The following is a 57,671-nucleotide window of genomic DNA, read 5'->3' on the forward strand; positions in this document are numbered from 1 at the left end:
TATTTCTCCCTGTACCATGTTCGGCCTTTAAAGAACCGTCGTATTTGTCAACTACCAGAGCTATGACATCATTCATCAGTTGTTCGTACCTTGCTACTTCTTCGTCGGTATCAAATGCCTGATTTATTATAAAGTGAAAATTTCCCTCTAAAGCATGTCCGTATATACATGCATCGTGGTAACCATTTTTTTCGAGTAATTGTTGTAATTCGAAGGTTGCTTGGGGCAAATCTTCTATATGAAAAGCTACGTCTTCAATCAGGCATGTTGTTCCCGGGCGTCGTGTTCCTCCGACAGAAGGGAATATACCAGAACGAATAGCCCAGTAAGAGGCATATTCGTTCTCTTTATCAGTAAAATGTACTGGTGTAAATGTATTGAATGAGCTTAAAATATCTTCAATCTTATGTATATTGTCGACCAATTCTTCTCTGGTGTGCCCTTTGGTCTCGGTAAGAATAGCAGTAAGCCCTTCTCCTGTAGTATCATTGACCGATTGTAGAGATTTTTTGTCTAACATCTCGGCACTGACAACGGGGGCTTTTTTCATAGCGACAACAGCTTTACAAGCTTCTCTTATATCGCTGAAATAAACCATGGCACTTGCCTTATAGGGCAAATCTTCTTCGGTTTTCATCGTCACTTCCGATAAGAAAGCAAGTGTGCCTTCCGAGCCTACTATCGAATGGGCGATGATGTCAAACGGGTCATCATATTCTATAAATGGGAACAAATTAAGTCCTACTACATTCTTAATGGAATATTTGCGACGGATACGCGATACTAATTCGGAATCTTTTCTTATGCGGTCTCTGACCGATTCTATTTTTTGTATAAATTCCGGATGACTACGGATAAAATCAAGTCTACTTTCTTTATTACCTGTATCTAATATTGTACCGTCTGACAAGATAATGCGGGCTGACAGCATCACTTTATCACTATTGGCATGGGTGCCGCAGTTCATTCCTGAAGCATTATTGGCAACAATGCCACCTACCATAGCGGATTTTACCGATGCCGGGTCAGGGGCAAACTTTCGGCCGTAGGGTTTTAATATTTCATTTACCCTTCCACCTGTAAGCCCTGGTTGCAAGGTAATCCGGTCTCCGGTGGAGGAAACGGAATAACTTTCCCAATTCTTTCCCGCAACTACTAATACTGAATCGCTGATACTCTGCCCTGACAGACTCGTACCGGCAGCTCTGAAGGTTAAGGGAATATGATATTTTCCTGACAATAAAAGTATTTGAGATATTTCTTGTTCATTATCGGAACGAACTACTATTTTAGGAACCAAACGGTAAAAACCGGCATCTGTCCCCCATGCCAATCGACGCAAATCGTCGGTATATATCCGATTGTTCGGAATGAAACGGGCTATTTCTTTCAGGAAAGAAACATAATCTGAATTTCCCATAATTTATTCGTTACTTTATGGCCAAAAGCCAGTGCAATATTACAAGTAATTGATGAAATTCACAACCTAGAACCAGCTTAACTTTTCCGATCGGGAAATATTGCCGGAACATCTTTGTGTTTTCTTTCGCTTTTTTCTCATTTTCACTCGTTGGATAGCCCGTATCCTATTCATAAAAAACAGAAAAACATCTTCGAAAGAAATTTTCAAACCTGACCCGAGTAAAATTTAGCCAGGCTCTTAGATTTATCTAAAATTTTCTATCTGGTAATTTCATCGAGCTGTTGTTCTTTATCTGTTTTTCCAAATCAGGTGACATTAAAAAATCAACTAACGAAGGCGGTGGCGCAGAAAGCTCTTGCGTGCATAAAGGAAATAAAAAATGACACCAATGGCATTTATTGCAAAAGCAAGCCAAAATGCAGCAGAGTAACCACCGTGGTGTTCAGCTACAGCGCCTCCTCCAATGATACCGATACCGACACCTATATCCCAAGATGTGAGTATGGTAGAATTGGCTGTTCCACGTCGTTCATGGGGTGCCAAATTGATAAACATTGTCTGCATAGCCGGATACATGTGACCGTTTCCGAGACCTATCATAAGCGCAGCAGCATAGTACCCGTATATATTGGGTATAGCTGTGAAAACCAGATAACCGCACATTGACATCAGCATTCCGGCAGAGGCGTTATGTACAATTTTACCTTCTCGAAGGGACTTACTCCCAATAATTCTCGACATTATAAGACCAATAGCCAAAAGCATAAAGAATGTTCCTGAGCCGGAAGTTATGTGCATGACTTCTTGGCTATATATGGCTATGTATGTAGAAATAATACCGAATGAAAAAGAAAATGCAGTAATACAAAGGCCCTCGCTCCATCCCGGTAAAAGGATAAATCGGTCAAGAGAAACTTTTTGATTCTTTTGTATCGGTTGGCGTTCGCGACACTTGATGGTAGAATCGATGGCCAGACCGATGAATGCGATTACAAGAGACATGGCAAACAGTATATTGAAGTTCTGGATTGTGTGATAGATATAAAGTCCTATCGACGGTCCTATTGCCATAGCTATATTATTGCTAAGTCCGTAATATCCAATGCCTTCGCTTCTGCGTTCCGGGTGCAGGACATCTACAGCCATAGTACTGCTTGCGACAGTCGTCGCACCAAAAGGTGCGCCGTGTAAAGTACGGATGGCAGCAAAAAGTATAAGGGAACCTGTGATGAAATAGCCTGCAAAAAACAGGGCAAAACAGAAATAACAAAGTAGCAGAACCTTCTTACGAGAGAAACTGTCGACAACAAATCCGCTAAATGGCCGGACTATCAAGGCTGTAATCGTATATCCACTTAGTACAATACCTATCATCGCTTTTCCGGCGGAAAAAGTATCTCGTAAATAAAGCGGTAGCAAGGGGGCGAGCAAATAAAATGCAAAAAAAAGCATAAAATTAGCTATCCATACTTTCAAGTAGTTGCTGTTCCACAAAACAGGTTTTGTATTTTTTTCTTTTTCTTCCATCATTTCTATTCTAAAAAAACACTAAAAAATAAACTTTCAATGAGCAAATACTCCAACTTTCTTTTATAGAATCAATATTCGTCAAAGTTTTTATAAAAAGATGGGCAAAATTAATTATTCGATTCAGATTATAAAAGAGTATAACCAATACTTTTTTCCAATAAAATGGTATTTAAAAATAAAATGTACGATAATATCTTCCGTATCTTTTTCTTTCGATATGGAAACATTTTTAAGAAAGTCAAGTATGGTAAGCAATCAAGAATTTTATGCATATTTGTATAAGGAATATACTTCTTTGAACACGAGATAGTTAGAAAATATCTTTATTTTGGAGTAATGAATAAGTAACCGTTCTAATTGCTGTAGCCTGTTTCGCCTTGCTTGTTTAAGTAACTCTTGTGAATACAAATGTATGAAAAAGAGAGCGTGTGAAAAGAAGAATCAAATCATTTTCTTTCTATTTACTTTCTTTTCTATTTCCATTGGTATATCAGTAAAATAAGGAAGTGATGTATCTGTTGGGGATAGCGAGCTTTGTGCCGGTTACAAATGCTCAATAAAATGATTGTCTGATGCATTCCAGTATTTCCTATACACGAAACCATTATTGCCATTTAAATTTAACTGATACATCCTGAATATTACGGGGAAGTCTTTGGGTTGCCATTGCTCTTCATACGAGTAACAATAAATCATGCCAAGCTTCTGCATCACATTCCCGCTTCTTGGATTGTTTCTGTCGTGCGTAGCTGTAATATAGGGCAAGCCGTCTTTTCTAACCTGTTTGATGACGGCTTTGCCTGCTTCTGACGTTATTCCCTTATGCCAAAATTCCTTGCGAAGCCCGTAACCGAAATCGTGATGTTCTTCCATATCGACTTTTATATAGCCAATCGGGAAATCATCACTTTTAAGGCAGATAGCATAAGCGTATGCCTGTGGCTGTCTGTACTTTATCGCATACTTTTCCTTATAAAATAGTTTGGTTTCTTCGATGTCTTTCATCGGATACCATGGCAGGAATCTGTTGGTTTCTTCATCTTTGAGTATAAGAAAGAGAGCTTCCATGTCTCTTTTCGTGAATCTCCTTAAAATCAAACGTGCTGTTTCCAATGTGGGTGTATTCATCGACTGTTTGTTATAATTGTAAGTGCAGAATAGGATACGGTTTGCCTTCATTGTCCAATTCTGACTTCGTTACCACGTGAAATCCTAAATGTTTATAGAAACCTACAGCCAGAGTGTTTTGCTCATTCACATCTACCTTGTCCACATGTAACTTATTGATGGCATGAATAATCAATTGTTTGCCGATTCCTTTTCCTCTGTGGTGATTATCAACGAACAGCATTTCGATATTATCTCCAGCTATGCCGATAAAGCCGACCAAATTATTTCTGAGCTCGAACCCCCATAGAGCAACATGAGGAAAATAAGATGGAACATGCTCCTTATAATACAGGAAGTCTTCTTTTTTCAGGAAATCATGCGTATGCGATACTGCACTTTCCCAAATTTCCATCAATCGCGGATAGTCTGATTGTTCTATTTTCCTAATCATAATTTTATTTGTTATCTGCTTAGTTTTGCAAATTTAGTTAAATTTGCAGATAAGGCAAAAAAGGCTCTTGATACTATTATGAAATGTCCCTCAGGCAGGTTTAATGAGGTGCTTGTATTTTCGAAATGGGAAGCATATAGGTGTTTTTTTTTAAATCGGTCATGTGAATACTTGAAATCTGAGAAGGTTGCTTGGAACAAGACATTAAGTTTGTGGGGATGGGCTGTTTCTTTTTCACTGTTTCTCTGTACGATTTCCAGTAAATCCCGTAACCATCGAACGTTTGTTTCTGTTAATATTGTTGTGTCGAAATGAGACGATGTACATAAGTTTGGTTATCTTGTATACGTTAATCTTTCTTGATATTGTTAATTGTCAAATTCTGCTGAGCTAATCTGTGCTTTTGTAAGGTTATTACAGAGAATTTCCATATATTTGTCATAAACCGGATATGTCCCGGATTTGTTATGATACAGTTTATAAAGGAATGATATGACAGGAGAATTTATTTTACGATTGTTTACTGCCGGTATATTGGGAGCTATTATAGGACTCGACAGAGAGTATCGAGCTAAAGAAGCCGGATTCAGAACTCATTTTCTGGTATCGTTAGGAAGCGCACTTATTATGATTGTGTCTCAGTATGGTTTTATGCAGATAGCGAAGGAACATCATATAGATTTTGACCCCAGTCGGGTAGCAGCCCAAGTCGTAAGCGGCATCGGGTTTATCGGTGCAGGAACAATCATTATACAGAAACAGTTTGTAAGAGGATTGACTACTGCCGCAGGACTATGGGCAACCTCCGGTATAGGTTTAGCTATTGGCAGCGGCATGTACTGGCTCGGCATATCGGCAACCATATTTACATTGTTGGGGCTTGAGTTGTTGACCATAATTTTCAAAAAAGTTGGATTTCATAGTGCTATGATACAATTTTCGACCGGAAATCCCGATAATTTATCTAAGATAACGGATATGGTATTGCAGAAAAATTATCGTATCATCAGTTATGAAGCCAAGCAGGAATGGAGAGAAAATCATGTTGTGTATCACGTTACTATCGTTATTAAAAATCGAAATCATAGTGAGGAAGGGAATGTGTTCAAATACATTCAGCAATTGCCGGACCTGATGATTGAAAAGATAGAATAAAATTTGCTGCTTAAAAATTCATTTAATGATATTCAGAGCCTGATTAGATTTTTCATGAAGTTTGGTCGGGCTTATTTTATATATTATTTATCAGTTTGGTTTTACTGCTTTCATTTGCTTGATATCGCTCTAAAGACATTTTCAAAAGACGAGGCTCGAATAAAAAATTAAGCCGGCTCTAAAATCCAAAACTATATCCTACGGAATAAAATATTTTGTTCCCGTAAGGAGTAAATTTGTTTTGTACGACATCATAATATAACATCACAGATATACCGCTCTTACCGGCTATCGGGAGGTTTGCCCCTGCTCCTACCAAGAAACAGGGTATCACTTCTCCCTTATATGAGTGTCCGTCTCTACGTCCCCAGTTGCGTTGTATCTCCGGTTGAGCTTGAATTGTAATATAAGGAATCGGTTTGACTCGGGCATATAGGTTAAGCCCCATATAATTCATTGTATATCGGCTATCGTCCCAGGTATTATAGCGATAGTAATTGTAACCGATACCACCACCAAAAGAAAAATAGGAGTTTATGCGATATCCTATTTGAGGAGAGATGTTAATAGAGGTTCCGTTGGAAAAGGTCATGCCGAACGAACCGCCTAATTCTATCTTACCTTTTTTTCGTGTCCGGACCGGTTCAGGTTGCGATTTTTTTTCTTCTATTTCCTGATAATCAGATGTCGTCTGATTGACAGACTGCTCATTTTGCAAAATCTTTCTTTCTGTTTCGGAATCAACTTTTTCAAAGCGGAAAGGCCGTTTTTTCTCTCCGGTCTGAGCCATCACAAGAAAACAAGTAAACAGAAAAAAGCATGTAAGCTTAACTTTTATCTTCATATTCTTTTTATTATTTATACAAAGTTAGTAAAGAAACAAGGAGTTAATTCTTTTATTGATAGAAAAAAGACAATTATAACTGTTATAATTTGTAGATTCAATAATATATTTATTAAATTAAATTTTATTTTACATATTATTGTCGACATCTAATTTATTTTGTAATATTGCAGTGTATATATAAATATAATCCACATAATATGAAATTTTTACGATTATCAGCTTTTTTTTTGAGTCTGGTGAGTCTATGTCTTATTTCATGCGAAGAGAATGACGATCCAGCAGAATTGTCGCCAGCCGATAAGGAGGTGCAAGAAGTTATTGAAGAACTGGAAAAAATTCCAGAAATAAGTGATTTTACCGAAGAGCTTAAAAAAGTCTCTATTCCGGATGTAGAAACAAACCAGCTTACAGTATTTGCTGTTAAAAATCAGGAATTGAAGGTTCGCTCTGAAGTTTCAGAAAATCAATTAAACCAGGAAAATATCAAACGTCACATTGCTCGTGGCGCTTATAGTATAGATGAGTTGAAGGATTCGTTATTGTTGACCAGTGTCAGCAACGAACCGCTATTGGTTACTAATCAAAATTCGATTGTTGCCATAAATGGTATTCCTATCGAAACTACCGGAATGAAGATTGGAAACAGTTATATGTATATTGTTCCTGAGGTGATTCCCGTAAATGAATCTATCGACTCAATCCCTTCTACTACAGACAAAGAGGCTATTATTTCGGTGAAACGTTGTAATACAAATTGGTCTGTGATGGACTCTGTTCAGGGAAGACCGATAGAAGGGGCAGAGGTTACGGTGTATACTGCCGACGGCAAGACACTGGGTGTATATTATACTGATGCAAATGGCGAAGTTTCGGTAAAGCATAATGAACCGGAAATAAGTTATACTGCTATTTCGGGTGATTCTCTCAGCAATATATACGATGGATTCATGGTAGAAGGGTTATTTACCAGTCAAGTAGAAATAGATTCATGGCCGAGCTATATCATATCGACTCCTAAACCGGGCGATTTAAAATTTGCTGATATAAATGGAGACGGGGTAATCGATAACAACGATAAAGTCAATGGTATACCTCAAAGATACATTCGTTATGCCGACGGGGAAACATTAAAGAATTCAGTAGTTTATCTGACAAGCAACAGCGTTGTACCTTCTAATGACTGGGCTCAAATGTTGCAATCCCAAAAGGATGAGTGGAACAAACAGTTGAAAAGTTTCCTTAATTTGACCCGAGAAACAGATGCTAAATTGATAGGCTATATTGAAGTCCCTAATATGTTCAATTCCAACTATTTTAATCAATGGGGAGAGAATATATGGAATAGTGGATATGGCTTGATTAATAGTTATTTACAGGCAAATGATAAGTTTGCCAATTCGGATGATTGTCCCGAAAATGTAAAATCGGAATGGGCCACGGCTTCTTTACGTATGCAAGCCGAATGTGCATTGATATATTCGGAATTATCAAAATTTTTCGGTGAAGTCTCCGTTATCAACGATATAACAGGGCAGATGCCTTCGAGAAACAATGACGCACTGGTTGACTATATGAATTACCTAATCAATATGCTCCCTTCTGAGTATTCTACAGCCGTATCGGCTTTGGTGTCGCGCATATATTTATCCGATAGAGAATATGATAGAGCACTTGACCAGTGTAAAAAAATTATGAGTACCGGTAATTACAGTCTGCCGGCAGATAGTTCGTTGGTATTTTCACAGAAAAACGGAAATAACGTAATTTTAGGAGGATATGATGATTCCGACTTTAAATATGCGAAAGGCCTGTATTATCATCCGGTACGTTATTGTGAGATTATGTTCACGGCTGCAGAAGCTGCTCTCGAAACCGGTCGTACCATGGAGGCTTATGAATATATAAATCAGACCCGGCTGTTTAGAGGATATCCTCCTATCGAGAACGGACTTACACAGGATGAGTTACGCCGTGTACTTTGGAATACTTGGAATAATGAGATGTTACTCGAGTCCGCAACATACTTCAACCTGAGAAGGTGGGGCATCTATGTGGCATCTATGCCGGATGCCCAAAACAAGCATCAGTTATTGCCAATACCGACAGATGCTATGAAGGAAAATCCAAATCTTACACAAAATCCGGGATATTAACGGTAGCCAGAATAAAAAATGCGATAAACCCTGTAAAAGCCTTATAAAACTTTTACGGGGTTTATTTTTCATTATTAGTTTGCGAATTGGGGAGAAAAATATATTTCATTAACTTTGCCATTGTGAAATATGAGAAAGGATAGAAATCCGAAAAACAAGAAGATATTTATAAATTATGAAAAAAACTATTTCTATGATGATTGCAGCAACTGCTTTCTCCGTATCGACCGGTATAGCTTCGGTCGAAAGTGTCGATCCGTTTTACAGGGTCGACCGTTTTGCAGACCTGGAAGTATTGCGATATAAAGTTCCGGGGTTCGAAAAATTGACATTGCAACAAAAGAAATTATTATATTATCTGTCTCAAGCGGCAATAGAGGGACGCGATATTATTTATGACCAGAACTGTAAATGGAATTTGGCTATCCGTAGAACTCTCGAAGCTGTTTATACGCAATATAAAGGTGATAGAAGTTCCGATGATTTCGAGGCTTTGGAAACCTATCTGAAACAAGTATGGTTTGCCAACGGTATACACCACCACTACTCTACCGATAAATTTGTTCCCGGATTCGGACAGGAATTTTTTGAAAAAGCTGTAAAGTCTGTCGATACCCGATATTTGCCTCTTCAAAAAGGTGAGACGGTAAACCAATTACTTGCAAATATATCTCCGGTTATCTTTGACCCTGCAATAGATGCTAAGCGGGTAAATCAGGCGGAAGGAGAAGACCTTGTACTGACTTCTGCCGGGAATTACTATGATGGTGTAACACAAGCTGAAGCCGAGGCTTTTTACAATAAGATGAAAAATCCGGACGATTTGAGGCCTGTTTCGTATGGACTGAATAGTCGGTTGGTAAAGAGAAATGGGAAAATCGAGGAGCGTGTTTATAAAGTAGGAGGTCTCTACTCAAAAGCTCTTGAAAAAATTGTGTATTGGCTTGAAAAGGCTGCATCTGTAGCGGAAAATGCTCAACAAAAGGCTGTCATAGAGAAGCTTATCTCTTATAATAAGACCGGAANTCGAAAGTGTCGATCCGTTTTACAGGGTCGACCGTTTTGCAGACCTGGAAGTATTGCGATATAAAGTTCCGGGGTTCGAAAAATTGACATTGCAACAAAAGAAATTATTATATTATCTGTCTCAAGCGGCAATAGAGGGACGCGATATTATTTATGACCAGAACTGTAAATGGAATTTGGCTATCCGTAGAACTCTCGAAGCTGTTTATACGCAATATAAAGGTGATAGAAGTTCCGATGATTTCGAGGCTTTGGAAACCTATCTGAAACAAGTATGGTTTGCCAACGGTATACACCACCACTACTCTACCGATAAATTTGTTCCCGGATTCGGACAGGAATTTTTTGAAAAAGCTGTAAAGTCTGTCGATACCCGATATTTGCCTCTTCAAAAAGGTGAGACGGTAAACCAATTACTTGCAAATATATCTCCGGTTATCTTTGACCCTGCAATAGATGCTAAGCGGGTAAATCAGGCGGAAGGAGAAGACCTTGTACTGACTTCTGCCGGGAATTACTATGATGGTGTAACACAAGCTGAAGCCGAGGCTTTTTACANACTCCGATATTGATTTTGTCAACGGATTTACCGAAACGTATGGGGATCCTTTGGGGATGAAAGCCAGTTGGGAAGCTCTGGTTAATTTCAAAAATAAAGAAGCCTCCGAAAGAACTCACATCATTAGCGCCAATGCCCAATGGTTTGAGGATAATTCGCCTGTGGACAACCGCTTTAAAAAAGAGAAAGTAAAAGGTGTGTCGGCAAAAGTCATTACAGCTGCTATTCTTGGGGGAGATACTTATCCTTCTACGGCTATTGGTATCAATTTGCCCAATTCCAATTGGATACGTCACGAACACGGTTCCAAATCGGTAACGATAGAAAATATCACTGAAGCTTATGATAAAGCGGCTCAAGGCAACGGATTTGCTGAAGAGTTTGTATGGAGTGATAAAGAAAGAGAATTGATGGAAAAATACGGATTTCAGGCTGATAATTTACATACTGACTTACATGAATGTCTGGGGCATGCTTCGGGAAAATTGCTTCCGGGTACGGACTCCGATGCACTGAAAGCTCATAGTTCTACTCTTGAAGAAGCCCGTGCCGACTTGTTTGCTTTATATTATATGGCAGATCCCAAAATTGTAGAATTAAAGTTATTGCCCAACGCTGAGGCTTATAAATCGGAATATTATAAATATATGATGAACGGGCTCATGACCCAGCTTACACGTATAGAACCAGGCAAGAATATTGAAGAAGCCCATATGAGAAACAGACAACTTATTGCCCGTTATGTTTTTGAAAAAGGGCAAAAGGACAATGTTGTAGAAATGAAGAAAAAGGATGGTAAAACGTTTGTCGTAATTAATGATTATGCAAAAATGCGTTCTTTATTGGGAGAGCTATTGGCTGAAATACAACGGATAAAGTCTACTGGAGATTACGAAGCCGGACGGGATTTGGTAGAAACTTATGGTGTCAAAGTAGACCCAGAATTGCACAAAGAGGTACTCAGCCGTTATGAAAAGTTGAATATTGCTCCTTATAAAGGTTTTGTAAATCCTGTTTATACAGCTGTAACTGATAAGAAAGGAGATATTACGGATGTGACTATTTCTTATGACGAGAGTTACATAGACCAAATGTTACGTTATTCAAAAGATTATTCTAATTTACCGACATACAATTATTAATAAACCGGATATATTTTGGATAAGGTTTTCAGCTTGCTATTGTTTGTAGAACTCTAAGAAAACAGTCTAAATTTTCTTAAAAGAAAATTCAAAAAGCAGGCTTGATAAAATAGAAACAATTTCTTAGCCAACGATTAGTAATGAATTGTCGTATTCTTTGTTAATCGTTGGTTGTTTTACTTATCAACCAATAAAATATGGATGCTCAAATACGTGAAATAAAGCGACAGTTCCGTATGGCAATGAATGGTATCGTATCGACCAGCATGCGGGAAAAAGGTATGGATTATAAGATAAATTTCGGTCTCACTCTTCCTTTGATAAAACGTATTGCTGAAAGATATTCTCCGAACGCGGAACTTGCTGAATTGTTGTGGAAAGAAAATATTCGGGAATCTAAAATTCTGGCCACTTTATTATATCCTGCACAAGAGTTGACACCCGAGATAATGCAGCACTGGGCCGATACAATCGTATACAGAGAGATTGCCGATATGTGTTGCATGAATCTGTTTGATAAAGTTCCTTTTGCTCTCGATAAAGCTCTCAAATGGATAAGCTCTGATAATGAAATGCTCCGCTATACGGGATTTCAATTGATAGCACGACTGGCTATGACCCAAAATGTATTTACAGCAGAAGTCCCGATTTGTATTATGGATATCATAAATACAAATGCCGGCAGCTTTTCAACAACTACTCTTCATGCTGCTATAAACTGTGTAAAACGCATCTTGCAAATTGATAGGCCGACAGCGTTGACCATAAAAACAGCAATCGAATCTTGGAAGAATCATTCTCCTCTAAATAAAAGTATTGCCGAGGATATTATGGACGAATTTTGTTTTTTATACTCAGAGCCAATCGTTTAAAATTTCCAATAAAAATGATTTTTCAGTCCTTTTTTGCGTTTCCTTTTGAGGCAGGCTCCCTGTTTTTTCGTCACATACTTGCTATCGTCCTTAAAGCAGCCACAAAAGGAAACACAAAGCTGCCCCCGGGCAAAATTTAAAAGGGCTTTTATCGTAAATCTCTGTTTCGATAAATATCAGAGAACTCTCAATAATGTATAAATCGCTTTATCTTGCTCTTAAAAAATTTGCATTTATCTTTCTTTCAGAAGTGTGTAATCTCCTCTTTTAATTTATTTGTCGCTATCGGATATTAAAAAAAATATATGTATCTTTGTCTGCTGTGAGTTAAAAAGCTATGCCCGAAGAGAAAACAAAAGAAGTCGTTAGACAGAAGCTGACCCAGTATTTAGAGGCAAAAAAGCTTCGAAAAACACCGGAACGGTATGCGATACTGGATAAGATATATTCGACGAATGAACATTTCGACGTAGATTCCTTGTACGATTTTATGGTAAATAGCAAATACCGTGTGAGTAAGGCTACTGTATACAATTCTATAGACCTTTTTGTAGATGCGGGATTGGTAAGGAAACACCAGTTTGGAAACAATCCGGCCCAATATGAGAAATCTTATAACACAGTAAATCACCATCATCTTATTTGTACCCGATGTGGAAAGGTACAAGAAGTCAAAGACCAGGAAATTATCGATATATTGTCGAATAAAAAATTCGGAAAATTTACAGCATCATATTACTCGCTTTATGTGTATGGAGTTTGTAACCGATGTGCGCAAGCTGAAAAGAAAAAGAAACAAACCGTCCGTAAATAAGACGGATTTTTTTTGAATAAGAAAATAATTACTATAATATTATACCAATGAAAGTAGATGTTTTGTTAGGATTACAATGGGGAGACGAAGGTAAAGGCAAGGTTGTAGATGTACTCACTCCCAATTATGATGTTATCACCCGTTTTCAGGGAGGTCCCAATGCCGGCCATACATTAGAATTCGACGGACAAAAATATGTACTCCGTTCTATTCCTTCGGGTATTTTTCAAGGGGGAAAGATAAACATTATAGGCAATGGTGTGGTTCTCGACCCGTTGTTGTTCAAAATTGAGGCCGAAAGTCTTGCCGAAAGCGGACACGACCTGACTAAACAACTCTACATTTCTAAAAAAGCGCATCTTATTCTCCCGACACATCGCATTCTCGATGCAGCTTATGAAGCAGCTAAGGGTGATGCAAAAATCGGGACAACCGGAAAGGGTATCGGTCCGACGTATACCGATAAAATAAGCCGTAACGGATTGCGCGTAGGCGATTTATTGCATAATTTTGACGAGAAATATGCTAAAGCTAAGGCAAGGCATGAGGCTATATTAAAATCATTGAATTATGATTATGATATTACCGAGCTTGAGGCGCAATGGTTTGAGGCTGTTGAATATTTGAAAAAATTCAATTTAATAGATAGCGAGCATGTTATCAACGACTATTTGAAATCAGGCAAGTCAGTTTTAGCGGAAGGTGCTCAAGGCACACTACTTGATATTGATTTCGGTTCATATCCGTTTGTAACTTCGTCCAATACGATATGTGCCGGGGCTTGTACAGGTTTAGGTGTAGCACCCAATAAAATCGGGAATGTATACGGTATATTCAAGGCTTATTGTACCCGTGTGGGTAGCGGGCCTTTTCCTACTGAACTTTTTGATGAAACAGGAGAAAAGATACGGGCTATCGGCCATGAATTCGGTGCCGTTACCGGACGTTCGCGCCGTTGCGGTTGGATAGACCTCGTGGCCTTGAAGTATGCCATTATGGTAGATGGTGTCACTCATCTGATAATGATGAAAAGCGATGTGCTCGATACATTTGAAACGATAAAAGCTTGTGTCGCTTACAAAATAAACGGGAAGGAGACCGAGCAGTTCCCCTTTGAAATCGGTGATGATATAGAACCGGTATATGTCGAGCTCCCCGGATGGCAGTGTGATATGACCAAGATGCAAAGTGAAGATGAATTCCCGGAAGAATTTAATGCGTATCTCTCTTTCCTTGAAAACGAACTCGAAGTTCCTATCAAAATCGTTTCGGTAGGGCCTGATCGTGAGCAGACAATCGTGCGCTATACCGAAGAGGAAAACTAAAATATTCTCGCAGCTTACAAAATGCGAGCGCCCCGGGCTTCTAATGTCGGAAGCTGGGGCGTATTTTTTACCGGTAAGTATTCAAAAACACTATTCGAGATGAAAAAAATAATAAACCCGTGGCAAGGAATGGATGGTTATCATTGCTATGGTTGTGCTCCGGACAATCATTTGGGGTTAAAAATGGAATTTTATGAAGACGGAGACGATATCGTGAGTGTATGGCAGCCACGACCGGAATATCAGGGTTGGATAAATACTTTGCATGGAGGTATACAAGCAGCTTTAGCCGATGAAATATGTGGTTGGGTGGTATTTCGGAAGTTTCAGACCAGCGGTGTAACTTCAAAAATGGAGATACGTTACTTAAAGCCGATGTATACTACCGATGACCGTATTGTTTTGAGAGCGTCTGTACAGGAACAGAGGCGAAATCTGGTACAAATTGCCGCTTGTATTTACAATATGCAGAATGAGTTGTGTACCAAGGCAGTATGTACTTATTTTCTTTTTTCTAAAGAGAAAGCTCGCGCCGAATTTCATTTTTGCGATTGTTCGGTGGAAGAGCGAGAGGAAAATCTATTATAGCCCTATACATACGGTATTACAAATCAGATAAAGAGTCAGAGCTTGTTCAAATTTTTCAATAAAAGTAATATAGTCAGGTTATTATGTATTTTCTTTAGGTCTGTTTTCCGTTTGCAATTATCAAGTAACCCTCTATCATCCTTATGTAAGCAGAAAAACAGCCTTGTAAGAAATTTTCAAAGCCGGCTTCGAGTAAAATTAAAAAAAGCTTTTTGAATCATATACATTTGAAATTCTCAAAAAATAATTTCTTATCAAAAAATATACAGGAATGAAGTCATATTTGCAATCATTGCGTTACCTTATTTCGATACATATACTCGGACTATTTTTTTTCTCGTTGTTCCGTTTAGTTCTCCTCGTACAAGGTTTTGGATATATTGATGAAACCAGCCGGAAATTCGGTATTATAGCAGAAGCATTCTTGCGAGGTGTATGGATGGATAATGTGGTAGCTTGCTATATACTGCTGTTGCCTTTGGCGATATGTTCGTTATCAGCAGTTTTTAACTGTTATAATAGGAACATATATCGGGGTGTAAATATATTTTTCTGTATTTTTTATGGTGTCGCTTTTACTATATCGGCTGCGGATATTCCTTATTTCGATTATTTCTTTAAACATATCAATGCATCTATCTTCAACTGGTTCGGATATGTAGGTACTACGACCGGAATGATGTTCGGAGAGGCTTCATATTTATTGGCTATGGCTTTTTTGATACTTATGATTGCTTTATTTTGCTTTCTTTCCAAACGTATTTTGAAATTGACTGTCAGGGACTTTTCCATATCACATCGGAGAAATACGGGAATAAAGACAAAATCGGTAATCTTCGTTTGTTCGGCCTTGCTTATCGGAGCCTGTATGTTCGGTATCAGGGGGCGTACAGGGTATAATCCTATACGTGTCAGTGCTGCTTATTATTGTAACAATACTTTCCTTAACCAATTGGGTATAAGCCCATCTTTTAATCTTCTGAGGAGCTCTTTGGAGGCTTCTAAGTCTGAAAATAAAGGATTGGAGCTGATGGATGAAAATGCAGCACTCAGCCTTGTCCGTAAAGAGTTGGGAATAACAGATTCTATACCAGAGATATCTCCTATTGCACGGAAAGTTGTTGCAGGAAAGTCACCTGAGCGTCGAAATGTCATATTGGTATTTATGGAATCGATGTCGGCCAAACTGCTAAGCCGCTACGGGAATACAGAGAACCTCACCCCTACTCTCGACAGTTTAGCCCGACAGTCGCTCAGCTTCGACAGGTTTTATTCTGCCGGGACTCATACCAATCATGCCATACACTCGGTGTTGTATTCATATCCTGCTTTGATGAAACGAAACTCGATGAAAGGGGCCGTTATTCCGTTTTATGCGGGACTGCCTACCATATTGCAGGACAACGGTTATGAAACCCTGTTTTTTATGACTCACGAGTCTCAATATGATAATATGAACGGTTTTTTGCGGACAAACGGATTTAAGCAAATATATGCACAGGAAAATTATCCACGAGAAAAAGTTGTCAACAGTTTTGGCGTGCAAGATGATTTTCTATATGAATATGCGTTGGATATCTTTAACCAGGAGTCTAAAACAGGTAAGCCATTTTTCGGTGTATTGCTGAGTATCAGCAACCATCCACCTTATGTAATACCCAAAGATTTCAAATCCCATAGCCAGACGGACGAAATGCGTATTGTCGAATTTGCGGACCATGCTATCGGTGAATTTATGAAAAAAGCTTCGTCCGAGCCTTGGTTTAAGAATACTATTTTTGTATTTGTGGGAGACCATGGCAAAAAAGTCGGAGAACTAAAAAGTGATATGCCACTGTCTTATAATCATGTGCCTTGCTTGTTTTACAGTCCGGGCTTCATCACTCCACAAGCCAATGATGAGTTGGGCGGCCAAATCGATATTGCTCCTACCCTACTCGGAATGTTGAATATCGACTATACAAATAATAGTTTCGGAATAGATTTGATGCGTGAAAAACGTCCTTACATCTTCTTTACTTCCGACGATGCTATCGGTTGTATAAACAAAAATTTCTTTTATATAAACCAGCCCGATAATGGGCAAGAATGGCTGTTACAAGTCGAGAACAGCGAGGAAGCCGGTCCGTCGGTGCAACCGGCTTTACAGGATAGTATGAAAAGTTATGCTTTTTCCATGTTACAAGCGGCACAGTATCTAATGAAGCATGAACTGACAGGAAAATACAAAGGGTATATTCCTGAATAGTTTTATTTATGTTTGATATTGTCTTTGCCTTTTAGTCCGGGACGTCGGGCATCGTATATGTCTCTTATCCGGTGTCTGAAAGAGGAATCGATTTGATGTATACGCATGATTTGCCGAGGAGTCAGCAATGTACTGATTGATGCATTAAACTTTTCTTTGGCTGCGATAATTTGGCGGCTACGGGTAATAGATTCCTTCAATAGTTTTTCGGCCTGTTCGTCGGTCAGAGTATCTACTCTTACCCGATTGAATTGGCGGTTGTTGTCGGCATTTAATCGGGTTACTCTCTTTTGATAGTGGATATAGGCCGGACGAAGGATTTCCATTTGCTCTTCGGTCAGGGATAATGCCATTTGTATCTCTGAAAGGGTGGCATTAATCATAGCCATTTGTACATTTTTAGGTTTCAGCGGTTTTTGCGGTTGAGCGTTCAGAGGTAATGACAAAACCAAAGTAATCGCCATAAAACTATTTACCAGTATCTTTATCATAATTATTGATTTTTTAATTTTTATATTCATATGTATTCACTCCAATCATCTCAGCCAATAGCAGTAATTCTTCATCCGAAATGTTTTGTATAAGACTATCTGCTGCTTGTGTGATCTCTGAAACCGGTTCAGGATTATATGCTACCGATATGTCTTCGATATAAGTATTACCCGGCCGATATGCGGTAACTTGAGTATCGGTCAATATCGGAAGTACGTTTAATGATTGGGAAACATTTTTTTCTGTTCGATTTTCCGATACAAAAGAGTTTGGCTTGTCAGCGTGATAAATAACCTGCCACAAAAAGGCCAATGCAATAAGTGCAGCGACAGAGCTACTCCAATACAATATATAACGACGGCGTGGACGCACATGATGTATGCGGGGATAACGCAACTTGTTTTTTTCTTCCTTTTTCAACTGTTCGAGAATCTTGGAAGTTACGTCTTCAAAAAAGTTGTCGTCTACTTTATATGGCATTTTTTTGCCAACCTGGTTGAAATCAAAATCTCTTTTTTTCATATCTGACTATCCATCATATATTTTTTTATTTTCTCGGCAGCGTAGTGGTATCCTGTTTTCAAAGAACCTACCGACGTTCCTGTCAACTGACTGATTTCTTCGTAGCTCATTTCATCATAATATCTCAAATTGAACACTAATTGCTGTTTGGGAGGTAATCGAAGGATAGCTTCCTGGAATTTCAGCAATATATTGTCTCCATCTATTTCATTATCTGCATAGAGCCTATCTATAAGTTGCTCACATGCCTCGTTGTCATATGAAGTATATTCGAGCTTACGATTGCGCAATATGGTAAGAGCCTCGTTTGTCGCTATCTTATAAAGCCATGTCCGCAATGAACTGTCTCTCCTAAATGTATCAATGGAACGATATACATTCATAAATGTATTTTGCAATGCATCTTCTGCATCCTCATGAGAAACAACCAATCGGCGTATATGCCAGTACAAAGGTTCTCGATACGTTTTTATCAAACTTTCGAAACCTCCGGCCCGCGTATCCGGATTGAGTATCCATTCTAATATAGGGTCTTGTTGTTCCTTCGACATGTAAGATTGACTGATTTATTACATTAGATGATAAAACATGCAAAAGGTTAAAAATCATCTTTCATAATTTTCAAAAATATTTTTTGAGGCTTCCGATTATTTCCTTATATGAATATTGTATAAAATCAATGTAAAAAATGTTTTTGTATTTCTAGAGTTATTGATATTGACTGATAAAATTTATTTAATAAGAATCTGTTTAAATGCTCCAATAAAAATAATTCAGTTTCTAATGAGGAAAAATTTGTATATTTTCACGATGAAAACTTTTGACGTGCTCGTGGTATTGTCATTTATCGTTAAAAATAGATGATTCGTCGATAAAAAAAGGGTGATTTTATATAATAATTGTATGCGATATGTGCTAAGGGTAAGTTTGCCAATAAAATATATTTTTTATGGCAAAAATCACGTCTATAATACACATTTGCAGCTTGAGCGGATTGATGTTGTTGACTCCGGCAATACTCCCAGCTCAGGAGAAACCGAAAGAGTGGACTCTCGATGAGTGTATCCGCTATGCTCATGAGCAGAATATCCAAATAAAGAAGAACAAAATTTCGCTGAATGAAAGCCGGATAGATACGAAACTGGCAAAGGCCCAGTTGTTTCCTTCGTTATCGTTTTCCACCTCTCATGGGTATACCAATTATCCTGCTCCGGGAAATACCGGAGCCAGTCGAAACAGCTATACCGGTAGTTACGGGTTGAATGCTTCTTATACTTTGTACAATGGGGGAAAACGGAAAAATACCATCAAGCAACAGGAGTTGCAAGAACAGATACAACAATTGGAAATCGATGCTTCGGCAGATGATATTGAGATAGCAATTACAACGGCTTATTTGCAGATATTATATGCAATGGAGTCTGTAAAAATCAATGAACAGACAGTGGAAGTTTCCAAAGCCCAATGTGAACGTTCAAAAGAGTTACTCAATGCCGGTTCTATCTCGAAAAGCGATTATGCTCAACTGGAGTCACAATACAGTCAAGACAAGTATCAGTTGGTAGTGTCCCAATCGTCACTTGAAGAACTGATACTTGACTTGAAACAGCTACTCGAACTTGAAATTACAGATGAACTATCGGTATATGTACCTAATCTCGATGATAGTGATATATTGACTCCCCTGCCATCAAAAGAATCGGTGTATAATATAGCTCTCGGCTTTATACCAAGTATCCAGAGCAGCAAATTGTCTATCAATATGGCCGAGTTGGAAAAGGTAAATGCCAAGTCAGGCTATTTCCCCCAAATTTCCTTGAATGCCGGTATTGGAACAGGGCATATTACGGGGAGCGATTACGGTTTTGGAACTCAGATGAAAAATAAATTCAATGAAAATATAGGTGTTACCTTATCTGTGCCTATTTATAGTAATCGGGAAAATAAATCGGCCGTAGAAAAAGCCAAATTACAACTCGAGACCAGCAAACTTGATTATCTGAACAGCCAAAAAGAGTTGTTGAAGACCATAGAGTCAATCTATCAGGATGCGCGGTCATCTCAAAACCAATACAATGCGGCATCAGAACAATTGAAAGCCAGTCAATTGAGTTACGAACTTGCCGAAGAACAATTTTATCTGGGGATGAAGAATACGGTAGAATTGCTTACGGAAAAGAACAATTACCTCTCTGCTCAGCAAGAACAGTTACAAGCCAAGTATATGGCCATACTAAATCTCCAACTGCTCAACTTCTATCAGGACAAGCCTATAAAAATAAACGGATAAAAAATTTATACAATATAAATATGAAGACAAAAACAAAGAAAATCATTCTCATCGTTATTGCAATTATCGTCATAGCGGGAATTATCGTCTGGATAGCCGGAGGCTCTGCTCCCAAGCGTAAGATTTCATATATCACAGTCCCGGTAAGTAAAGGGGATATTTCAAATTCTGTCACAGCCACCGGGACTATCGAGCCAGTAACTGAGGTCCAAGTGGGTACGCAGGTATCGGGTATCATCGATAAATTATATGCCGATTATAATTCCATAGTGACTAAAGGCCAATTAATTGCAGAAATGGATAAAGTAACTTTGCAAAGCGAGCTCCAGTCGGCAAAGGCCAACTATGACGGAAGTAAAGCTGAATATGAATACCAACAAAAAAATTATGCGCGTAACAAGGGGTTATATGAGAAAAAGCTAATCAGTGATACAGATTACGAACTTGCCACTTATAATTACGAAAAGGCAAAAAGCGAATATGAGAGCAGCAAGGCTTCTCTGGCAAAGGCTGAACGCAACTTATCGTATGCTACGATTACTTCTCCTATCGACGGAGTAGTTATAGACCGGGCGGTGGAGGAAGGCCAAACGGTTGCAGCCGGATTTGAAACCCCTACCCTGTTTACCATTGCAGCCGACCTGACTCAGATGCAGGTTGTAGCGGATGTCGATGAAGCTGATATAGGTGGTGTAGAGGAAGGCCAACGGGTCAGTTTTACGGTAGATGCTTATCCGAACGACGTTTTCGAAGGAAAAGTTACGCAAATACGCCTGGGTAGTACGAGCAGCAGTAGCACAAGTAGCAGCAGTACGAGCAGCGAAAGTGTCATTACGTACGAAGTTGTCATTTCGGCACAGAATCCCGATTTAAAACTAAAGCCTCGTCTGACAGCCAATGTTACTATTTATATTCTGGACAAAAAAGATGTTCTCAGTGTTCCGGTAAAGGCTCTACGGTTTACTCCGGAAGTTCCATTGGTGGGAAAAGAAGATATCATTAAAGATTGCGAAGGAGAGCATAAGCTGTGGACTAAGGAGGGAAATATTTTTATGGCACATCCGGTAAAAATAGGTATAAGTAACGGTGTACTTACTGAAATAACCGAAGGTATAGCAGAAGGTACTCAAGTGATAAGCGAAGCGACTATCGGGAATACAGGTCAAGCTCCCGAAATGAATGCGCCAGGTGAATCGGCAGAAAGAAGTCCGTTCATGCCTGGCCCTCCGGGAAGTAATAAGAAGAAAAAATAAAGGAGATAGCTATGAGTAAAAAAGTTATCGAACTGCAAAATATCAAACGAAATTTTCAAGTCGGTGATGAAATTGTGCATGCTTTGCGAGGTATCACATTTACCATCAATGAAGGAGAATTTGTAACGATTATGGGAACTTCAGGATCGGGTAAATCTACGTTACTGAACACGTTAGGTTGTCTCGATACTCCTTCGAGCGGGGAATATTACCTTGACGGTATTTCGGTACGTACTATGAGTAAGTCTGAACGGGCAATATTGAGAAATCGGAAAATCGGTTTTGTGTTTCAAAACTATAATTTGCTACCTAAAACGACAGCTGTCGAGAATGTGGAATTGCCACTTATGTATAATGCAAAAGTCGGTGCGGCTGAACGCAGGAATCGGGCAATAGAGGCTTTGAAGGCAGTGGGCTTAGGTGACCGGCTGGAACATAAATCGAATCAAATGTCGGGGGGACAGATGCAGCGAGTCGCTATTGCCCGGGCATTGGTAAACAATCCGGCTGTTATTTTGGCTGACGAAGCTACCGGAAATTTGGATACGCGTACTTCCTTTGAAATACTGGTCCTGTTTCAGAAACTTCATGCCGAAAGGCGTACGATTATTTTCGTAACTCATAATCCGGATATAGCCCAATACAGTAGCAGAAATATACGGCTGCGCGACGGGCATGTCATAGAAGATACCGTAAATAATAATATTCTTTCGGCAAGCGAAGCTTTGGCTGCATTACCGAAGAACGATGATGATTAAGATATAGAATATGAACGGAACCAATTTATTCAAAATAGCCCTTCGGGCCCTTGCCAATAACAAACTGCGAGCTTTCTTGACCATGTTGGGTATCATTATCGGTGTGGCTTCGGTCATTACGATGCTGGCTATCGGACAAGGCTCGAAGAAAAGCATCCAGACCCAAATTGCTGAAATGGGGTCAAATATGATTATGATTCACCCGGGAGGTGACATGCGTGGCGGGGTGCGTCGTGACCCTTCGGAAATGCAAACGTTGAAACTCGAAAATTATGAAAAATTGCGAGATGAGACAAATTTCATTGCAGCGATAAGCCCCAACGTATCTTCTTCGGGACAGTTAGTCAACGGCTCGAATAACTATCCTTCGACAATTTATGGCGTCGGACTCGACTATTTAGAGATAAGACAGCTTAAAATAGAGAGTGGGGAGATGTTTGCCGAAGCCGATATTCAAAGTTCGGCAAAAGTTTGCGTTATCGGGAAAACCATTGTCGATAACCTGTTTCCGGATGGCAGTGATCCTGTGGGACATGTCATCAGATTCAATAAGATACCTTTTCAGATTGTGGGTGTACTGGAATCGAAAGGTTACAATTCCATGGGTATGGACCAAGACGATGTCGTGCTGGCTCCTTACACTACAGTAATGAAACGGATACTGGCTGTTACTTATCTGAACGGGATATATGCATCTGCCTTATCGGAAGATATGACTGATTATGCAACGGAAGAAATCAGTACTATCTTACGACGTGAACACCGATTGAAAGATAGCGACGAGGATGACTTTACGATTCGTAGCCAACAGGAGCTGAGCAGTATGTTGAATTCTACTACCGACTTGATGACGACTCTGCTCGCGTGTATTGCCGGAATATCGTTGATTGTCGGAGGTATAGGCATTATGAATATCATGTATGTGTCGGTAACGGAAAGGACTCGGGAAATCGGTCTTCGCATGTCTGTTGGAGCCCGGGGTATCGATATACTGAGCCAATTTCTCATAGAGGCTATCCTAATCAGTATAACGGGTGGTATTATCGGGGTTCTTATCGGTTGCGGAGCAAGCTGGGTTGTAAAAAATATTGCCCACTGGCCTATATACATACAACCATGGAGTATATTCCTGTCTTTTGCCGTATGTACCGTTACCGGGATATTTTTCGGTTGGTACCCGGCTAAAAAGGCTGCAGATCTCGATCCGATAGATGCTATAAGATACGAGTAATATTGTAACGTCCGGGGGATTTGGATGCCTTGCTCCTTCCCTCGCTTCAATAAGAAGGGATATAGTTCCTTGCAGGAAAAAAAATATCGGTGATGATAGAAAGAATTGTACATTCTTTCTTTAAGAGGTCAGGTGGAAATTCGAACTATTTTTCGGTTATTTATCCATTTATAATTGTATTTTTGTGTAACAGATTGTTTTTATGAGCGGGCATATACAAAAAAATAGAATATTACAAGTCGCTATACATGCTATCGTATGGGGACTTATTATCGGGTTGCCTTTGTTCTTTTTTGAAGAAAATTTTGCCGGCCGTCGCATGATACGTTATTGGGATTTTTTTATAATTCCTTTTTCTTTGGCTGTTGTCTTTTATATCAATTATTTCTATCTCATTGACAAGTTTCTATTTAAAAAGCAGACGTATAAGTATTTGTTTTGGAATTTGTTGCTCATCATCATTGTCAGTATGGGCATACGGTACTGGAAAGACTTGAACTTCATAAACTTCCCACCACCTCCGGAAATGGTAAAAATGGGGCCCAGGGTGTGGTATCGGGACTTTTTTTTCCTTACGCGAGATGTATTTTCTCTTTTTCTGGCTGCAGGATTGAGTGTGGCTATAAAAATGACATCCCAGTGGATAGAGTCGGAAAACACCCAAAAAGAACTGGAGAAAAGGCGAGCCGAGGCTGAATTGAAAAATTTGCAGAACCAGTTGAATCCACATTTTTTGTTCAATACACTCAACAACATTTATTCTCTTATTACCTTCAGCCCCGAGAAGGCACAACAGGCTGTGCATGACCTGAGTAAGCTGTTGCGGTATGTCCTGTACGAGAATACAGGCAATTATGTTCCATTGGAAAGAGAACTCGACTTTATACGGAATTATATAGAGCTGATGAGATTACGCTTATCGGACAAGGTAAAGTTGGATGTATCCCTTCCTCAAGCCGTAACGGGTATGAATATTGCTCCACTCCTGTTTATTTCGTTGATAGAGAATGCGTTCAAGCATGGTGTGAGCAATAATTGCCAATCGTTTGTCAGTATTTGCATTGAAATCGTACCACAAGAAAAAATCAGTTGTTGTATCGAAAACAGCTTTTTCCCTAAAAATGAACATGATAAAAGTGGTTCGGGCATAGGATTGGAAAATCTGAGGAGACGGCTCGAACTACTGTATCCCAATAGTTATTTGTTACATACGGAACAAACCGGTGACCGGTATTCTACGTTGCTAACCTTGTTCCTAAAACCGGAATACAAATGAACCTGAAATGTTGTATTGTAGATGATGAGCCTTTGGCTTTGGACTTGCTTGAAAGTTACGTGCAAAAAACACCCTTCCTTACATTGTGCGGCAAATTTACCGATGCAATTTCGGCTCTTGACTTTATTAATCGGGACGATATAGACTTGGCTTTTCTCGATATACAGATGCCTGATATAAATGGAATGGAACTTTCCAAAATGATACGGAACAGATGTCGTATCATATTTACGACAGCTTTCAGCCAATATGCAGTTGACAGTTATAAAATCCCGGCTATAGATTATCTGCTGAAACCTATCAGTTATGCAGACTTTCTGGAGGCGTGCAACAGGGCTGTTGAGTGGTTTGAACTGAAAAATAAACATGTCCAAACAGAAAATGGTAATACTGGAATAGAATCGATTTTCGTAAAATCGGATTATAAACTTCGGCAGATAGAGTTAAAGAAAATATTGTATATCGAAGGTTTGAAAGACTATATAAAAATCTATCTTGAAGATGAGCCCCATCCTGTACTTTCTTTGATGAGCTTGAAATCTATGGAAGAAATGCTTCCTTCGTCCCGTTTTATGAGAGTGCATCGCTCATTTATCGTACAACCGGATAAAATCAAAATTATCGAGCGTAACCGTATTGTTTTCGGGAAACAATATATTCCCATTTCGGATTCATATAAAAATGAATTTGCAGAATTTCTAAACCGTCGTTCGGTAAAGACTCATGGCAATCCTTCTCAAGAATAGCTTTCATATTTATAAAAAATGGCTAATTTTGTTTTCTCTTATTTTACATATACATCGGAGAGGACTTTATATCAATGTATTGGACACTGTTTTTTACTTTTGCTAAAATCGGAATGTTTACTATCGGTGGAGGATATGCCATGATACCTCTGATAGAGAGGGAAATTGTAAACAAAGGTTGGCTCGACTCCAAAGATTTCATGGATATTTTTGCTGTTACGCAATCACTGCCGGGTGTATTTGCCGTCAATATATCTATTTTCGTGGGGTACCGATTAAGAAAAATAAAAGGTAGCATAGTCTGCGCTTTGGGCAGTATCTTACCGGCTTTTGCAGTCATGTTATCGATTGCTGTATTTTTTACTCATTTTCAAGATAATGTATGGATATCAAAAATATTTAACGGGATACGACCTGCAGTGGTGGCTCTGATTCTCGTGCCTTGTATCCATACTGCACGAGCCATCCGGTTAAGAGGCCTGAATATCATATTCGTAATTGCAGGAGCACTACTTATATGGTTGGCAGGAATATCTCCTGCATATATCGTACTGGGGGCTATCGTAGGAGGATTCGTTTACACATTCTGGATAAAAGAAAAGATAGGTGGTAAAATATGATATACTGGCAGTTATTGTGGGTTTACCTGAAAATCGGTATTTTGGGATTTGGCGGAGGATATGCCATGTTGTCACTGATACAGCATGAAGTTGTCGACAAGTATCACTGGCTCGACCTGAAGTCTTTTACCGATATCGTTGCCATATCGCAAATGACTCCCGGTCCCATCGGTATCAACAGTGCGACATATATCGGCTACTCGGCAACCGGGAGTGTCTGGGGTGCCGTAGTTGCTACGATAGCGGTATGTCTCCCCTCCTTTTTAATGGTGCTCGTTATTTCGTATTGTTTTGTCAAATTCAGAACCAATAAATTTGTAAAAGCTGCTTTTGCCGGATTGAGACCGATGACTGTTTCTCTGATTGCAGCGGCAGTTCTATTACTGATAAACAAAGAAAATTTTATTGATTATAAAAGCTTGATTATTTTTGTAATGTCATTTATCCTGCTTTGGAAATATAATCTTCATCCTATATCGATGATATGTCTGGCCGGTGTTGCGGGGCTGATATTGTATTGGTAAATTACAGCGAAATTCGCTTAAAATATAATTAATGTTAACTTATGCGTTTTTCTGCCGAATAATTATGTTATGTAACATAAAATTCTATATATTTGTACTGTGTTTTTCATGGTATTAGATTTAAGGTTAATGAAGATTGGTTGTCGTGAGACAACCTTTTTTTATAAATTCGTATTGTTTTTTAGACAAAAACAAGTACTCCAATGGTGTGTTGAAAATATACGATTATCCATAATTCCAATAAGAGCTTGTTTGATTTTTCCAAAAAAAGTAATTTGTTGTTGAGTGAGGTGAGATTGTAGTGTTTGTCGATGGTGGGCATTTCACTGTCGTACGTTCCTGCCCTTCTCGAAAGGAAAGATAAAATAGAAAAAGTATCTCTAAAGAAATTTCCAAAGCCGGCCCGAACGAAAGATGAACAGGCTCTAATTTATTTTTAAAATTATTGGTTATCTTTGTATACATAATATCGACAATATTTATTTTTTTGAAATAATTTCTGGATTAATATTTTGATTTTTAATTATTTATATTTAATATTTTATACTGATTCGTTTTTGTTTGCATTATGATACAAAAGTATAAAGAGGTCAATGATTCTTTTTCTTACTGGAAATTAATTTTCCATTTGGGTTGTGATTCCGGCTTTTATTCAGAATTCAACAATATGGTATTGGCCATGATTTATTGTCTGAAATCCCAGATAAGATTTTCTATGTATTCGGCAGATGCAAATTTCGGATATAAAGATGGTTGGCAAGATTATTTTTTACCTTTTTGTGAGGAGGTGAATGACAAGTTTCACCATAAATATAATGCACGTACTGAAAACCCTTGGTTCTCTGTTCACGGTCTGGCCCGTTGGGAGTATTTACTATGGCGATTGAAGCACAAGCATACTTATCTTACGTTTGACTTATTTTGCAAATTCCGGCAGGTCTCATGTGCCCGAATCGAGTATTCTATTCCTCAATTAGAGCTGAAAGGAGATTTGCGCACTGTCGCTCATGAAATCATAAAAATGATTTATCGCTTCAATCCCGAGACTTTGAGTGAGATACGGAAATTGATACAGCCTCTGGATTTACCGGATAAATATATCGGGTTTCATATTCGTGGTGGCGATAAGTTTACCGAACATGAATTGTTGCAATGCTCGGCATATATCGATAAAGCGGAAAAATTGTCTTTGTTGAGAAAAGCTTTTGTCTTAACTGATGATTATAGAATCATTGAGACGTTGAAGCAAAATTATCCTCAGTGGCGTTTCTATTCTTTGACAGAATCTTCGGAAAGAGGATATTTCCATGCAAAATTTCAAAGTCAGGATAAAGAAAGCAAGAAAAAAGACTTGATAAAATTGTTTGCTTCAATGGAAATATTGAGAATGTCAGAACTGTTTGTCGGTACATTCAGCTCTAATGTCGGAATGTTTTTAGGAATGTGTATGGAGAAAGAACGGGCATATGGGGTGGATTTCGACGAATGGCTTCTGTGGTAAATACTACAAAGCTATAAACCGAATATCAAAAAAAGTGAGGCTGCCTCGTTTCTCGTCTAATCATCGATTTTACTTAAATGAAAGTGATGTATAGAATGCGTATTTTTCGTATTTTTGTCTCATTATGGAACAGCAACAATCTTCTTTCAAGAATAAAGAACGCGTAGATATACATGAGCCGCGGAGGTTTAAAGTAAGAATTTTCAATGATGATTTCACAACCATGGATTTTGTTGTGGAAATACTTACTACTGTTTTCTTCAAATCGCAGGCCGAAGCGGAACGGCTTATGCTACAGGTACATAAAAGCAATTCTGCCGTAGTCGGAGTCTATTCTTATGACATTGCGTTGTCTAAAGTACAAAAAGCTACCCATATGGCTCGAAGTAAGGGCTTTCCCCTCCGACTTACTGTAGAGCCAGAAGATGAATAAGTTATCGAAGGAAAAATATGGATATAAAAAATACAGAGTTTGTCGACGTTGCATTTTCTTACGCACAACATAAAGCTACTGAATTGCGGCATGAATTTATCATGCCGGAACATCTGTTATGTGCTTTTCTCACCCAAAGACCGTTTATAAATGCACTGGAAGACTGTTTCTGCAACATTCAAGAGCTTGCTGACCGCATAGAAGCTTATCTGACAAAAGAGATAGAAAGTATCCCTGAAGGTGTGGAATATCATCTGGAGATTTCGGCTCAGCTCAACTCTTTGCTACAACATGCTTATATAATGCTCAACTACTCGAGCGCCGAGGAACTGGATGTCCCCCACCTTATACAGGGAATGCTCCGATTACAGGATTCGTGGGCTTGTCATTTTCTCAAAGAGACTTTGGGTGAAGAAATGCCTGAGTTTCTTAGTTGCCTGATTTCTCAGTATGAAGCGGTTGAATACGAGGATGAAATGCCTATCTCTGATGAACAGGGGAAAAAAGAGGGTTGGAAAAGTTATGTAACGTGTCTCAATGATTGCTTAAAGGAACATAATCCACTTATAGGCCGGGAAAGCGAGTTGGAACGTACGATACAGGTGCTTTGCCGCAAGGAGAAGAATAATCCGCTTCATGTCGGTGAACCCGGTGTGGGAAAGACTTCTCTCGCTTATGGATTGGCTGCCCGTATCGAAGCGGGTAACGTCCCTGAACGGCTTCGGGGTTTCCGTATTTACGAGTTGGATTTGGGGGCTTTGCTGGCCGGTACTCAGTATAGGGGGGATTTTGAAAAACGGTTGAAAGCAATCATGGATGGTGTACAAAATGAAGGGCATGCCATTGTCTATATCGATGAAATACACAACCTCATCGGTGCCGGACGTACGGGAGATGGCTCTATGGATGCGTCCAATATGCTGAAACCTTATCTGGAAAACGGGGACATACGTTTCATAGGTTCTACGACTTATGAAGAATTTAACCGATATTTTTCCCGCAGTAAAGGTTTGGTTCGTCGTTTTCAACAAATAGATATACTGGAGCCAAGTATAGAGGAGACAATACATATCGTGGAGGGCTTGAAGGAGAAATATGAATCATATCACGGGGTAGTTTATGAACTTGATGTCATTCCTTATGCCGTCAGGGCAAGTGCCCGCTATATCAATGACAGATTTCTTCCTGACAAGGCGATTGATTTGGTGGATGAAGCCGGAGCTTACAGGGAAATGCATCCTACCCCTTCGGCTCAACAACAAACAGTAGATAAAAACCTGATTACGGAGATACTGGCCCGTGTTTGTAAAGTCGATGCGCTTGCGATGAAGGAAGATGATGCTTCTACTCTAGAGACTTTGTACGAACGTATCAGTGCAAAAATATATGGTCAGGACGAAGCTGTGCGCCAAGTAGTGGAGGCTGTACAGATGTCGAAAGCCGGATTGCTGGACGAGAACAAGCCATTGGCCAGCTTTCTTTTTGTCGGCCCTACCGGAGTAGGAAAAACAGAGGTGGCCAAAGTTCTTGCTTCTGAATTGGGCATATCTTTGCAACGGTTCGATATGAGCGAGTATACGGAGAAACATACCGTCGCCAAGCTTATCGGCTCTCCGGCAGGTTATGTGGGATATGAAGACGGGGGACTACTGACTGATGCGATACGGAAAACACCTAACTGCGTATTGCTGCTTGACGAGATAGAAAAGGCTCATCCCGATATATTCAATATTTTACTACAGGTAATGGACTATGCGGTACTTACTGATAATAAAGGGCGTAAAGCCGATTGCCGCCATGTGATACTCATCATGACTTCCAATGCCGGTGCGCAATATGCCCGTCAAGCTTCTGTCGGGTTCAACAGCCGAATAGCTGCCGGAGAAGTCATGCTTAAGCAGGTGAAGAAGACTTTCAAACCGGAATTCATAAACCGGCTGTCAGCCACAGTCGTCTTTCATGATATGGATTACCGAATGGCTTCACTTATCCTTGACAAAAAACTTGGAGAATTGAATCAGAAATTGACAGCGCGACGAATATCCATGGAACTTAGAGATGAGGCTCGGAAATGGTTACTTCTACGAGGTTTTTTACCTGAATACGGTGCCCGGGAAATGGACCGGGTCATAGCTTCATCCCTGAAACCTCTTTTGATGCGGGAAATCTTATTCGGGTCTTTGAAAAAAGGAGGAAAGACTTCTGTTCTTGTTGAAGATGATACATTGAAACTACAGCTTACGGAATCTGAAAAAAGTATAGATGAAGAAACTAATGCCGGGAGGGATTAGAAGATGGTTTACAGACTGACCGATGAGCTTATATTTCCCGACCCTCATTACGGGGACCCGGACGGATTGCTGGCTGTGGGTGGTGATCTTTCCATCGACCGGCTTATACTGGCTTACTCTAACGGAATATTTCCCTGGTATGCTTTTCGAGAAGGTATTATACAATGGTGGTGCCCTTTAGACCGCTTTGTCATTTTCCCGAATGAGATACATGTCTCCCACTCTATGCGCACCCTTATCCATAAGGGAAAATATCGTATAACCATCAATCGGGCTTTTAATGAGGTCATATATCATTGCAGCCGTTTGCGTATCCATCAAAACGGGGCTTGGCTCGGACCGGAAATGACAGAGGCATATACCCGCTTGTATGAGCAGGGATTTGCCGCCAGTGTAGAGGTATGGGATAAAGATGCATTAGCGGGCGGACTTTATGGGGTGACATTGGGACGATGTTTTTTCGGTGAAAGTATGTTTTCATTGGTTCCTAATGCTTCAAAACTGGCTCTTGTTTACTTGGCAGACTTTTTTCATGAAAATGGCGGTGTCATGATAGATTGCCAGTTTGAAACTCCTCATCTGCTATCCATGGGAGGCCGACACATAGATTATGATACCTATATGGGATATTTGCGGAAATGAGAGGGGTTTCATTGATTTTTTCGAGTTCTCGCGCTGAGATTAAGAGCTGTTGTCCAAATTTTCCGATAAGGAAATTATTTGCATTTTCTTCCGGTCTTTTTTTCGTTTTCACTTGTCAAATAGCCTGCTATTAAAAACAGAAAAACATCCTCGAAAGATATTCATACACCTGGCCCGAGCAAAATTCAGCCAGGGCTCTTTGAGCTGATAATTATCTTAATATATTTTTCTCCGGCTCTTGGTTATTTTTGTTATATTTGACGATGACAGAAAATAATTATGAATTTGCTTTATGAAGAATGTGATAGATAAAATAAATTCTTTATATCCGATTTCCGACGATACCATACAAACGCTTAAAGAAAATGTGAGTTTGTGCCATTTTCCTAAAAGATTTCAACTGATAAAAGCAAACCAGTTTTGTAAATCGGCTTATTTTATTGAAAAAGGGATGACTCGTTCTTTCTGGCTGGTAAACGGTGAAGAAATAACGACGTCTTTTGCGTGGGAAGGGAGTATCGTTTTCAGTATGGATGAGCTATACTATAATAAAATGAGCGAGGAATTTGTAGAAACACTTGAGGATGTTGTTGCTTATAGGATATCACTAAATGATTTGCTCCGGCTTTTCCAGACTAATATCGAACTGGCTAATTGGGGGAGAATTATTCATCAGAACGAATACCGGCGCTTGCACCGTTCCCATAAAGAGCATCTTACTCTATCGGCCAAGGAAAGATATAAGAAGTTTATGCAACAGTTTCCCCAGGTGTGCCAGCGGGTACAGCTGGGATATATCGCGTCTTATCTGGGTATAACGCTCTCGACACTCAGTCGTCTCAGAGCTCAAAAATAGTTATGACAAGACAGGTATTTTCAAATTATACAGGGTTGAAGCTTCTTGTCGGGCAGAGGGTTTAGAAAAAAAATGTTTGGCACATATCATTTACAGAAAAGGGGAAATGTACCGGTCTCCAGAAAATGTGAAATAATCATTACAGTATAAAGGATTGATTTTCTTTGCTATGAGTTCTAATGCAAATTAGAGATAAATTATTTGCTCGTTGTCAAAACGAGCTGAGGCTTGTTGCTGAATGTTATAAAATATCTCTGTGTCTCATTGTATTTTTCTTCAATAAATTTTGGATAAATCTTAATATTTTGACGCAGGACAAATTTTAGAATTTGTAAGTTACTTATCTTTGCGGCATCATAAAATGCGCTGATTACAATAATATAATTTATAAATTCATCATGCAAAAAATTTCTTCCGCTGCTTTTGCAGACACTAAACCGCATTACGAACTGCTGGATGGCCTTAGAGGTGTTGCAGCCCTCCTTGTCATATGGTATCATGTATTTGAAGGTTTTGCAACAAGTCCCATCGACCAACGATTCAATCATGGGTATCTGGCTGTCGACTTTTTCTTTATTTTATCAGGATTTGTTATCGGTTATGCTTATGACGACCGCTGGAAAACATCCATGACAATAAAAGATTTTATAAAGCGCCGGTTGATACGTCTGCACCCGATGGTCGTTATGGGAGCCGTTTTAGGGGCTATTACATTCTATATACAAGGTTGTGAAAAATGGGATGGTACACAAGTTTCCATATCCATGTTGATGCTCGCAATGCTTCTCAATCTGTTCTTGATTCCGGCAATACCGGGTTCAGGCCATGAGGTTCGCGGCAATGGAGAGATGTATCCGCTAAATGGGCCCAGCTGGTCTTTATTTTTCGAATATATCGGTAATCTTCTGTATGCGTTGTTTATACGTAGAATGTCTACCAAGGCTCTTACAGTTCTTGTCATTTTTGCCGGAATCGGATTGGCGTCATTTGCCATCTCCAACCTTTCCGGTTTCGGACATTTGGGTGTAGGCTGGTCATTATTGGATTACAATCTGCTCGGAGGTTTTCTTCGACTGCTGTTTTCGTTCTCTATGGGATTGCTGATGTCCCGTGTTTTCAAACCGGTACATATCCGAGGAGCTTTTTGGATATGTAGTTTGACAATCGCTGTTCTTCTCTCCGTACCTCACATCGGAGGAACCGAAGCTTTATGGATGAATGGTATTTACGATTCGGTATGTTCTATTATCATTTTCCCGATACTGGTATATCTGGGAGCTTCGGGAAAGACAACAGACAAAGGAACATCAAGAATCTGTAAGTTTTTGGGAGATATATCCTATCCTCTGTATATTGTACATTATCCTTTCATGTACTTGTTCTATGCATGGGTTTGGGGAGAAAAACTAACTTTTTCCCAAACTTGGCCTGTCGCTTTGGGCTTATTCTTCGGAAACATTCTATTGGCGTATCTCTGTCTGAAGTTGTATGACGAACCGGTAAGAAAATGGTTAAGTAAAAGATTTTTAGTAAAAAAATAGAATTAAAGATATCGGAGTAGTTGTCTGGATAAGATAATTAATTAACTTTGTTAAGTTTTCTATTTTTAATAACTATTTTTAGAAATAAGATGCCATGTATAATATATTTTTATTATGAAAATGATTAATTGTAAAAAATCACTGGTTATTTGGGTTGCCGGAGCATTGATATGTGGAACACTTTCTGCTCAGGAGAGTGATTTTGATTTGTCCTCCCAAAGATCGGAATCTCAAGACGTTTTGCCTGTTCCCGGTAAAAAATTGGATCATCAGGGAATAATCATCAACCCTACTCCGCAAAGATTGGTTTTCCATAAAGAAAGTACGCTCAATATATCAGAAGGAGTATGTCTAAAAGACAGACAAGATAAATTTTCCAACGATTTGGGTTTTGTCACCTTTAATAAAAAAGGGGTGAAACTTTCTATTGATTTCGGAACGAAGGTGGCATCAAAACGAGGGGCAAAAGCTATATCGGGCTCATATGTCATGAGTATAGACAGTAAGGGGATATCGATTACAGGTTATGACGAAAAAGGTGCTTTTTATGGAATACAGACCCTCAGACAACTTGTTGAAAGCCCGGCGACAGCGGGAGGGAAATTGCCTTATCTGGAAATAAATGATTACCCGGACTTGAAATACAGGGGTGTAGTCGAGGGATTTTACGGAACTCCTTGGTCACATGATGTAAGGATGTCATTGATTGATTTTTACGGTAAATTCAAAATGAATACTTATCTGTATGGTCCCAAAGACGACCCTTATCACAGCTGCCCGAACTGGAGACTTCCATATCCTGAAAAAGAGGCTAAGAACATTGCGGAGCTGATACAGGCTTGTAAGCGGAACCGGGTGGATTTTGTCTGGGCTATACACCCGGGACAGGATATCAAATGGAATGAGGAAGATTATAAAAACCTCATTAACAAATTCAACTGGATGTATGACCTCGGTGTGCGTTCTTTTGCTATCTTTTTCGATGATATTTCGGGAGAAGGAACTAATCCGGTGAAGCAGACGGAATTGCTGAACAGATTGACCAATGACTTTGTGAAAGCAAAAGGGGATGTATCGTCTTTAATTGTCTGCCCGACCGACTACTCCAGACTTTGGGCCAACCCGACTCCCCAAGGAAGTTTGGCCATATACGGAGAGACACTTGACCCATCGGTCGAGGTTTTCTGGACAGGGGATGTCGTTTGTAGTGATTTGACAAAAGAGACGTTGGACTGGGTAAACTCCCGCATCAAAAGACCGGCCTATTTCTGGTGGAACTATCCGGTTACCGACTATGTACGGAATATAATTTTACAAGGTCCGGTATACGGACTGAATACGTCTCTTAACAGTACCCATTTATGCGGTATAGCCAGTAACCCGATGGAGCATGGCGAGGCTTCGAAGCTGGCTTTGTACGGGGTTGCCGATTATTCATGGAATACAGCAAACTATAATCCTATAGACAATTGGGAAAGAGGTTTAGGAGAATTGATGCCCGAAGCAAAAGAAGCGTACCGGACTTTTGCCATCCATTCTTGTGACACGGAAACCGGCTATCGCAGAGATGAATCGTGGGAAACAAACACTTTCAGAATGGACAATTGGACTGAAAGCGATTATCAGGCTCTCCGGGAAGAATTTGACAGAGTAGAAAAAGCTCCTGAAGAGATTAAGAACGGATGTACCAATCGTGTATTGTTCAAAGAGTTGCAACCTTGGCTTATAGAGTTCGGCAAATTAGGGACGAGGGGAAAACTGGCATTAGAACTTATGCGTATTTATCGTTCTGGTCAGGATAATGCTGTTTTTTGGAACAAATATGTACAAAACCTGATGAGTAAGGAAGAGCGGGAAAATTACGAAGCTCATAAATCGGGGACCATGAAACTACAGCCGTTTTATGAAAATGCCATGGATGATATGGGTTATGGATTTTTGGCAAGGCTGATGGGTGAAACTCCGATGTATTATAAAGGTATAGGTTCATTCAATAATGCTAAAACGACGTTGTCCAAACTGATGTTCGATAACGACTCTACAACTTATTACACTTCCGGTATTGCTCAAAAGACGGGAGACTGGATAGGGATAGATTTGGGAAGTGTCCGGAATATTTCCGATATTTCTATTTTGCAAGGAAGGAACTCTGTTGATGACGTTGACTACTTCGACCATGCACTACTGGAATATTCTGAAGACGGAACAGCCTGGACGCCTTTATCTAAAGAGCTGAAAAAGCAATATGTGATTCAGTGGAACGGAGAGCCTGTAAAAGCCAGATATGTGCGATTGAAAAGGCTCGAATCTGCCCGGACAAATTATGCTGCCATACGTTCGTTTGATGTGAATCCGGTTCGGATTGAAAATTTAGGATTTCATTTGGATGCGGAAAACCAGCAAGAAGCCCTTTATGCGTTTGACAAACGTTTAGGTACATCTTATAAAAATCAGGGTATTCTTACTTTTGAAGTGCCGGAAAATGTCAAAGGTTATATTTTATTGATAAAACCGATTGCAGCTACGTCTTCCGCTAAAATCAAACAACTCAAAACGGATGGTACACCGGTGTCTGAGACCGCTATCGACTCAGCATATTATACAACGGAGCTTAGTGATGGTGTATCTCAAATACAGATAGAAGGTGATGTAGAATTATTTGAAATTGTTCCTCAATTCAAATAGATAACTAAAGATATTTTATCGCATCCAAAACAGAAAAAGCCGTGTTTTAAGTTTTACTCTACACGGCTTTTTCTGTTTTTTTATTATAAAGACCTATTCTATTTTGACAGATGCTTATTTATAAAATTCCATGCTCCTGTTTTATAGTAGCGATGTCCCTCATTACCGATATAAAGCTCACAATTATCAGGCACTCCAGCTGCTGTATATATTTTCTTCAGGTCTGCAAAAGCTTTTTGAGCCTCTTTCAAAGGAAACATAGGATCTTTTTTCCCATTTAAAGCACAGAATAAGCGAGGGGCTGTCAATCCTGCAATATCGGCCATCTCACCGTATTCCAATATCCCCGGGATGTAATTGCAGTCGCAATGATACATTGCTCCAATACTTTTTGTAAATGTGCTGAAATATGAAGCAGGAATTGACATCGATATACGGGTGTCACACGCTCCGGCAAAAAGGGTTGTAGTACCTCCTCCGGAATTACCGGAAACAATAATATTTTTCTTATCAACGGGTAATTCTGCCAATGCCCAATCTATCAGTTTGGAAATATCCCACACTCTGTCTCCGATAGGTGTACGTCCAACCAGCAAATCTTGCATCAATAATGTACGACAGGAATACGGTATATCTTTTGCCTTATCTTCCGGGGTACGAGTCTTCCCGAAACCTCTCGAAGTAGGAGCAATTGCAATAAAACCATTTTGTACTGCCTGTACAGCGACATTTCGTTCACCCACTTCACCTTCAATACGCTCTTGTTCAGAGAGATATATCCCGGCATAGGTTTCCGTATTTTTTCCATGCCCATGCGGTGTTATCATTAAGGGCAATTTTCCTTCTTTATTTTTAGGCAATAATAATACAAACGGCAGAGGTACGTTGGGCTCAGTCCATATCTCCCATCTTTCTCTAATGGCATATCCTATATCTTCTGAATCAATCTTCCGAGCTTTAACTTCAAATGAGGCCAATTGTTTTTCTAACTTAGTGATACCCAGTCTTTCTTTTAATTTATCCCTAAATTCTTTTTGCCAGATTTCAAACTCCTTATATGTGGTGCCTTTGAATGCATATTTCATTTCGGCACAGTTATAGAGGTCTTGATAATAAACTGAAGATGAAAAACTATCTTGATAAGCAAAATTCCGTTCTTTAGGGGTATCATTTTTCTGGGTTATCTTCTTGCTGTTTGCACATTGAGTCATAAATAATGCACTTGATAGTAATGCTGACCAATAAATTATTGACTTCATTTTTATAAAAAAACTTTATTTTTAACGTAGATGATTCTAATGATAGACAAATATACATGATTATCAACTAAAGTATTGTCATTGTGACAATCATAAATCTTTTGAAAGGATAATTAATGTTAATTAAAAGCATTTTATCATCAAATAATTATGTTATATAACATATATCATCTATATTTGCATTGTGTTTTTCATAGTATTAGATTTAAGGTTAATGAAGATTGGTTGTCGTGATGACAACCTTTTTTTGTTTATACGCTTTCTTATATACAAAGAATCTCATATATGAAGAGGTAAAAGACTACCAACTCTTATTCTATGGAAGATAAATTTGCCAATAGTAAAATATAAGCCAGACAGAAACAATAGAATATCCAATTTATTGTAATAGCTAAATCTGAAAAAAATCGTTGCCGGATTGAGCCAGCAACGATTAATATGTCTGATATTTCTTGCAGCCTGTCGTGGTTGTAAAATCAATTTTTTACAGGACGTACCGACCGTCCATAGTAACTGGCATTTCCTGCCCAACGGATCTGAGTCGGTTGCAACTCCAAATAATAGGCATAATCGTTATTACCGGCATTACGATATTGGGATGTCCAATAATAACCTACTTTTCCTCCGTTAGAGACTACTGTTCCCGGGTTGATACGGCAGCCGGTTGCCGGAAGGAAGAGCCCGCCTATCAATTCTTCGTCAGTAATCTGACGTGCTGTAGTATTTTCTATACGACCGCTTTTCTTCGGAGGTGTAAACAAATATCCGTAAACGTCCTTACCGTCTTCTGTCGTATAATATCCGTACTGGTACGAGGCCTCATTGTACAGTTTTTCTAATTCTGCCTGTGTCGGCAACCGCCATGAGCCTTGAGTTGCCCAATAAGCGATATCGCCATACGATGCGGCAGAAAAGTCTGTGGTCTCAGCAGTACATGCCTCGTCGGTAAACATCTTGCCGCTTATATCTTGGGATACTTTCTTTGCACAAACGGTAAAACTGGTAGTCAAAGCATTTACTCCGCATACACCCCAATTGAAATGATCCATTTGTGAAGAACTTTGAGTGACAGATGACCCGGTATTTCCATCGACATAATTAAAATATTCCCACTGATGGTCGGCAATCTTCCACTCTTCACCCAAATGTTGGAGATTACCTCTCGCCCACTTTATCCCACAGACACTGACATAGTCATTATATTCCGAATTTACATCATTATAAAGTAATCCGCTTGTGTCATCATCATCGTCAGAAGAACATGCGGCAAATCCGAAAGACATTGCAGTGGTTACCGCCATAATCAACAAATTTTTTACGTTCATATTTTTTTATTTTAGAATATATCATCGAAAAGAAACGAACAAAGATAGACATGTTGCCACCGTTTTCAAAATCTATGCTTTAAAAAGATATAATTAACGTTTATTTTTATCTTTTTAGTACAAAAGATTTGTACAGTTCTTTCATAAAGAGTCAAAAAAAATGGATATGACTTAAGATTTAATTATTATGAGTAATAGGAATAAGAGAATCGTAAATTGATTTATTGTTTCACTTGGTTTTTTAATAACGAGAGTAAATTTTTCGTTTTATTTCAGGTAGTTATGCAAGCTTGACAGGTATCCTCACCTCTATCGGTCAAAGTAGGCCTGTCTTGAGATAATTTGAAGAAAATCTACAGTTAATGCTTATAAAGCAAGGTGTTTAATGCAGTAGAAAAGCAATTTGCAATATATAATTTTCTATATTTGTAAAAAAATACGACATGAAAAAATATATATTGATAGCCACAATAGTTTTACTTATCCTTGCCATTGTATTATTTCCTATTCTTGTCAGTTTCTTGTATGGTACTCGACCCAGTGTAACGGAGTTTTGGCTTCAATATACATCGATACTGCTTTCCAGTACATCATTTATAGCGGTAATCTACACGATATGGCAACAAAACAGAGCAAGTATATCTCATGAGGAAGAAATCAAAACCAACTTTAAATTTGCGAGACAAAACTACGACGCACAAATCCTTAATGTAATAGAACGATTTAACAGTGATACCATTGTTCGCTGCCGTAAAAGTTGTGATATTTTGGTTTCAAAATTACAAAACAAGCAAATAGACGAGGAACTAACCCGTATACTAAAATGCGAGGCCTGTGGCTATCTCAATTTAGAAAAGGAAATGGATCAGTTAGTCAATACCGAGACATATAAATATTACTTAGACTTTATGCAAATAACACGTCTTTTCAGTCTCCTTTCCAACTACAACTATAATTATGTAACTGCAAATGCCCTCAGATATGATTATTACTATTACAGGTGGCTTTTCGGACATATACATTTGAAATATCAAAATATACTGAAAGACTTATCTCCCGATAAAATTAAAGACCATGGAAACTACCTGTACACAGAATGGGAATATATAATTGCCCGCTTCGACAAAATAATGTCAGTAAATCGGAGATTACCAGAATGCAATGGTGAATTGAAACCATAACAAAGAAGAAGAATATAAAGAACGCTTAAAAGATGCGAATTACATATTTGAAAAGAATTATTTTAGGTTGTCGTAATTACTTGCATTCTTATTTTTCAGATTTTATAATACTATTCTTTTTCAAAATCAAAGAATTCTCAAATGCAAGGAAAAACCGCAGCCTGCTCTTTCTGATTGTATTTGAGCGAATCTTTGTCAGACATATATGAAGTTATCCTCTCGAAAATAGAGAGGAGTAATTAGGAATCCGGAACTATTATTATTTTCCTGCCTCTTCTAAAGCCTTTTTGAGCCTGTACAGGCGGTCTATCGACGAATTAAATACCGGATTTCCTTCGTGTGCCTGAATTTGACATACTTCTGCATCGAGAAACATTTGTACATCTTCGATGTGTTCGGCCTTCGATAAATCAAATGCCCCTTCGAACTTACATTCTTTTGCCCAGGCAATAATTATCTGGGTCTCGCGTTTTGTATACTCTTTCATCTTGTCTTATTTTATATAAAGTTGTATTTTCCCTGATGTAAATATTCTAAAAACAGAGATACATTCAGGTGCGACTGTTGTTATAAAACAAAAAACAATGAAAAAAGGTCGAATTACCCTGTATCCTGTGGAAACAAAAACTGCGATATCCGTTCCTTTCGCCGACCAAGGCATACGGGCAGGTTTCCCATCTCCGGCACAAGATTATATCGATATTGCTATAGACTTGAACAGGGAGCTAATTAAAAATCCGGAAAGTACTTTTCTGGCAAGAGTCGACGGCAACTCGATGACTGACGCTCATATTGACGATATGGATATTCTCGTTATCGATAAGTCTCTTGACTTGAGAGACGGAGATATTGCCGTATGCTTCATTGACGGAGAATTTACGGTAAAGTATGTAAATGTGAACAAGGAAAAAAAAGAGATTCGGCTCGTTCCGGCTAATCCTGAGTATTCTCCTATACTGATAACACCGGAAAATGAATTTATAATATGGGGAGTCGTTACCTATATTGTTAAAAAGGCAAGAAAATAACCGTTTAACACAATTAATTGTTTTCTTTGTTTCTGAAGAACAGTGTGGGTATTCTATGATAGGGCTTATCGATTGTAACAATTTTTTCGTTTCTTGTGAGCGGGTGTTCGATCCGTCTTTAGCTGGGCAGCCTGTTATTGTACTCAGTAATAATGATGGTTGTGTGGTTGCCCGTAGTAATGAAGCTAAAGCCCTCGGAATAAAAATGGGAATTCCGGTATTTCAAATCAGGGAGTTGATAGAGACGAATCATGTGGCCGTATTTTCCAGCAATTATTCTTTATATGGAGATATGTCGCATCGGGTGATGACAACAATAGACCGGCTTGTTCCTGAGATAGAAATTTATTCTATTGATGAAGCGTTTATCAACTTCGAGGGATTTCAAATGTCCTCTCTTCCCGATTATGCCCAACAGCTTACGAAAACCATCCGTAAAAATACCGGTATTCCTGTCTGTCTTGGAATTGCACCTACAAAAACTTTGGCAAAAATAGCGAACAGGTATGCAAAAAAGTATCCGGGATATAAAAATGTCTGTATTATCGATAGTGAGGAGAAGCGTGTCAAAGCCTTAAAGTGTTTTCCTATTGAAGACGTGTGGGGCATAGGCAGGCAATACAAGCAAAAGCTCAACTATTACGGTATCGAAACGGCATGGGATTTCATACAAAAAAACGAAAGTTGGATACGGAAGCAAATGTCTGTCACGGGGGTACGTACATGGCTTGAACTTAAAGGTATCTCTTGTATAGCTATTGAGCAAAATCCGTCCGGTAAGCAAAACATCTGTACGTCTCGGAGTTTTGGAGAAGAAATTTCGGATTTTCCGGTTCTTCTGGAATCGGTGGCATACTTTACCGCATCTTGTGCTCGTAAATTACGGGGCCAGAAAAGTGTAGCGGGGATTATTACTGTGTTTCTATATACAAACCGGTTCAAGAAAGAAGTTCCCCAGTATTATCCGTCTATAACGGTACATCTTCCTGTCCCTTCTGCCAATCCCGGAGAACTTATCAAATATGCCCGGATGTCATTGAAACAGATTTACCGTCCGGGATATAAATACAAAAAAGCTGGAGTCATTGTTTCTGACATTACGTCTGCATCCAATGTCCAATGTAGTCTTTTCGACGCTACTGACCGACATAAACAAGCTAAGATTCTCTCTGTCATCGATACGGTAAACCGTAAATATGGAACCGATACTCTCCGCAGTTGTGCCCAACCTCCCAATTGTTTCCGGAAGTGGAGCCTTAAAAGCCAGTATATCAGCCGGCGATATACTACTAATATAAATGACATCATTGTTTTGAATTGTAAATAGAAGAGCCGATTGTCCAAACTTGTTTTGCCTGAATTGCTGCCTTCAACCACTATTTCCCGGATAAAAAAAATACTCTTTTTATTTGCATTGCATTTATTTTTCCAAAAATATGTAATTAGGGTTATAATATCCGTAATTTATCTACTGTGTAGTATAAACTTCTTCACTACATTTGTATACGAAAATGAAATATATATCAAAGATATAAAACCATGTCAAAAAATATTCTGATTTTATCGTCCAGTCCCCGTTTAGGTGGTAATTCGGACACGCTTTGCAACGAATTCATGCGCGGAGCTATAGAAGGTAAAAATCAAGTAGAAAAAATCTTTCTGCGAAATAAGACCATCTACCCTTGCACGGGATGTGGTGTGTGTAGCCAATACCAAAAACCTTGTCCACAAAAGGACGATGCTGCAGAGATTATTGGCAAGATGCTTGCTGCAGATGTAATTGTCATGGGGACGCCGGTCTATTTTTATGCTATGAGTGCTCAAATGAAGATATTGATTGACCGTTGCTGTGGTCCTTATACAGAGATGAAGAATAAGGAGTTTTATTTTATCGCCACGGCGGCTGAAGAGAACGAGGAAATTATGGACCGTATTGTTGCCAACTTTATGGGATTTCTCGACTGTCTGGAGAACCCGGTGATAAAAGGCACAGTCTTTTGTGGCGGGGTATGGCATGTCGGGGAGATTAAAGGCAATCCGAAGTTGCAAGAAGCATTTGAGATGGGTAAACGTGCATAAGGGGGGCAATAAATGACACTTGGTGATTTTCTGAAGCATATTTGTTCCGGAGGGAGTCTTGATACCCCGGAGATTTGTCAATTCATGGATAAGATGAGTGACGAAGCTCGACGCATTACTTTCGAAATAAATAACGCTTATCATACACAGGAGGAACTCCGTGTCCTGATGTCGCGACTGCTCGATAAACCTGTGGACAGTACGTTCAAGATATTCCCTCCATTTTATACTGATTTTGGAAAAAATATCACAATCGGCCGGAATGTCTTTATCAATGCTTGTTGCCATTTTCAGGACCATGGGGGGATAACGCTGGGAGACGGTTGTCTTATCGGTCATAATGTGGTTTTTGCTACGCTCAATCATGGCATTGCACCAGATGACCGTGCTTCGATGTATCCAGCACCGATTAGACTGGGTAAAAATGTTTGGGTTGGCTCGAACAGTACTATCCTGCGTGGCGTGACAATCGGTGATAACGCTATCATTGCAGCCGGGTCTGTCGTTACAAAAGACGTGGCGGGAAATACTATTGTAGGTGGTGTTCCGGCGAAGTGTATCCGCCATATTGACATCAACAAACATATTCCCCAAAAGCTGTAGTTCATGAAAGCGAAGTCTGCTTCTTGTCGTGTGGCTATGCCGGTCAAGCCGTCTGAGCGACACATTATTTTGGACGTGTTGCGTGGAGTGGCTTTGTTGGGTATTGCACTGGCCAATTTTACGGAGTTTTCGCTCTATTCGTTCCTTCCGACGGAGGCAACAGAATCCATGTCGACCGTAGATGTTGACCGGATTGTGCGTTATTTGCAATATACCTTTGTCGACGGGAAATTCTACACCATTTTCTCGTTGTTGTTCGGTATAGGATTTTCGATTATCATCGCCAATGCCGTGGAGCGTGGAACCAACGGTTTCCGTATTTTTTATCGACGGATGGTGATATTGTTATCGGTCGGTTTTTTGCACTTGATGTTTCTTTGGAGTGGAGATATTCTGATGCTTTATGCTTTGTTGGGGATGTTGTTACCGCTTTTCCGTAATGTCTCTAACCGGATGTTACTGGTATCGGCTTTCGGATTGTTAGCTGTTCCCATAGCGGTAGATTTTACCGTGGAACTTTCCGGCATTTATCCGTCAGCTTCTGTTGTAAAACTTCAGCAAACCTATTGTGACAAATATGGCATTACGGATGAAAACTTTGCTTATTGGTTACGCGATGCAAAACATTATAGTGGAACTTTTAAATTTCTTGTTCAGGGAGCACTGGTCCGAATTCAGGAATTTATCGACGGCAATCGCTACTTTAAAGTATTGGGACTGTTTCTCTTGGGGTTCTATATCGGTCGTAATCGCCTCTATGCCGATTTGGAGAGCCGCCGACCCGTATTGCGGCAGATTGCCCGTTATGGATTCGGTTTCGGATTGCCATTGTCTCTTTTCTATGCATGGAGTATTATGAATAATTGTCCGCAGAGCCTCGGAGCACATTCCGTACTATACTTTACCAGTGTATTTCCACTCAGTTTTGCGTATGTGGCAAGTATCTGCCTCTGTTTTTTACGTCATCCCCGATGGGGCATATTCCGTTTCTTTGCCATGCCAGGACGTATGGCTCTTACCAATTATATCGGGCAATCATTGTTCGGAATGTTGCTTTTCTATGGTATCGGATGGGGCTTTGGTGCCGAAACAGGACTTGTCTATGTAATCTTGATTGCTATAGGAGTATGGATAGTCCAAGCCCTATTCAGTAACGTCTGGTTACATTATTGCCAATTTGGCCCACTGGAATGGATATGGCGTATGCTGACTTACGGAAGAGTATTCAATCTCCTAAAGAAAAAAAGCGTATGAAAATGCGTAGTGATGCTCTCCTCGCCATGATTCGAGACGGTAAGCCAATGACTCTGTCCCAACAGTTACGTCTGACAGTGCAATTGAGTGTACCGGCTATTATAGCACAACTTTCTTCCATTGTCATGCAATATATCGATGCGGCAATGGTGGGCAGTCTTGGTGCCGAGGAATCAGCCGCTATCGGTTTAGTTTCGACGACCACATGGCTCTTTTGGGGGTTGTGTGTAGCTGCTGCTACGGGTTTTTCTGTACAAGTGGCACACCGTATCGGTGCCGGTGACATGCGAGGGGCAAGGGTCATATTACGTCAATCGGTCACAGCAACGCTTTGTTTCAGTTTGTTATTAGCGTCAATAGGGGCAACGATCAGTAGTGCTTTGCCTGAATGGCTGGGAGGCGATGTTTCCATCCGTCACGACGCGTCGCTTTATTTTCTTATCTTTTCCCTTTTTCTCCCTGCTTTACAGATGAATTTCCTTGCAGGAGGCATGCTCCGATGTAGCGGTAATATGCGTGTACCGAGCCTGCTAGGTGTGGTAATGTGCGTGCTCGATGTCATATTCAACTTCTTTTTGATATTTCCTTCGCGTGAGTGGAACATAGCGGGTTTCTTTTTTACAATGCCGGGAGCAGGGTTGGGAGTCAAAGGTGCTGCTTTGGGAACAGCTGCTGCCGAAGTTGTTGTCGCTACCATATTGTTGAGATACCTTTGGACTCGTTCCGCTGAATTGCGTCTGACCGGAGAACGTGGTAGTTTCCGTCCAGTCTTGAATACTTTGAAAAAGGCTTTACATATCGGTCTACCGATGGGTATAGAGCACATTGTCATTTGTGGGGCTCAAATTATGACAACAGTTATCGTAGCGCCATTAGGTATCTTTGCCATCGCTGCCAATTCGTTTGCCATCACCGCAGAAAGTCTTTGCTATATGCCCGGCTATGGTATTGCCGATGCTGCCACTACATTGGTCGGCCAGAGTTTGGGGGCAAAACGCCGTGAGTTGACCCGAAGTTTTGCGCACATGACCGTATTTATGGGTATGGTTGTCATGGGTATTATGAGGGTATTCATGTATCTTTTTGCACCACAAATTATCGGGTTGATGACTCCTGTCGATGAAATTCGTGAACTGGGTGTGATGGCATTGCGTATCGAAGCGTTTGCAGAACCGATGTTTGCTGCGTCGATTGTCGCCTATGGTGTTTTCGTCGGGGCAACTGATACACTCGTACCGTGTCTGATGAATTTTTTCAGTATCTGGGCCGTGCGTTTGTCTCTGGCTGCTATACTTGCACCGTCATTGGGGCTGAAAGGCGTATGGATAGCTATGTGTGTGGAACTCTGTTTCCGAGGCGCGATTTTTCTCATCCGCCTGAAGCGGGAACGTTGGATGAAAAAAGAGTGACAGGTTTGGATGTTTTGATAAAGGAACGCTGGAGTTTTTTTATTGATAATTGCTTGGGGCAATATCAGTAATTGAGGTTATATTATCTGTAATTTATCTACTATGAGAAATGAGGTTTTGACTTAATTTTGCCATATAAAAATAGAGAGACTGTTGGTTCCAAGAGTAATGGAGTGAGCGTCTTTTTCGAAACAAATAGTCTGACAACTAAAACATTATTACAAATGAAATTAATAAAAGATACCGAATTCGGAGGCGAACGACCTTTGTTTGAATCTCACGACCTCCATATAGACAATGTGACCATTCGCACCGGCGAATCGGCTATAAAAGAGTGCAGCAACATTATAGCTACCAATTGCCGTTTTGAGGGTAATTATCCTTTTTGGCATGTACATGGTTTCAAGATAGACCGCTGTTATTTCGATGTAGGTGGTCGTTCGGCATTATGGTATAGTGACCACCTGAAAATGACAGATACAGTGATTGATGCTCCGAAAATGTTTCGTGAGATGAATGAAATCGATATCGAGAACGTCATAATGAACGATGCAGATGAAGTATTCTGGCGTTGCAACGATATACGTATCAAAAATCTCAAATTGCACGGAGGCACCTACCCTTTTATGTTCAGCAATAACATTTATGTGGATGGTTTGGAGAGCGATAGCAAGTATGTCTTCCAATATGTGAAGAATGTAGAGATACATCATGCCAAAATTACAACGAAAGATGCTTTTTGGGAAGTGGAGAATGTAACCATTTACGACTCTGAACTGAATGGAGAATATCTCGGCTGGCATTCAAAAAATCTGCGTCTGATAAATTGTCATATAACGGGTGAACAACCACTCTGTTATGCACACGACCTCGTGTTGGAAAACTGTACCTTCGGTACTGATTGTGACCGAGCATTTGAATATAGTACATTGCAAGCAGATATTCGCGGTGCTATAACCAACATCAAGAACCCAATGTCCGGACGGATTGTTGCCGATGCAATCGGTTCGGTAACGATTGATGAGAATATCAAGGCTCCGGCTAACTGTGATATTCGTCTCAGAGATGAGCAAACTTGTTTCAATAAATAAGGTGAATGAATATGAAATACAACTTCGATGAGCAAGTACCTCGTCGTGGAACTTGTTCCTATAAATGGGATAGTGCAAAAAATGAAGATGTACTACCCATGTGGGTGGCTGATATGGACTTCCGTACGGCTCCTGCTATCGTCGATGCTTTGCGCCAGCGGGTAGAGCATGGTATCTTCGGATATACCCGAGTACCTGACAGTTATTATAAGGCTGTAACAGATTGGTTTGTTCGTCGTCATGGTTGGGCCATCGGACGCGAATGGATTATTTACACATCGGGGGTAGTTCCTGCTTTGTCGGCCATTATCAAGGCTCTGACTCAACCCGGAGATAGAGTACTGGTACAGACACCAGTCTATAACTGTTTTTTCTCCTCTATCCGCAATAATGGATGCGAGATAGTCTCTTCTCCATTGATTTATGCCAACAATTCTTTTTTCATCGATTTCGACGATTTAGAGAGAAAAACTACTGACCCGAAAGTTAAGGTGATGTTACTTTGTAATCCGCATAATCCTGCCGGGCGAGTATGGACACGTGAGGAACTGACACGTATTGGAGAAATCTGTATTCGTAATGGAGTTATGGTAGTTGCAGATGAAATTCATTGCGAACTAATTATTCCAGATTATGTTTATACTCCATTCGCATCTATTTCAGATGAATTTCTTATCCATTCGATAACATGTTTGTCTCCCAGCAAAGCATTTAATATTGCCGGATTGCAAATTGCGAATATTGTTTGTGCAGATGATGTTGTCCGAGCTAAAATCGACCGCGCGATTAATGACAATGAGGTGTGCGATGTCAATCCGTTTGGTGTAATCGCTACTCAAGCTGCCTATAACGATAGTGAGGAATGGCTGGAACAACTGTTGGATTATCTGAACCAGAACTATCTGTACATGCGGGACTTTTGTAAAACGTATCTACCGGGGTTTCCAATTACCATATTGGAAGGAACTTATCTTGTATGGATGGATTGTCGTAAATTTAGAATTTCGTCAGAGCAACTCGAGCATCGATTGGTCAATGAGGCAAGACTATGGCTTAATGCCGGTAGGATGTATGGTGCTGAGGGAGAAGGTTTCATGCGCTGGAATATAGCCTGCCCTCGTGCAGTATTGATAGAAGGGCTGGAACGCTTCAGAAATTTTGCATATAAAAAGTAATTTACATGATAATTTGGGAAAAAGAATCGTGAAAAGATTAAAATAAAAAATCGTTCGTCTTCATTTTTGTTCGGAACAGGTGTTCTGACTTGTAGCTCAATATTTATTTGTACATACACCGACAGGATGTATGCCATATCTCTCAATACTCATTTTATTTTTTAAGTCGGGCATAAAAATTATGTCCGACTGTTTTTATGACATCACTTTTTTAACAATACCTACAAATACCGATTCGTTCTTTTCAAAATACCTAAATCAAGGGATTTTACAATTTTTATCCAAAATATACTTTTGCCCACGATAAAATATATTATAAATATATTAAAAAATTGACTGACAATGAAAAAGATTTTACTGCTTGTTTTTTCGATGGTATGCGGGGTATCCGCTTATGCCGGAGACGTTAATTTTCAGTGGGCAAAACCTTTAATTGCTCCAATGGGTACTAATGCCCACTCTCTTGCCAAAAGTGCGGATGGAAAGATATTCGCATTTTCGAATTTCGGTTCTTCAGGAGAATCCAATACTATCTCTTATGAAGGAGAGATATTGGGAACCGGAGCTCCTTATAATGGAAGCAGCTCATCAGGAAATTTAAATATCGTATTCCAGAAATTAGAAAAAAATGGAGATCTTATCTGGTCGATAAACAGCTGCTGGGGCGGTGCTTCGCTTTCTGATTGTGCTTATACTCCTACTGCTGACGGAGGTGCGTTTCTTGCACTGAAATTCTACCATACCAATTATGATGCCGCTGGAAACGGCAAGCTGGTATCGTTAGTCGATGCTAAGGGTGAAACGACGGATGTCATCTGGGAATATCCGGGTCACTGGGTATACCAGGGAATACTGGCCAAAATCAGTACTGATGGAGCTGTTGAATGGACTCAACTGATTCATGTCGATTATTCCGGAGAACCGAATGCAACTTATTACAAAGAATATACTCCACAAGGTTTCTACTTCTATGGTGCAACGGAGGATAATGAGGGGAATTTATATATCGCCGGGAACTACCGAAAAGAAATGACTTTTACTAAAGAGGGCGGAGACAAGGTCATATTGACTCCTCACAATACCGAAGGATGGAATGGTGATCCTCAAGGGACTGTAGGGGACTTGTTTTTAGTGAAACTGGATAAAGAAGGCAATTATCTGGGACATGTGACCACTACAGGGTCTGCTGCCAGAGAGAGTATCAATGATATAGCATATGCAGATGGAAAGATATATTTTTTAGGTATGGTAAAAGGCAGTACTACGGAAACTTCTGAAATAAAATTGGGTGATACTACAATACAACCGACTACTTTTGACGATATTATTGCAGGTGCTGTAAATACCGATATGTCTGTCGCATGGGTAAAACATTTTCCAGCTTTTGCAGCCAGTAACGGCAAGCATACTACCCAGAATAAGAAAATGGATATCCAGAACGGAAGTTTATATTTGATGGGACATGTCGTAGGTGGATTCGGAGCCGATAAATCAGAGGCTCTGATTTCGGGTTCGAGTACTTTACAATCGGGATTCCTAATCAAATGCAGCGCAACTGACGGGACATGGCAAGGCGGTGCCATCGGTGATAAAACAATCGGAGGATATTATGGCGCATATGAGGATGAGAATGGGAAAGTCTACACATACGGCTATGCTTTAGGTAATGTTTATCTTTTAACGTACGATAGTAAAACATGGACAATAGATAATGAATACAACTTGGTTAAAGGTGGTTCTGCTTCTGCATGGGGATGCTTATTCGATGGAAAGCAATTGCTGGCATTTACTCGTAGTAGCGCAACATCTTCTACCAGTTTTGTTGATGAATCATTTACTTTGGATGGTAGAAAAGACGCCGGCTCCTGGGTCGCTACCATTTCTTCTTATGAAATTCCTGGAATGGAATTACCCACAGGGCTGACTACTGCCACTGTATCTCAAGACCAAAATATAAAAGTCTATGGAGGGAAAAATCAAATATTTGTAGAAGCTCAAGAGAATTCGGAGGTACAAATATTAAATATCTACGGACAAATAGTAAAGAGTATGACTGTTACAGCAGGTAAACAAGTAGTTTCAGTGCCGAAGGGAATTTATATCGTCAATAACAATAAAGTACTCGTATATTAAAAAGAAAATTTTTTGAAATAAAATTTGAAAATAAAAGGTCTTACGGCTCTAAACTCTTTTTTCAGAAAATCCTCCTGTTCTTGTTATTTGAAAATAAAGCAGGAGGATTGTTGTATAATATGATAAGAAGATATGGGCTTCACTCTATTTTTGGAAAATTTAAATATACTTGTAGCCTCCCCCTTTGCAATTAATTAATTATCTTCGTTGCCGAAAGGAAGTAAAGAAAATGATAGACCAAGCAACCGTTGATAGGATTATTGATGCTGCTAATATTCTGGATGTAGTCTCTGATTTCGTTACCCTGCGAAAGAGGGGGGTAAATTATATAGGACTGTGTCCATTTCATGATGAAAAGACGCCATCGTTCAGCGTATCCCCATCGAAAGGTATATGTAAATGTTTCAGTTGCGGCAAGGGAGGAAGTGCTGTTCATTTTATTATGGAGCATGAACAGCTTTCGTATTATGAGGCATTGAAATATCTGGCGAAAAAGTATAATATCGAGATTAAAGAACGGGAGCTTACCGATGAAGAAAAGCAGATGCAAAGTGACCGGGAAAGTATGCTCATCGTCAATAGCTTTGCACAAGAATACTTTACCAATATTCTATTTGAACATGCTGAGGGTCGTTCGGTAGGACTTGCTTATTTTCACGAGAGAGGGTTTAGGGATGATATTATCAAAAAATTTTCGCTCGGTTATTCTCTCGAACAGCGAGACGCCCTCTTTAAAGAGGCAGAAAAGAGAGGTTATAAAAAAGATTATTTATTGAAAACCGGACTATGTCTTGAGGGACAAAACGGCTATGTCAGCGACCGTTTTCGCGGACGTGTGATTTTTCCTGTCTTCAGCTTGTCGGGTAAAGTACTTGCTTTTGGCGGTCGTATCTTGAAAAAGGACGATAAAATGGCCAAGTATGTAAACTCTCCTGAATCGGAGGTTTACCATAAAAGCAATGAATTGTACGGTATATATCATGCGAAACAATCTATTGTGAAAAACGATTGTTGTTTTCTGGTGGAGGGATATACTGATGTATTGTCGATGCACCAGTCCGGCATCGAAAATGTCGTAGCTTCATCCGGAACTTCACTTACTCCAGGCCAAATACGGCTGATACATCGGTTTACCAATAATATTATCGTATTATATGACGGTGATGCTGCGGGAATAAAGGCTTCTTTGCGAGGTATAGACCTGATTTTGAAAGAGGGGATGAATATCAAGGTCGTGTTGTTGCCCGACGGTGATGACCCGGACTCGTTTTCCAGAAAACAGAGTGCTGCATCCTTTACAGAGTATATCAAAAGTCATGAAGTGGACTTTATTCGTTTCAAAACTAATCTTCTATTGGAGAGTGCCGGAGAGGACCCGATAAAACGGGCTGCCTTGATTACAGATATTGTACAGAGTATCTCAATTATTCCCGATGCCATTGTCCGTTCGGTATATACCAAAGAGTGTAGCCGTTTGCTTGATGTGAACGAGGAGATTCTCTTGCGGGAAGTCAATAAGAAGAAATTCGACCAAATAACCAAGGAGAATACTCCGTCTAAAGACAATATTGCAGCGGAGGCTGAAGTTACCAAAAAGTCGGACGATAATACAGAACAGGATATTTCTTCTGAAAACGCCCCCGACCTTCCAAGAAGAAGAGCAGCATCTCCACTGGATACTTTTGAGCGGTCTCTGGTAAGATATATGATACGTTACGGACATCGGATAATTTTCAGTTGTCCGGATGAGGAAACGGGCCAAACTTTCGACTGGGCTGTATTGCCTTATATCATGGCTGACCTTCAACAGGACGAGATAGAGTTTCAACACCCGTTATATTCGCAAATGGCCCGTGAAGCTGTCGATAAGTATGAGAGTGAAGGAGAACATCTGGAACGGTATTTCCTGTCACATCCTGACCCGGAAATAAGTAAAACTGCGGTGGATATGGTAAGTGAAAAATATCAGCTCAGTAAAATACATACAAAATTTCAAAAGGTAGAGACCGAGGAAGAGCGACTTGCCGAGCTTGTTCCCAGAGCTTTGTTTGAACTGAAAAATGCCATCGTATGTATGAATATCAAAAAACTGAGAGATGAAATAAAGAAAGCTGGAAAAGAGAAAGATACTGCTCGTATTACCGAACTAATGAGTGAAATAACAGCTTTGAACGGAGTGAAAGCTGCTTTAGCCAAACAATTGGGTGAACGTATCATCAGCCCTCTGTAAAAAAATAATATCATTTATGTACTATCTGGAGGCTCTCAACATTATAAAGCAATATGAAAATCACCGTGCTTTGGATGGTGTAACTGTACAGGTTCCGGAAAATTGTATTTACGGGCTACTGGGGCCTAATGGTGCAGGCAAGACAACTCTTATACGTATTATCAACCAGATAACAGCTCCGGATAGCGGAATCGTCAATATTAGGGAACGGTGCCTGTGCGAGGAAGATATATCACGCATCGGTTACTTGCCGGAAGAGCGTGGTCTGTATAAAAAAATGAAAGTGGGTGAACAGATTGTTTACTTAGCCCGGCTGAAAGGTATGAGCAAAAACGATGCTCAACATGAGATGCATTATTGGCTCGAAAAATTCGGTATCGGAAACTGGGAAAAAAAGAGAGTCGAAGAGCTATCTAAAGGTATGCAGCAAAAAATACAATTTATTACTACAGTCATACATAAACCGGAATTATTGATTTTTGACGAACCTTTCAGCGGCTTTGACCCTGTGAATGCCAACTTATTGAAACAGGAAATATTAGAATTGAAGGAAAAAGGTGCTACTGTTATATTTTCTACTCATAATATGAATTCGGTGGAGGAACTTTGTGATGAAATCACGTTAATAAACCGTTCTAAGGCTGTATTATCGGGCCATGTACATGATATCAGAGAGAGACATAAGAAAAACCTTTTCCGTATACGTACTGCTGCTCCTCTCCCCGAATCTTTGAGTCATGAATATAAAATCATCGATAAACGACAAAAAGGTGATTATGTTGAGAGTATTGTCATGAAAAACGGAAATCTTGCTCCTTCGGAGCTTATCTTGCATTTGGCACGGTTGTGCCAGCTATCGGCTTTTGAAGAGATACTACCGACTATGAATGAGATATTTATCGATACCGTAAATGCAAATCTATATGAATAAGATATCACTCATCATACAACAAGAATATCTGTCAAGGGTAAAGAAAAAATCGTTTATCCTTATGACTTTGCTTACTCCTCTCCTATTTATTGCTGTCATGCTGGTACCGACATGGCTGGCTAAAGCCGGGGACAATGAACACCGGAATATCGTAATTGCAGACCAAACCGGATTGTACGAAAGTGTATTTACCGACACCGGCAATTACTCTTTCCACTATACTACTCAGCATATAACTCCCCGATATGATACAGACGGAGACAGTGAAGAAACGTATGCTTACATTGTCATATCTGACAATTTATTAAATAACCCGAAGGGGATTGTCATTTATTCTGAGAAACAAGTTAATGTTGATTTTAAAAGCACTGTAGAACAGCTTATAAATACTTATTTGACAGAGGAAAAAATAGCGTCATATAATATTCCTGACATAAAAAAGCTCATTGCCGATTCGAAAACAAATATAAATATAGCTACTATACGCCTCGAAGAAGACGGGACAGAGGCTGAAACTTCTACAGAACTTGCTACAATTATCGGTATTATTTCGACTATAGCCATTTATATGTTCCTATTATTGTACGGTGTACAAGTAATGCAGGCGGTAATGCAGGAAAAGACCAGCCGCATTGTTGAAGTCATGGTATCGTCCGTAAAACCTTTTGACTTGATGTTTGGCAAGATAACGGCTATCGGTCTGGTAGGACTTACGCAATTTATCATCTGGGCTATATTCATCACCGGTATCATTTTTCCTATGGGAATATTGTTTGGTGCCGGTAAAATGAGTACAGAAGCTACAAATGCCCTAAGCTCAATGCAGGGTTTACCGGCAACAACGCTTCCTTCCGAAGCATTCGACAATATCGAGTATCTGATAAATGGTATTCATTTTCCCGAATTGTTTATCTGCTTTATCTTGTTTTTTATTGGCGGTTATATGCTGTATTCCTCTCTATTTGCAGCTATCGGCTCGGCTGTCGATAGTGAGTCTGATACTCAACAATTTATGGTACCTGTAACAGTCATCATTATTGTTGCGCTATATCTCGGGATATACAGTGCACAGTCTCCTGACAGCGGTATTGCATTGTGGAGTTCATTATTTCCATTCACCTCCCCTATTGTAATGATGGTACGCATTCCGTTCGGAGTACCTGCCTGGCAAATAGTATTGTCGCTTGCCATTTTATTTGCCTCATTTATCGGTGCAATCTGGATTTCGAGCCGCATCTATCGTGTAGGCATTCTGATGTATGGAAAAAAAATCGGCTATAAGGAAATTGCCAAGTGGATAAAGTATAAAGAATAAAGGATGTATCTAAATCTCTCGGACGAAATGGCCATCTTATTTATTTCCTTCCGGAATCTCGTTTTCCGGGGAAATATAGGAACCGTTTAATTTTTTCAATAAGAAAATATCATCAGGTCTTTTTGTGTTTTTTCTTGGTCTTTTTTCTGTTTTCATTCGTCAGATAGTCTGTTGACCTCTTCATAAAAACAAAAAGACATCCTGAGAGACCTGAAAGAAGCTCTCAAACTTGACCTCGAGTAAAATTTAGACAGGGGGCTCTAAGAAATTATTATTTCTTCAATTCTGCTTCTTTTTCTGCAATCTGACGACGCAACACTTCTACAGTCTTGGAAGCAATGGCTTGTTCACGTGTAAAATCCTTTACCGCACGCATAGCCGAAGCTAATTCGTATGAAGTATTAATCATTTTACGGGAGCGGTCGTCGAGATAGAACGAATATGGTCTTTTGCCTTCATAACTGACTTTTATTTTACCAGAAGTATTATAAATGAAATTGGCCACCGACATCATTTGAGGGCCTTTATAAGTAACGACTTCTGTCGTATTGCCATCGTTGGTAAAACTAAAATTACGTGCTCCATCGTATGGTATGACAGCAGTCAAAGCATAAGTTCCGTCAGGAGCTTCTACGCGCATGGATTGGTGCTTCAAACCTGACGGGCCAAAATAAACGCTTGAAATCATCATTTGGCCCTGTTCGCTTACTTGTGCTCGTACATAGCTGCGTTTTATAACACCGGCATTCTTTTCGGTCTTGTATATATAATTTCCTTCTTCTTGATATTTGGCGTCCTTTTCTAAGTAAAATTCTTTCTTCAAACGTTCTACATCGTCCTTTCTTACTTGCAACATACTGTCTGCATAAGCCAGGTTACGTTCGTATTCTTTCAAATTTATCTTACGCATCAATTGCATACCTTGTTTTATCTCATCAAATGAGTTGGGATACAGAATTTCAATACTGTCAATTACTTCTTTTGCTCTATTATGTTCACCTTGTTCAAAAAGCAATTCTGCTTTTTTATATTGCTCTTCGGCCTTATTATTTTTGCCTGTACAAGAAACTATAATTGCAACAACAGATATTGCATATACCCATTTTTTCATCCTGTTTTCGTTTTTTATATTAACGTACATGCAAAGTTAAAAATTTTCTATTATCCTATATCATCCTACATGCCAAAAGGGCGATGAATTTTATAAAAAAGAAGATGACTTATTTAAGGCCGATAAACATTCTGAATTGTATTTTGTATATATTTGCGAACTGTTGGAATTGCCGAGATTATTTTTTCTTTACAGTTCTTAAATTGTCGTTTTTGAATCATATAAAAATAAAAGGTACATGAAAATTGTTGTTTTAGACGGATATTCTTTGAATCCGGGAGACCTTTCCTGGAAAGGGTTGGAAGAACTCGGCGAATGTATGGTATATGAACGCACTCCGAAAGAATTGATTATCGAACGTGCTAAATATGCTGATGCTATCTTGACAAATAAAGTAGGTATTAAAAGGGAGATAATGGAGTCTTTACCGCACTTGAAATATATCGGGGTTTTGGCAACTGGGTATAATATCATCGATATCGGTGCAGCTAAAGATATGGGTATAACCGTAACCAATATACCAGCATATAGTACAGACTCAGTTGTCCAGATGGTATTTGCCCACTTACTGAATATTTCGAACCGGATAGCCCACTATACGAATGAGGTAAAAAACGGAAAGTGGACCAATTGTCCTGATTTT

48 protein-coding genes and 2 pseudogenes (1 of these 50 cut by a window edge) are annotated in these 57,671 nt (G+C 39.5%); 38 read left to right on the forward strand and 12 right to left on the reverse strand.

Annotated elements, in window-relative coordinates:
- From BN2628_RS03305 to BN2628_RS03325, 4 genes are all read right to left on the reverse strand, one after another.
- A partial coding sequence (locus tag BN2628_RS03305; RefSeq protein ID WP_154668408.1) for an FAD-binding oxidoreductase occupies positions 1-1,420 on the reverse strand: 1,420 nt, incomplete at its 3' end.
- A 330-nt stretch (positions 1,421-1,750) separates the two neighbouring features.
- Positions 1,751-2,953 carry an MFS transporter gene (locus BN2628_RS03310; protein ID WP_021929931.1) on the reverse strand — a complete coding sequence of 401 codons (1,203 nt, stop codon included), beginning with the start codon at positions 2,951-2,953 and terminating at the stop codon, positions 1,751-1,753.
- A 543-nt stretch (positions 2,954-3,496) separates the two neighbouring features.
- Positions 3,497-4,081, reverse strand: coding sequence for a GNAT family N-acetyltransferase (locus BN2628_RS03320; RefSeq protein ID WP_055096033.1), 585 nt, complete (start codon positions 4,079-4,081; stop codon positions 3,497-3,499).
- Between the two features lie 10 nt (positions 4,082-4,091).
- Positions 4,092-4,514, reverse strand: a complete 423-nt coding sequence (locus BN2628_RS03325; RefSeq protein WP_021929934.1) for an acetyltransferase — start codon at positions 4,512-4,514, stop codon at positions 4,092-4,094.
- A 492-nt stretch (positions 4,515-5,006) separates the two neighbouring features.
- Here BN2628_RS03325 and BN2628_RS03330 point away from each other — a divergent pair, with 492 nt between their 5' ends.
- Positions 5,007-5,669, forward strand: a complete 663-nt coding sequence (locus BN2628_RS03330; RefSeq protein WP_021929935.1) for an MgtC/SapB family protein — start codon at positions 5,007-5,009, stop codon at positions 5,667-5,669.
- A 178-nt stretch (positions 5,670-5,847) separates the two neighbouring features.
- Here BN2628_RS03330 and BN2628_RS03335 read toward each other — a convergent pair whose 3' ends face one another.
- Positions 5,848-6,513, reverse strand: a complete 666-nt coding sequence (locus tag BN2628_RS03335; protein ID WP_055096035.1) for a porin family protein — start codon at positions 6,511-6,513, stop codon at positions 5,848-5,850.
- A 200-nt stretch (positions 6,514-6,713) separates the two neighbouring features.
- Here BN2628_RS03335 and BN2628_RS03340 point away from each other — a divergent pair, with 200 nt between their 5' ends.
- From BN2628_RS03340 to BN2628_RS03375, 8 genes and pseudogenes are all read left to right on the forward strand, one after another.
- Positions 6,714-8,669, forward strand: coding sequence for a RagB/SusD family nutrient uptake outer membrane protein (locus tag BN2628_RS03340; protein ID WP_055096037.1), 1,956 nt, complete (start codon positions 6,714-6,716; stop codon positions 8,667-8,669).
- A gap of 175 nt (positions 8,670-8,844) precedes the next feature.
- A pseudogene (locus BN2628_RS16985) lies at positions 8,845-9,702 on the forward strand (dihydrofolate reductase); the annotation flags it as partial.
- Positions 9,680-11,396 (forward strand): annotated as a pseudogene (locus BN2628_RS03350) (dipeptidyl-peptidase 3 family protein). The pseudogenes BN2628_RS16985 and BN2628_RS03350, both read left to right, overlap by 23 nt.
- 197 nt (positions 11,397-11,593) lie before the next feature.
- Positions 11,594-12,268: a DNA alkylation repair protein gene (locus BN2628_RS03355; protein WP_021929940.1), complete on the forward strand. Its 675-nt coding sequence runs from the start codon at positions 11,594-11,596 to the stop codon at positions 12,266-12,268.
- Positions 12,269-12,605: 337 nt separating this feature from the next.
- Positions 12,606-13,082: a Fur family transcriptional regulator gene (locus tag BN2628_RS03360; protein WP_021929941.1), complete on the forward strand. Its 477-nt coding sequence runs from the start codon at positions 12,606-12,608 to the stop codon at positions 13,080-13,082.
- Positions 13,083-13,129: 47 nt separating this feature from the next.
- Complete coding sequence (locus BN2628_RS03365; RefSeq protein WP_055096039.1) at positions 13,130-14,407, forward strand: adenylosuccinate synthase; 1,278 nt, start codon at positions 13,130-13,132, stop codon at positions 14,405-14,407.
- 99 nt (positions 14,408-14,506) lie between these two features.
- A complete protein-coding gene (locus BN2628_RS03370) occupies positions 14,507-14,995 on the forward strand; it encodes a PaaI family thioesterase (RefSeq protein ID WP_021929942.1) in 489 nt (162 codons plus the stop codon).
- A 271-nt stretch (positions 14,996-15,266) separates the two neighbouring features.
- A complete protein-coding gene (locus BN2628_RS03375) occupies positions 15,267-17,243 on the forward strand; it encodes an LTA synthase family protein (protein WP_021929943.1) in 1,977 nt (658 codons plus the stop codon).
- A 2-nt stretch (positions 17,244-17,245) separates the two neighbouring features.
- On the opposite strand, the gene BN2628_RS03380 is transcribed toward BN2628_RS03375, so the two are convergent.
- The 3 genes from BN2628_RS03380 to BN2628_RS03390 are packed head-to-tail and all read right to left on the reverse strand — an operon-like array spanning position 17,246 to position 18,808.
- Entirely contained in the window at positions 17,246-17,734 is a 489-nt protein-coding gene (locus BN2628_RS03380; protein ID WP_021929944.1) for a hypothetical protein, read from the reverse strand.
- A gap of 13 nt (positions 17,735-17,747) precedes the next feature.
- Positions 17,748-18,257 (reverse strand): hypothetical protein, encoded by a 510-nt coding sequence (locus tag BN2628_RS03385; protein WP_021929945.1) that lies wholly within the window; start codon positions 18,255-18,257, stop codon positions 17,748-17,750.
- The gene (locus BN2628_RS03390; protein ID WP_021929946.1) at positions 18,254-18,808 is read right to left on the reverse strand and encodes an RNA polymerase sigma factor; all 555 of its coding nucleotides are present in this window, start codon (positions 18,806-18,808) and stop codon (positions 18,254-18,256) included. The genes BN2628_RS03385 and BN2628_RS03390 overlap by 4 nt, the downstream gene beginning before the upstream one ends.
- A gap of 398 nt (positions 18,809-19,206) precedes the next feature.
- On the opposite strand from BN2628_RS03390, the gene BN2628_RS03395 reads away from it, so the two are divergent.
- The 15 genes from BN2628_RS03395 (at position 19,207) to BN2628_RS03465 (ending at position 36,904) form a co-directional block, all read left to right on the forward strand.
- Entirely contained in the window at positions 19,207-20,547 is a 1,341-nt protein-coding gene (locus BN2628_RS03395; RefSeq protein WP_082430123.1) for a TolC family protein, read from the forward strand.
- A gap of 20 nt (positions 20,548-20,567) precedes the next feature.
- Positions 20,568-21,800: an efflux RND transporter periplasmic adaptor subunit gene (locus tag BN2628_RS03400; protein ID WP_055096044.1), complete on the forward strand. Its 1,233-nt coding sequence runs from the start codon at positions 20,568-20,570 to the stop codon at positions 21,798-21,800.
- Between the two features lie 11 nt (positions 21,801-21,811).
- Positions 21,812-22,558 (forward strand): ABC transporter ATP-binding protein, encoded by a 747-nt coding sequence (locus BN2628_RS03405; RefSeq protein ID WP_021929949.1) that lies wholly within the window; start codon positions 21,812-21,814, stop codon positions 22,556-22,558.
- A 10-nt stretch (positions 22,559-22,568) separates the two neighbouring features.
- Positions 22,569-23,789: an ABC transporter permease gene (locus BN2628_RS03410; RefSeq protein WP_055096046.1), complete on the forward strand. Its 1,221-nt coding sequence runs from the start codon at positions 22,569-22,571 to the stop codon at positions 23,787-23,789.
- Between the two features lie 202 nt (positions 23,790-23,991).
- Complete coding sequence (locus tag BN2628_RS03415; protein ID WP_055096048.1) at positions 23,992-25,065, forward strand: sensor histidine kinase; 1,074 nt, start codon at positions 23,992-23,994, stop codon at positions 25,063-25,065.
- Complete coding sequence (locus BN2628_RS03420; protein WP_055096050.1) at positions 25,062-25,811, forward strand: LytR/AlgR family response regulator transcription factor; 750 nt, start codon at positions 25,062-25,064, stop codon at positions 25,809-25,811. The genes BN2628_RS03415 and BN2628_RS03420 overlap by 4 nt, the downstream gene beginning before the upstream one ends.
- 74 nt (positions 25,812-25,885) lie before the next feature.
- On the forward strand, positions 25,886-26,431 hold the full coding sequence (locus tag BN2628_RS03425) for a chromate transporter (RefSeq protein ID WP_044228676.1): 546 nt from the start codon (positions 25,886-25,888) through the stop codon (positions 26,429-26,431).
- The gene (locus BN2628_RS03430; RefSeq protein ID WP_055096052.1) at positions 26,428-26,955 is read left to right on the forward strand and encodes a chromate transporter; all 528 of its coding nucleotides are present in this window, start codon (positions 26,428-26,430) and stop codon (positions 26,953-26,955) included. Before BN2628_RS03425 ends, BN2628_RS03430 begins: the two co-directional genes overlap by 4 nt.
- Positions 26,956-27,523: 568 nt before the next feature.
- Complete coding sequence (locus tag BN2628_RS03435; RefSeq protein WP_044228671.1) at positions 27,524-28,456, forward strand: O-fucosyltransferase family protein; 933 nt, start codon at positions 27,524-27,526, stop codon at positions 28,454-28,456.
- 124 nt (positions 28,457-28,580) lie between these two features.
- A complete protein-coding gene (locus BN2628_RS03440; RefSeq protein WP_044228668.1) occupies positions 28,581-28,889 on the forward strand; it encodes an ATP-dependent Clp protease adaptor ClpS in 309 nt (102 codons plus the stop codon).
- 17 nt (positions 28,890-28,906) lie between these two features.
- Positions 28,907-31,180, forward strand: coding sequence for an AAA family ATPase (locus BN2628_RS03445; protein WP_055096054.1), 2,274 nt, complete (start codon positions 28,907-28,909; stop codon positions 31,178-31,180).
- Between the two features lie 3 nt (positions 31,181-31,183).
- Positions 31,184-31,822, forward strand: a complete 639-nt coding sequence (gene aat, locus BN2628_RS03450; RefSeq protein WP_044228662.1) for a leucyl/phenylalanyl-tRNA--protein transferase — start codon at positions 31,184-31,186, stop codon at positions 31,820-31,822.
- Positions 31,823-32,114: 292 nt separating this feature from the next.
- Positions 32,115-32,678, forward strand: a complete 564-nt coding sequence (locus BN2628_RS03455; protein WP_021929960.1) for a Crp/Fnr family transcriptional regulator — start codon at positions 32,115-32,117, stop codon at positions 32,676-32,678.
- Positions 32,679-33,076: 398 nt separating this feature from the next.
- The gene (locus tag BN2628_RS03460; RefSeq protein WP_044228657.1) at positions 33,077-34,219 is read left to right on the forward strand and encodes an acyltransferase family protein; all 1,143 of its coding nucleotides are present in this window, start codon (positions 33,077-33,079) and stop codon (positions 34,217-34,219) included.
- A gap of 114 nt (positions 34,220-34,333) precedes the next feature.
- A complete protein-coding gene (locus tag BN2628_RS03465) occupies positions 34,334-36,904 on the forward strand; it encodes a beta-N-acetylglucosaminidase domain-containing protein (RefSeq protein WP_055096056.1) in 2,571 nt (856 codons plus the stop codon).
- Between the two features lie 98 nt (positions 36,905-37,002).
- Here the strand turns inward: BN2628_RS03465 and BN2628_RS03470 are convergent, their stop codons facing one another.
- Positions 37,003-38,163 (reverse strand): alpha/beta hydrolase family protein, encoded by a 1,161-nt coding sequence (locus BN2628_RS03470; RefSeq protein ID WP_257606377.1) that lies wholly within the window; start codon positions 38,161-38,163, stop codon positions 37,003-37,005.
- Between the two features lie 476 nt (positions 38,164-38,639).
- Positions 38,640-39,488: a hypothetical protein gene (locus tag BN2628_RS03475; RefSeq protein WP_052431521.1), complete on the reverse strand. Its 849-nt coding sequence runs from the start codon at positions 39,486-39,488 to the stop codon at positions 38,640-38,642.
- A gap of 443 nt (positions 39,489-39,931) precedes the next feature.
- On the opposite strand from BN2628_RS03475, the gene BN2628_RS03480 reads away from it, so the two are divergent.
- Positions 39,932-40,669 (forward strand): hypothetical protein, encoded by a 738-nt coding sequence (locus tag BN2628_RS03480; RefSeq protein ID WP_044228649.1) that lies wholly within the window; start codon positions 39,932-39,934, stop codon positions 40,667-40,669.
- Between the two features lie 259 nt (positions 40,670-40,928).
- Here the strand turns inward: BN2628_RS03480 and BN2628_RS03485 are convergent, their stop codons facing one another.
- Positions 40,929-41,156: a DUF6965 family protein gene (locus tag BN2628_RS03485; RefSeq protein ID WP_044228647.1), complete on the reverse strand. Its 228-nt coding sequence runs from the start codon at positions 41,154-41,156 to the stop codon at positions 40,929-40,931.
- 97 nt (positions 41,157-41,253) lie between these two features.
- Here BN2628_RS03485 and BN2628_RS03490 point away from each other — a divergent pair, with 97 nt between their 5' ends.
- The 12 genes from BN2628_RS03490 (at position 41,254) to BN2628_RS03545 (ending at position 55,917) form a co-directional block, all read left to right on the forward strand.
- Entirely contained in the window at positions 41,254-41,697 is a 444-nt protein-coding gene (locus BN2628_RS03490) for a LexA family protein (protein ID WP_044228645.1), read from the forward strand.
- 55 nt (positions 41,698-41,752) lie between these two features.
- Positions 41,753-43,024: a Y-family DNA polymerase gene (locus BN2628_RS03495; protein ID WP_044228945.1), complete on the forward strand. Its 1,272-nt coding sequence runs from the start codon at positions 41,753-41,755 to the stop codon at positions 43,022-43,024.
- Positions 43,025-43,236: 212 nt separating this feature from the next.
- A complete protein-coding gene (locus BN2628_RS03500; RefSeq protein ID WP_055096058.1) occupies positions 43,237-43,776 on the forward strand; it encodes a flavodoxin family protein in 540 nt (179 codons plus the stop codon).
- A 12-nt stretch (positions 43,777-43,788) separates the two neighbouring features.
- Positions 43,789-44,379: a DapH/DapD/GlmU-related protein gene (locus BN2628_RS03505; RefSeq protein WP_044228639.1), complete on the forward strand. Its 591-nt coding sequence runs from the start codon at positions 43,789-43,791 to the stop codon at positions 44,377-44,379.
- A 3-nt stretch (positions 44,380-44,382) separates the two neighbouring features.
- Entirely contained in the window at positions 44,383-45,633 is a 1,251-nt protein-coding gene (locus BN2628_RS03510) for a DUF418 domain-containing protein (RefSeq protein ID WP_257606378.1), read from the forward strand.
- The gene (locus BN2628_RS03515; protein WP_055096297.1) at positions 45,630-47,042 is read left to right on the forward strand and encodes an MATE family efflux transporter; all 1,413 of its coding nucleotides are present in this window, start codon (positions 45,630-45,632) and stop codon (positions 47,040-47,042) included. The genes BN2628_RS03510 and BN2628_RS03515 overlap by 4 nt, the downstream gene beginning before the upstream one ends.
- Positions 47,043-47,266: 224 nt before the next feature.
- Positions 47,267-48,133, forward strand: a complete 867-nt coding sequence (locus BN2628_RS03520) for a DUF3737 family protein (RefSeq protein ID WP_044228937.1) — start codon at positions 47,267-47,269, stop codon at positions 48,131-48,133.
- An 11-nt stretch (positions 48,134-48,144) separates the two neighbouring features.
- Positions 48,145-49,308 carry a MalY/PatB family protein gene (locus BN2628_RS03525; RefSeq protein WP_055096300.1) on the forward strand — a complete coding sequence of 388 codons (1,164 nt, stop codon included), beginning with the start codon at positions 48,145-48,147 and terminating at the stop codon, positions 49,306-49,308.
- A gap of 342 nt (positions 49,309-49,650) precedes the next feature.
- Positions 49,651-51,441, forward strand: a complete 1,791-nt coding sequence (locus BN2628_RS03530) for a DUF6383 domain-containing protein (protein WP_055096061.1) — start codon at positions 49,651-49,653, stop codon at positions 51,439-51,441.
- A 229-nt stretch (positions 51,442-51,670) separates the two neighbouring features.
- Complete coding sequence (dnaG, locus tag BN2628_RS03535; RefSeq protein ID WP_055096063.1) at positions 51,671-53,671, forward strand: DNA primase; 2,001 nt, start codon at positions 51,671-51,673, stop codon at positions 53,669-53,671.
- A 16-nt stretch (positions 53,672-53,687) separates the two neighbouring features.
- Positions 53,688-54,602, forward strand: a complete 915-nt coding sequence (locus tag BN2628_RS03540) for an ABC transporter ATP-binding protein (protein ID WP_044228632.1) — start codon at positions 53,688-53,690, stop codon at positions 54,600-54,602.
- Entirely contained in the window at positions 54,595-55,917 is a 1,323-nt protein-coding gene (locus tag BN2628_RS03545) for an ABC transporter permease (RefSeq protein WP_044228931.1), read from the forward strand. Before BN2628_RS03540 ends, BN2628_RS03545 begins: the two co-directional genes overlap by 8 nt.
- Positions 55,918-56,188: 271 nt before the next feature.
- Here BN2628_RS03545 and BN2628_RS03550 read toward each other — a convergent pair whose 3' ends face one another.
- Positions 56,189-57,028 (reverse strand): hypothetical protein, encoded by an 840-nt coding sequence (locus BN2628_RS03550; protein WP_044228629.1) that lies wholly within the window; start codon positions 57,026-57,028, stop codon positions 56,189-56,191.
- 238 nt (positions 57,029-57,266) lie between these two features.
- On the opposite strand from BN2628_RS03550, the gene BN2628_RS03555 reads away from it, so the two are divergent.
- Positions 57,267-57,671, forward strand: the 5' portion of a protein-coding gene (locus BN2628_RS03555; RefSeq protein ID WP_044228626.1) for a D-2-hydroxyacid dehydrogenase. 555 nt of this gene lie beyond the right edge of the window; only the first 405 of its 960 coding nucleotides appear in the window; its start codon is at positions 57,267-57,269; its stop codon lies off the right edge, out of view.

Source organism: Gabonia massiliensis (genome assembly GCF_001403595.1).
In the GTDB taxonomy this organism is placed as follows: Bacteria; Bacteroidota; Bacteroidia; order Bacteroidales; family Coprobacteraceae; genus Coprobacter; species Coprobacter secundus.

Coding starts and splice junctions, on each gene's coding strand:
- BN2628_RS03310 (WP_021929931.1), bottom strand. CDS start 2,953: ATGATGGAAGAAAAAGAAAAAAATACAAAACCTGTTTTGTGGAACAGC.
- BN2628_RS03320 (WP_055096033.1), bottom strand. CDS start 4,081: ATGAATACACCCACATTGGAAACAGCACGTTTGATTTTAAGGAGATTC.
- BN2628_RS03325 (WP_021929934.1), bottom strand. CDS start 4,514: ATGATTAGGAAAATAGAACAATCAGACTATCCGCGATTGATGGAAATT.
- BN2628_RS03330 (WP_021929935.1), top strand. CDS start 5,007: ATGACAGGAGAATTTATTTTACGATTGTTTACTGCCGGTATATTGGGA.
- BN2628_RS03335 (WP_055096035.1), bottom strand. CDS start 6,513: ATGAAGATAAAAGTTAAGCTTACATGCTTTTTTCTGTTTACTTGTTTT.
- BN2628_RS03340 (WP_055096037.1), top strand. CDS start 6,714: ATGAAATTTTTACGATTATCAGCTTTTTTTTTGAGTCTGGTGAGTCTA.
- BN2628_RS03355 (WP_021929940.1), top strand. CDS start 11,594: ATGGATGCTCAAATACGTGAAATAAAGCGACAGTTCCGTATGGCAATG.
- BN2628_RS03360 (WP_021929941.1), top strand. CDS start 12,606: ATGCCCGAAGAGAAAACAAAAGAAGTCGTTAGACAGAAGCTGACCCAG.
- BN2628_RS03365 (WP_055096039.1), top strand. CDS start 13,130: ATGAAAGTAGATGTTTTGTTAGGATTACAATGGGGAGACGAAGGTAAA.
- BN2628_RS03370 (WP_021929942.1), top strand. CDS start 14,507: ATGAAAAAAATAATAAACCCGTGGCAAGGAATGGATGGTTATCATTGC.
- BN2628_RS03375 (WP_021929943.1), top strand. CDS start 15,267: ATGAAGTCATATTTGCAATCATTGCGTTACCTTATTTCGATACATATA.
- BN2628_RS03380 (WP_021929944.1), bottom strand. CDS start 17,734: ATGATAAAGATACTGGTAAATAGTTTTATGGCGATTACTTTGGTTTTG.
- BN2628_RS03385 (WP_021929945.1), bottom strand. CDS start 18,257: ATGAAAAAAAGAGATTTTGATTTCAACCAGGTTGGCAAAAAAATGCCA.
- BN2628_RS03390 (WP_021929946.1), bottom strand. CDS start 18,808: ATGTCGAAGGAACAACAAGACCCTATATTAGAATGGATACTCAATCCG.
- BN2628_RS03395 (WP_082430123.1), top strand. CDS start 19,207: ATGGCAAAAATCACGTCTATAATACACATTTGCAGCTTGAGCGGATTG.
- BN2628_RS03400 (WP_055096044.1), top strand. CDS start 20,568: ATGAAGACAAAAACAAAGAAAATCATTCTCATCGTTATTGCAATTATC.
- BN2628_RS03405 (WP_021929949.1), top strand. CDS start 21,812: ATGAGTAAAAAAGTTATCGAACTGCAAAATATCAAACGAAATTTTCAA.
- BN2628_RS03410 (WP_055096046.1), top strand. CDS start 22,569: ATGAACGGAACCAATTTATTCAAAATAGCCCTTCGGGCCCTTGCCAAT.
- BN2628_RS03415 (WP_055096048.1), top strand. CDS start 23,992: ATGAGCGGGCATATACAAAAAAATAGAATATTACAAGTCGCTATACAT.
- BN2628_RS03420 (WP_055096050.1), top strand. CDS start 25,062: ATGAACCTGAAATGTTGTATTGTAGATGATGAGCCTTTGGCTTTGGAC.
- BN2628_RS03425 (WP_044228676.1), top strand. CDS start 25,886: ATGTATTGGACACTGTTTTTTACTTTTGCTAAAATCGGAATGTTTACT.
- BN2628_RS03430 (WP_055096052.1), top strand. CDS start 26,428: ATGATATACTGGCAGTTATTGTGGGTTTACCTGAAAATCGGTATTTTG.
- BN2628_RS03435 (WP_044228671.1), top strand. CDS start 27,524: ATGATACAAAAGTATAAAGAGGTCAATGATTCTTTTTCTTACTGGAAA.
- BN2628_RS03440 (WP_044228668.1), top strand. CDS start 28,581: ATGGAACAGCAACAATCTTCTTTCAAGAATAAAGAACGCGTAGATATA.
- BN2628_RS03445 (WP_055096054.1), top strand. CDS start 28,907: ATGGATATAAAAAATACAGAGTTTGTCGACGTTGCATTTTCTTACGCA.
- aat (WP_044228662.1), top strand. CDS start 31,184: ATGGTTTACAGACTGACCGATGAGCTTATATTTCCCGACCCTCATTAC.
- BN2628_RS03455 (WP_021929960.1), top strand. CDS start 32,115: ATGAAGAATGTGATAGATAAAATAAATTCTTTATATCCGATTTCCGAC.
- BN2628_RS03460 (WP_044228657.1), top strand. CDS start 33,077: ATGCAAAAAATTTCTTCCGCTGCTTTTGCAGACACTAAACCGCATTAC.
- BN2628_RS03465 (WP_055096056.1), top strand. CDS start 34,334: ATGAAAATGATTAATTGTAAAAAATCACTGGTTATTTGGGTTGCCGGA.
- BN2628_RS03470 (WP_257606377.1), bottom strand. CDS start 38,163: ATGAAGTCAATAATTTATTGGTCAGCATTACTATCAAGTGCATTATTT.
- BN2628_RS03475 (WP_052431521.1), bottom strand. CDS start 39,488: ATGAACGTAAAAAATTTGTTGATTATGGCGGTAACCACTGCAATGTCT.
- BN2628_RS03480 (WP_044228649.1), top strand. CDS start 39,932: ATGAAAAAATATATATTGATAGCCACAATAGTTTTACTTATCCTTGCC.
- BN2628_RS03485 (WP_044228647.1), bottom strand. CDS start 41,156: ATGAAAGAGTATACAAAACGCGAGACCCAGATAATTATTGCCTGGGCA.
- BN2628_RS03490 (WP_044228645.1), top strand. CDS start 41,254: ATGAAAAAAGGTCGAATTACCCTGTATCCTGTGGAAACAAAAACTGCG.
- BN2628_RS03495 (WP_044228945.1), top strand. CDS start 41,753: ATGATAGGGCTTATCGATTGTAACAATTTTTTCGTTTCTTGTGAGCGG.
- BN2628_RS03500 (WP_055096058.1), top strand. CDS start 43,237: ATGTCAAAAAATATTCTGATTTTATCGTCCAGTCCCCGTTTAGGTGGT.
- BN2628_RS03505 (WP_044228639.1), top strand. CDS start 43,789: ATGACACTTGGTGATTTTCTGAAGCATATTTGTTCCGGAGGGAGTCTT.
- BN2628_RS03510 (WP_257606378.1), top strand. CDS start 44,383: ATGAAAGCGAAGTCTGCTTCTTGTCGTGTGGCTATGCCGGTCAAGCCG.
- BN2628_RS03515 (WP_055096297.1), top strand. CDS start 45,630: ATGAAAATGCGTAGTGATGCTCTCCTCGCCATGATTCGAGACGGTAAG.
- BN2628_RS03520 (WP_044228937.1), top strand. CDS start 47,267: ATGAAATTAATAAAAGATACCGAATTCGGAGGCGAACGACCTTTGTTT.
- BN2628_RS03525 (WP_055096300.1), top strand. CDS start 48,145: ATGAAATACAACTTCGATGAGCAAGTACCTCGTCGTGGAACTTGTTCC.
- BN2628_RS03530 (WP_055096061.1), top strand. CDS start 49,651: ATGAAAAAGATTTTACTGCTTGTTTTTTCGATGGTATGCGGGGTATCC.
- dnaG (WP_055096063.1), top strand. CDS start 51,671: ATGATAGACCAAGCAACCGTTGATAGGATTATTGATGCTGCTAATATT.
- BN2628_RS03540 (WP_044228632.1), top strand. CDS start 53,688: ATGTACTATCTGGAGGCTCTCAACATTATAAAGCAATATGAAAATCAC.
- BN2628_RS03545 (WP_044228931.1), top strand. CDS start 54,595: ATGAATAAGATATCACTCATCATACAACAAGAATATCTGTCAAGGGTA.
- BN2628_RS03550 (WP_044228629.1), bottom strand. CDS start 57,028: ATGAAAAAATGGGTATATGCAATATCTGTTGTTGCAATTATAGTTTCT.